The sequence below is a fragment of the Streptacidiphilus rugosus AM-16 genome, assembly GCF_000744655.1.
Classification (GTDB): Bacteria; Actinomycetota; Actinomycetes; order Streptomycetales; family Streptomycetaceae; genus Streptacidiphilus; species Streptacidiphilus rugosus.
Genome location: NZ_JQMJ01000004.1, coordinates 3,859,932 through 3,914,593 on the forward strand (window position 1 = coordinate 3,859,932; position 54,662 = coordinate 3,914,593).

60 protein-coding genes and 1 pseudogene (2 of these 61 cut by a window edge) are annotated in these 54,662 nt (G+C 72.1%); 34 read left to right on the plus strand and 27 right to left on the minus strand.

Annotated elements, in window-relative coordinates; genetic code table 11:
- Positions 1-143: the 3' end of a GMC oxidoreductase gene (locus BS83_RS26465; protein ID WP_037606025.1), read on the plus strand. 1,438 nt of this gene lie to the left of the window's left edge; 143 of the gene's 1,581 nt are visible here — the last part of the coding sequence; the start codon falls outside the window, past its left edge; its stop codon occupies positions 141-143.
- Between the two features lie 71 nt (positions 144-214).
- Here BS83_RS26465 and BS83_RS26470 read toward each other — a convergent pair whose 3' ends face one another.
- On the minus strand, positions 215-1,444 hold the full coding sequence (locus tag BS83_RS26470) for an RNA-guided endonuclease InsQ/TnpB family protein (RefSeq protein WP_037606026.1): 1,230 nt from the start codon (positions 1,442-1,444) through the stop codon (positions 215-217).
- A gap of 146 nt (positions 1,445-1,590) precedes the next feature.
- On the opposite strand from BS83_RS26470, the gene zwf reads away from it, so the two are divergent.
- A complete protein-coding gene (gene zwf, locus BS83_RS26475) occupies positions 1,591-2,967 on the plus strand; it encodes a glucose-6-phosphate dehydrogenase (protein ID WP_037606027.1) in 1,377 nt (458 codons plus the stop codon).
- 50 nt (positions 2,968-3,017) lie between these two features.
- On the opposite strand, the gene BS83_RS26480 is transcribed toward zwf, so the two are convergent.
- Positions 3,018-4,247 (minus strand): MalY/PatB family protein, encoded by a 1,230-nt coding sequence (locus tag BS83_RS26480; protein WP_037606028.1) that lies wholly within the window; start codon positions 4,245-4,247, stop codon positions 3,018-3,020.
- A 159-nt stretch (positions 4,248-4,406) separates the two neighbouring features.
- On the opposite strand from BS83_RS26480, the gene BS83_RS26485 reads away from it, so the two are divergent.
- The gene (locus tag BS83_RS26485; protein WP_037606029.1) at positions 4,407-5,951 is read left to right on the plus strand and encodes an amino acid permease; all 1,545 of its coding nucleotides are present in this window, start codon (positions 4,407-4,409) and stop codon (positions 5,949-5,951) included.
- A 12-nt stretch (positions 5,952-5,963) separates the two neighbouring features.
- Here BS83_RS26485 and BS83_RS26490 read toward each other — a convergent pair whose 3' ends face one another.
- Complete coding sequence (locus BS83_RS26490; protein WP_037606030.1) at positions 5,964-6,605, minus strand: TetR/AcrR family transcriptional regulator; 642 nt, start codon at positions 6,603-6,605, stop codon at positions 5,964-5,966.
- A gap of 162 nt (positions 6,606-6,767) precedes the next feature.
- Between BS83_RS26490 and BS83_RS26495 the strand changes: the two genes are divergently transcribed.
- Genes BS83_RS26495 through atzF form a run of 4 tightly spaced genes read left to right on the plus strand, consistent with a single transcriptional unit; the run spans position 6,768 to position 13,442 of the window.
- Positions 6,768-7,595, plus strand: coding sequence for an urea amidolyase associated protein UAAP1 (locus BS83_RS26495; protein WP_037606031.1), 828 nt, complete (start codon positions 6,768-6,770; stop codon positions 7,593-7,595).
- Positions 7,592-8,230, plus strand: a complete 639-nt coding sequence (locus BS83_RS26500; RefSeq protein ID WP_037606032.1) for an urea amidolyase associated protein UAAP2 — start codon at positions 7,592-7,594, stop codon at positions 8,228-8,230. Before BS83_RS26495 ends, BS83_RS26500 begins: the two co-directional genes overlap by 4 nt.
- Complete coding sequence (gene uca / locus BS83_RS26505) at positions 8,227-11,772, plus strand: urea carboxylase (RefSeq protein WP_037606033.1); 3,546 nt, start codon at positions 8,227-8,229, stop codon at positions 11,770-11,772. Before BS83_RS26500 ends, uca begins: the two co-directional genes overlap by 4 nt.
- Before the next feature lie 32 nt (positions 11,773-11,804).
- Positions 11,805-13,442, plus strand: coding sequence for an allophanate hydrolase (atzF, locus tag BS83_RS26510; protein ID WP_037606034.1), 1,638 nt, complete (start codon positions 11,805-11,807; stop codon positions 13,440-13,442).
- Between the two features lie 61 nt (positions 13,443-13,503).
- Here the strand turns inward: atzF and BS83_RS46670 are convergent, their stop codons facing one another.
- The 3 genes from BS83_RS46670 to BS83_RS26525 form a co-directional block, all read right to left on the minus strand.
- On the minus strand, positions 13,504-14,205 hold the full coding sequence (locus BS83_RS46670; protein WP_051944000.1) for a YoaK family protein: 702 nt from the start codon (positions 14,203-14,205) through the stop codon (positions 13,504-13,506).
- 449 nt (positions 14,206-14,654) lie between these two features.
- The gene (locus tag BS83_RS26520; protein WP_051944001.1) at positions 14,655-15,479 is read right to left on the minus strand and encodes an SDR family NAD(P)-dependent oxidoreductase; all 825 of its coding nucleotides are present in this window, start codon (positions 15,477-15,479) and stop codon (positions 14,655-14,657) included.
- Positions 15,476-16,285: an alpha/beta hydrolase gene (locus BS83_RS26525; protein ID WP_037606035.1), complete on the minus strand. Its 810-nt coding sequence runs from the start codon at positions 16,283-16,285 to the stop codon at positions 15,476-15,478. Before BS83_RS26525 ends, BS83_RS26520 begins: the two co-directional genes overlap by 4 nt.
- A 447-nt stretch (positions 16,286-16,732) precedes the next feature.
- On the opposite strand from BS83_RS26525, the gene BS83_RS26530 reads away from it, so the two are divergent.
- Positions 16,733-17,017 carry a hypothetical protein gene (locus BS83_RS26530; RefSeq protein ID WP_037606036.1) on the plus strand — a complete coding sequence of 95 codons (285 nt, stop codon included), beginning with the start codon at positions 16,733-16,735 and terminating at the stop codon, positions 17,015-17,017.
- Positions 17,018-17,081: 64 nt separating this feature from the next.
- Here BS83_RS26530 and BS83_RS26535 read toward each other — a convergent pair whose 3' ends face one another.
- From BS83_RS26535 to BS83_RS26545, 3 genes are all read right to left on the minus strand, one after another.
- Positions 17,082-17,549: a pyridoxamine 5'-phosphate oxidase family protein gene (locus tag BS83_RS26535; RefSeq protein ID WP_051944003.1), complete on the minus strand. Its 468-nt coding sequence runs from the start codon at positions 17,547-17,549 to the stop codon at positions 17,082-17,084.
- A 91-nt stretch (positions 17,550-17,640) separates the two neighbouring features.
- Positions 17,641-18,093, minus strand: coding sequence for an SRPBCC family protein (locus tag BS83_RS26540; protein WP_232248495.1), 453 nt, complete (start codon positions 18,091-18,093; stop codon positions 17,641-17,643).
- A gap of 89 nt (positions 18,094-18,182) precedes the next feature.
- Positions 18,183-18,395 carry a hypothetical protein gene (locus BS83_RS26545; protein WP_037606037.1) on the minus strand — a complete coding sequence of 71 codons (213 nt, stop codon included), beginning with the start codon at positions 18,393-18,395 and terminating at the stop codon, positions 18,183-18,185.
- 246 nt (positions 18,396-18,641) lie between these two features.
- On the opposite strand from BS83_RS26545, the gene BS83_RS26550 reads away from it, so the two are divergent.
- Entirely contained in the window at positions 18,642-18,938 is a 297-nt protein-coding gene (locus BS83_RS26550; RefSeq protein WP_037606038.1) for a WhiB family transcriptional regulator, read from the plus strand.
- 87 nt (positions 18,939-19,025) lie between these two features.
- A complete protein-coding gene (locus tag BS83_RS26555) occupies positions 19,026-19,508 on the plus strand; it encodes a DUF427 domain-containing protein (protein ID WP_037606039.1) in 483 nt (160 codons plus the stop codon).
- A gap of 244 nt (positions 19,509-19,752) precedes the next feature.
- Here the strand turns inward: BS83_RS26555 and pknB are convergent.
- Positions 19,753-20,709 (minus strand): annotated as a pseudogene (pknB, locus tag BS83_RS26560) (Stk1 family PASTA domain-containing Ser/Thr kinase); the annotation flags it as partial.
- A gap of 223 nt (positions 20,710-20,932) precedes the next feature.
- On the opposite strand from pknB, the gene BS83_RS26565 reads away from it, so the two are divergent.
- Positions 20,933-21,187, plus strand: coding sequence for a DUF2630 family protein (locus BS83_RS26565; RefSeq protein ID WP_037606040.1), 255 nt, complete (start codon positions 20,933-20,935; stop codon positions 21,185-21,187).
- 228 nt (positions 21,188-21,415) lie between these two features.
- Here the strand turns inward: BS83_RS26565 and BS83_RS26570 are convergent, their stop codons facing one another.
- Complete coding sequence (locus BS83_RS26570) at positions 21,416-22,810, minus strand: NADP-dependent succinic semialdehyde dehydrogenase (protein ID WP_037606041.1); 1,395 nt, start codon at positions 22,808-22,810, stop codon at positions 21,416-21,418.
- A 178-nt stretch (positions 22,811-22,988) separates the two neighbouring features.
- Complete coding sequence (locus BS83_RS26575; protein ID WP_037606042.1) at positions 22,989-23,426, minus strand: DUF1269 domain-containing protein; 438 nt, start codon at positions 23,424-23,426, stop codon at positions 22,989-22,991.
- A gap of 271 nt (positions 23,427-23,697) precedes the next feature.
- On the opposite strand from BS83_RS26575, the gene BS83_RS26580 reads away from it, so the two are divergent.
- The 3 genes from BS83_RS26580 to BS83_RS26590 all read left to right on the plus strand — a co-directional run bounded on the left by BS83_RS26580 (position 23,698) and on the right by BS83_RS26590 (position 25,963).
- Positions 23,698-24,426: a flavodoxin family protein gene (locus BS83_RS26580; protein ID WP_037606043.1), complete on the plus strand. Its 729-nt coding sequence runs from the start codon at positions 23,698-23,700 to the stop codon at positions 24,424-24,426.
- A 157-nt stretch (positions 24,427-24,583) separates the two neighbouring features.
- Positions 24,584-25,189: a DUF1326 domain-containing protein gene (locus BS83_RS26585; RefSeq protein ID WP_037606044.1), complete on the plus strand. Its 606-nt coding sequence runs from the start codon at positions 24,584-24,586 to the stop codon at positions 25,187-25,189.
- Positions 25,190-25,963 carry a DUF2182 domain-containing protein gene (locus tag BS83_RS26590; RefSeq protein ID WP_037606045.1) on the plus strand — a complete coding sequence of 258 codons (774 nt, stop codon included), beginning with the start codon at positions 25,190-25,192 and terminating at the stop codon, positions 25,961-25,963. It begins immediately after the preceding gene.
- Between the two features lie 29 nt (positions 25,964-25,992).
- Here BS83_RS26590 and BS83_RS26595 read toward each other — a convergent pair whose 3' ends face one another.
- From BS83_RS26595 to BS83_RS26605, 3 genes are all read right to left on the minus strand, one after another.
- Positions 25,993-26,859 (minus strand): LLM class F420-dependent oxidoreductase, encoded by an 867-nt coding sequence (locus tag BS83_RS26595; RefSeq protein WP_037606046.1) that lies wholly within the window; start codon positions 26,857-26,859, stop codon positions 25,993-25,995.
- A gap of 157 nt (positions 26,860-27,016) precedes the next feature.
- Positions 27,017-27,418 carry an SsgA family sporulation/cell division regulator gene (locus BS83_RS26600; RefSeq protein ID WP_037609905.1) on the minus strand — a complete coding sequence of 134 codons (402 nt, stop codon included), beginning with the start codon at positions 27,416-27,418 and terminating at the stop codon, positions 27,017-27,019.
- Between the two features lie 330 nt (positions 27,419-27,748).
- Positions 27,749-28,585: an RNA polymerase sigma factor gene (locus tag BS83_RS26605; protein WP_051944004.1), complete on the minus strand. Its 837-nt coding sequence runs from the start codon at positions 28,583-28,585 to the stop codon at positions 27,749-27,751.
- 215 nt (positions 28,586-28,800) lie between these two features.
- Here BS83_RS26605 and BS83_RS45715 point away from each other — a divergent pair, with 215 nt between their 5' ends.
- Positions 28,801-28,944, plus strand: coding sequence for a hypothetical protein (locus tag BS83_RS45715; protein WP_157597323.1), 144 nt, complete (start codon positions 28,801-28,803; stop codon positions 28,942-28,944).
- Between the two features lie 100 nt (positions 28,945-29,044).
- On the opposite strand, the gene BS83_RS26610 is transcribed toward BS83_RS45715, so the two are convergent.
- Positions 29,045-30,250, minus strand: a complete 1,206-nt coding sequence (locus BS83_RS26610; RefSeq protein ID WP_051944006.1) for an MFS transporter — start codon at positions 30,248-30,250, stop codon at positions 29,045-29,047.
- An 80-nt stretch (positions 30,251-30,330) separates the two neighbouring features.
- Here BS83_RS26610 and BS83_RS42190 point away from each other — a divergent pair, with 80 nt between their 5' ends.
- Positions 30,331-31,359, plus strand: a complete 1,029-nt coding sequence (locus tag BS83_RS42190; protein WP_051944009.1) for an ROK family transcriptional regulator — start codon at positions 30,331-30,333, stop codon at positions 31,357-31,359.
- Between the two features lie 77 nt (positions 31,360-31,436).
- On the opposite strand, the gene BS83_RS26620 is transcribed toward BS83_RS42190, so the two are convergent.
- Positions 31,437-32,393, minus strand: coding sequence for a GlxA family transcriptional regulator (locus BS83_RS26620; protein ID WP_037606047.1), 957 nt, complete (start codon positions 32,391-32,393; stop codon positions 31,437-31,439).
- 124 nt (positions 32,394-32,517) lie between these two features.
- On the opposite strand from BS83_RS26620, the gene BS83_RS26625 reads away from it, so the two are divergent.
- From BS83_RS26625 to merB, 3 genes are all read left to right on the plus strand, one after another.
- Positions 32,518-32,817, plus strand: a complete 300-nt coding sequence (locus BS83_RS26625) for a putative quinol monooxygenase (protein ID WP_037606048.1) — start codon at positions 32,518-32,520, stop codon at positions 32,815-32,817.
- The gene (locus BS83_RS26630; protein WP_037606049.1) at positions 32,814-33,326 is read left to right on the plus strand and encodes a PaaI family thioesterase; all 513 of its coding nucleotides are present in this window, start codon (positions 32,814-32,816) and stop codon (positions 33,324-33,326) included. The genes BS83_RS26625 and BS83_RS26630 overlap by 4 nt, the downstream gene beginning before the upstream one ends.
- 223 nt (positions 33,327-33,549) lie before the next feature.
- Complete coding sequence (gene merB, locus BS83_RS26635) at positions 33,550-34,248, plus strand: organomercurial lyase (protein ID WP_037606050.1); 699 nt, start codon at positions 33,550-33,552, stop codon at positions 34,246-34,248.
- A 436-nt stretch (positions 34,249-34,684) separates the two neighbouring features.
- Here merB and BS83_RS26640 read toward each other — a convergent pair whose 3' ends face one another.
- Positions 34,685-34,906 carry a hypothetical protein gene (locus BS83_RS26640; protein ID WP_037606051.1) on the minus strand — a complete coding sequence of 74 codons (222 nt, stop codon included), beginning with the start codon at positions 34,904-34,906 and terminating at the stop codon, positions 34,685-34,687.
- A gap of 392 nt (positions 34,907-35,298) precedes the next feature.
- On the opposite strand from BS83_RS26640, the gene BS83_RS26645 reads away from it, so the two are divergent.
- The 4 genes from BS83_RS26645 to thpR all read left to right on the plus strand — a co-directional run bounded on the left by BS83_RS26645 (position 35,299) and on the right by thpR (position 38,227).
- Positions 35,299-35,871, plus strand: a complete 573-nt coding sequence (locus BS83_RS26645; RefSeq protein WP_051944011.1) for a Uma2 family endonuclease — start codon at positions 35,299-35,301, stop codon at positions 35,869-35,871.
- Complete coding sequence (locus BS83_RS26650) at positions 35,868-36,065, plus strand: helix-turn-helix domain-containing protein (RefSeq protein WP_051944013.1); 198 nt, start codon at positions 35,868-35,870, stop codon at positions 36,063-36,065. The genes BS83_RS26645 and BS83_RS26650 overlap by 4 nt, the downstream gene beginning before the upstream one ends.
- A gap of 519 nt (positions 36,066-36,584) precedes the next feature.
- Entirely contained in the window at positions 36,585-37,502 is a 918-nt protein-coding gene (locus BS83_RS26655) for an NADP-dependent oxidoreductase (RefSeq protein ID WP_037606053.1), read from the plus strand.
- 107 nt (positions 37,503-37,609) lie between these two features.
- On the plus strand, positions 37,610-38,227 hold the full coding sequence (gene thpR / locus BS83_RS26660; RefSeq protein ID WP_084714105.1) for an RNA 2',3'-cyclic phosphodiesterase: 618 nt from the start codon (positions 37,610-37,612) through the stop codon (positions 38,225-38,227).
- 123 nt (positions 38,228-38,350) lie between these two features.
- On the opposite strand, the gene BS83_RS26665 is transcribed toward thpR, so the two are convergent.
- A complete protein-coding gene (locus BS83_RS26665) occupies positions 38,351-39,748 on the minus strand; it encodes an FAD-dependent oxidoreductase (RefSeq protein ID WP_037606054.1) in 1,398 nt (465 codons plus the stop codon).
- A gap of 47 nt (positions 39,749-39,795) precedes the next feature.
- Positions 39,796-39,978, minus strand: a complete 183-nt coding sequence (locus BS83_RS45720) for a hypothetical protein (protein WP_157597324.1) — start codon at positions 39,976-39,978, stop codon at positions 39,796-39,798.
- Between the two features lie 79 nt (positions 39,979-40,057).
- Between BS83_RS45720 and BS83_RS26670 the strand changes: the two genes are divergently transcribed.
- Positions 40,058-40,423 carry an ArsR/SmtB family transcription factor gene (locus BS83_RS26670; RefSeq protein WP_037606055.1) on the plus strand — a complete coding sequence of 122 codons (366 nt, stop codon included), beginning with the start codon at positions 40,058-40,060 and terminating at the stop codon, positions 40,421-40,423.
- Between the two features lie 43 nt (positions 40,424-40,466).
- Here the strand turns inward: BS83_RS26670 and BS83_RS26675 are convergent, their stop codons facing one another.
- Positions 40,467-41,207, minus strand: a complete 741-nt coding sequence (locus BS83_RS26675; RefSeq protein ID WP_157597571.1) for an aquaporin — start codon at positions 41,205-41,207, stop codon at positions 40,467-40,469.
- A 41-nt stretch (positions 41,208-41,248) separates the two neighbouring features.
- On the minus strand, positions 41,249-41,560 hold the full coding sequence (locus BS83_RS26680; protein WP_037606057.1) for an ArsR/SmtB family transcription factor: 312 nt from the start codon (positions 41,558-41,560) through the stop codon (positions 41,249-41,251).
- Between the two features lie 93 nt (positions 41,561-41,653).
- On the opposite strand from BS83_RS26680, the gene BS83_RS26685 reads away from it, so the two are divergent.
- Complete coding sequence (locus BS83_RS26685; RefSeq protein WP_037606058.1) at positions 41,654-42,088, plus strand: arsenate reductase ArsC; 435 nt, start codon at positions 41,654-41,656, stop codon at positions 42,086-42,088.
- Between the two features lie 135 nt (positions 42,089-42,223).
- On the opposite strand, the gene BS83_RS26690 is transcribed toward BS83_RS26685, so the two are convergent.
- Complete coding sequence (locus BS83_RS26690; RefSeq protein ID WP_232248496.1) at positions 42,224-42,862, minus strand: hypothetical protein; 639 nt, start codon at positions 42,860-42,862, stop codon at positions 42,224-42,226.
- Between the two features lie 207 nt (positions 42,863-43,069).
- Here BS83_RS26690 and BS83_RS26695 point away from each other — a divergent pair, with 207 nt between their 5' ends.
- The 8 genes from BS83_RS26695 to BS83_RS26725 all read left to right on the plus strand — a co-directional run bounded on the left by BS83_RS26695 (position 43,070) and on the right by BS83_RS26725 (position 49,593).
- On the plus strand, positions 43,070-44,404 hold the full coding sequence (locus tag BS83_RS26695) for a glycosyltransferase 87 family protein (protein WP_198035305.1): 1,335 nt from the start codon (positions 43,070-43,072) through the stop codon (positions 44,402-44,404).
- Between the two features lie 59 nt (positions 44,405-44,463).
- Positions 44,464-45,075 (plus strand): sigma factor, encoded by a 612-nt coding sequence (locus tag BS83_RS42200; RefSeq protein WP_232248497.1) that lies wholly within the window; start codon positions 44,464-44,466, stop codon positions 45,073-45,075.
- 491 nt (positions 45,076-45,566) lie between these two features.
- A complete protein-coding gene (locus tag BS83_RS26705; protein WP_037606060.1) occupies positions 45,567-45,785 on the plus strand; it encodes a hypothetical protein in 219 nt (72 codons plus the stop codon).
- A gap of 476 nt (positions 45,786-46,261) precedes the next feature.
- Positions 46,262-46,792: a histidine kinase gene (locus BS83_RS26710; protein WP_037606061.1), complete on the plus strand. Its 531-nt coding sequence runs from the start codon at positions 46,262-46,264 to the stop codon at positions 46,790-46,792.
- Positions 46,793-46,878: 86 nt separating this feature from the next.
- Positions 46,879-47,073, plus strand: a complete 195-nt coding sequence (locus BS83_RS46675; protein ID WP_198035306.1) for a hypothetical protein — start codon at positions 46,879-46,881, stop codon at positions 47,071-47,073.
- Positions 46,989-47,768 carry a DUF4097 family beta strand repeat-containing protein gene (locus BS83_RS26715; RefSeq protein ID WP_051944021.1) on the plus strand — a complete coding sequence of 260 codons (780 nt, stop codon included), beginning with the start codon at positions 46,989-46,991 and terminating at the stop codon, positions 47,766-47,768. Before BS83_RS46675 ends, BS83_RS26715 begins: the two co-directional genes overlap by 85 nt.
- A complete protein-coding gene (locus BS83_RS26720) occupies positions 47,765-48,745 on the plus strand; it encodes an ABC transporter ATP-binding protein (protein WP_084714107.1) in 981 nt (326 codons plus the stop codon). Before BS83_RS26715 ends, BS83_RS26720 begins: the two co-directional genes overlap by 4 nt.
- A gap of 2 nt (positions 48,746-48,747) precedes the next feature.
- Positions 48,748-49,593: an ABC transporter permease gene (locus BS83_RS26725; protein WP_084714109.1), complete on the plus strand. Its 846-nt coding sequence runs from the start codon at positions 48,748-48,750 to the stop codon at positions 49,591-49,593.
- Positions 49,594-50,027: 434 nt separating this feature from the next.
- On the opposite strand, the gene BS83_RS26730 is transcribed toward BS83_RS26725, so the two are convergent.
- The 3 genes from BS83_RS26730 to BS83_RS26740 form a co-directional block, all read right to left on the minus strand.
- On the minus strand, positions 50,028-50,870 hold the full coding sequence (locus tag BS83_RS26730; protein ID WP_198035462.1) for an aldo/keto reductase: 843 nt from the start codon (positions 50,868-50,870) through the stop codon (positions 50,028-50,030).
- A gap of 77 nt (positions 50,871-50,947) precedes the next feature.
- Entirely contained in the window at positions 50,948-51,982 is a 1,035-nt protein-coding gene (locus tag BS83_RS26735) for a zinc-binding dehydrogenase (protein ID WP_037606063.1), read from the minus strand.
- A gap of 64 nt (positions 51,983-52,046) precedes the next feature.
- On the minus strand, positions 52,047-53,432 hold the full coding sequence (locus tag BS83_RS26740; RefSeq protein ID WP_037606064.1) for an MFS transporter: 1,386 nt from the start codon (positions 53,430-53,432) through the stop codon (positions 52,047-52,049).
- A 139-nt stretch (positions 53,433-53,571) separates the two neighbouring features.
- Between BS83_RS26740 and BS83_RS26745 the strand changes: the two genes are divergently transcribed.
- The gene (locus BS83_RS26745) at positions 53,572-54,462 is read left to right on the plus strand and encodes a helix-turn-helix transcriptional regulator (RefSeq protein ID WP_037606065.1); all 891 of its coding nucleotides are present in this window, start codon (positions 53,572-53,574) and stop codon (positions 54,460-54,462) included.
- A 190-nt stretch (positions 54,463-54,652) separates the two neighbouring features.
- Here BS83_RS26745 and BS83_RS26750 read toward each other — a convergent pair whose 3' ends face one another.
- Positions 54,653-54,662, minus strand: partial view of a VOC family protein gene (locus BS83_RS26750; protein ID WP_051944023.1) — the end only. The gene runs 419 nt beyond the window's last position; only the last 10 of its 429 coding nucleotides appear in the window; its start codon lies beyond the right edge, outside the window; its stop codon occupies positions 54,653-54,655.

Here is a 54,662-nt window from a genome sequence, read left to right on the forward strand (position 1 = left end):
TCCACTGCAAGGCCCACGACCTGGACAACCTCTACGTCGTGGACACCAGCTTCTTCCCGAGCATCGGGGCGGTGAACCCGTCCCTGACGGCCATCGCCAACGCCCTGCGCGTCGGCGACCACATCGCCGACCGCATCAGGTGAGATGAGGTGAGCGTGAGCAGGAGAGTCACCACGTTGACATCCTCTCCGCCCTGACGGGACGGAGATTCCCCTCAGCCTCGCGGCTGAGACACCCCGCGTGTGCGGGGTGCTGGGACGACTTCCTGCTTCACCGACGACTGCCCGCCCGGAGTGCTCCGTTGAGGTCTTACACCGTCTCCACAGGCTGCAACCGCCAGCCCGGCGGCCAGGATGTTGCGCGCCGCGTTCACGTCCCGGTCGTGGGCCGTTCCGCAGTCGCACGTCCACTCGCGGACGTTCAGCGGCATCTTGCCCCGCAAGGTGCCGCAGGCCGAGCACAGCTTGGAGGAGGGGAACCACCGGTCCACGGTGATCACCTCGCGTCCGTACCGGTCGGCCTTGTACTCCAGCATCGACCGCAGCTCGGTCCAGCTCGCGTCCGCGATGGCTCGGGAGAGCCTCCGGTTCTGGAGCATGTTCCGGACGGTCAGGTCCTCGATCACGACCACTTGGTTTTCGCGGACGAGTCGAGTGGTGAGCTTGTGCAGGAAATCGCGGCGCCGGTCGGCGATCCTCGCGTGGACCTTGCCGATCTTGAGCCGGGCCTTGGCCCGGTTCGCGCCGTCACCCTTGGCCTTGCGGGCAAGGTTCCGTTGCGCCTTCGCGAGGCGTTCACGGTCTTTGCGCTCGTGCTTCGGGTTGGTGATCTTCTCGCCGGTGGAGAGCGTCACCAGCGCCGTGAGGCCGGCGTCGACGCCTACCGCGTCGTTGACGGGCGCGGGCATGGTGGGGCGGTCGTCGCACAGCATCGAGACGAACCAGCGGCCCGCGCTGTCCTGCGACACGGTCACCGTGGACGGCCGCGCGCCCTCGGGCAGGGGCCGAGACCACACGATGGCCAGCGGCTCCGCCATCTTGGCCAGCGTCAGCCTGCCGTCGCGGTACCGGAAGCCGCTGGTGGTGTACTCGGCGGACTTGCGGGACTTCTTCCGACTCTTGAACGTCGGGCACTTCGCCCGCTTCGCCCAGAAGTTCCCGAACGCCCCTTGCAGGTGCCGCAGCGTCTGCTGCAACGGGACGCTGGAGACCTCGCAGAGGTAGGCCAGTTCCTCGGTCTTCTTCCACGCCGTCAACATCGCGGAGGTGGCGTTGTAGTTGACCCGTTCCTGACGCAGCGTCCACGCCTCCGTGCGAGCCGCCAGGGCCAGGTTGTAGACCTTACGCACGCAACCGAACGTGCGCGACAGCTCAGCCGCCTGCGCATCCGTCGGGTAGAAGCGGAACTTGAATGCCCGCTTCACGTGGTTCGTGGCCGCGCTCACACACTAGCTGGACTACAGGTTAGCTCAAATCTGCGGGTCAGAGCACCGCGGCCCGCCTTGACGGCGAATCGCAGCCCGCTGCCCTGCTCCGCAGGAGTTTCGTTTCCTCCCCCGGCTCAAACCGGGGGCATCCACGAAGGAATCCGATGACAAGCAATCAGATGGACGCACTGGTCATCTTCGGCGCCACCGGCGACCTGGCCAAGCTGGAGACCTTCCCCGCACTGGTCGGCCTCGTGGAGCGCGGGGTGCTCGACAAGCCCGTCGTCGGCGTCGCTAAGAGCGGCTGGGGGCTGGAGCAGTTCCGCGGCTACGCCGAGGCCTCGCTGAAGCTCAACGGCATGGACCCCACCACGCCTGCCGCGAGCAGGATGCTGGGGCTGCTGCGCTACGTCGACGGCGACCTGGACGACGACGCCACCTACACGGCGATGGCACGGGAGATGGGCGACGGCGGGCGGGCCCTGTTCTACCTGGAGGTGCCGCCCCCGCTGTTCGGCCGCATCGCCAAGGGCATCGCCGACGCCGGCCGGGCCGACGGCGCGCGCGTCATGGTCGAGAAGCCGTTCGGCACCGACCTGAACAGCGCCCGCGAGCTCAACGCGACCATGCACCAGTACTTCCCCGAGGACGCCATCTACCGGGTCGACCACTGGCTCGGACTCGACCCGGTCGAGAACGTGCTCTTCGCGCGGTTCGCGAACTCCGTGATCGAGCCGCTGCTGAACCGGACCCACGTCCGCAGCATCCAGATCACCATGGCCGAGGCCTTCGACGTCTCCGACCGCGGCCGGTTCTACGACCGCACCGGCGCCGTCAGGGACGTCGTGCAGAACCACATGCTGCAGGTGCTCGCCACCGTGCTCGCCGATCCGCCCGCCGGGCAGGGCCTGGAGTCCTGGCGGGACGCCAAGGCCAACGTCGTCAACGCGCTCCGCCCGCTGGACCCCGAGCACATCGTGCGCGGCCAGTACGCGGGCTACCTCGACGTCGACGGCGTCGCCCCCGGCTCGACGACCGAGACCTTCGCTGCCGTGCGCCTGGCCGCGGACTCCTGGCGCTGGGCCGACGTGCCCATCCTGATCCGCGCCGGCAAGTGTCTGCCGGTCACCGCCACGGAGGTGACCCTCCACTTCCGCCGGGCGCCGCACGACGTCTTCGGCCTGCGGCCCTCACCCGCCGCCAACAGTCTGCGCTTCCGTGTGTGGCCCGAGACGCAGGTCGGGCTCACCCTGGCGGGCAAGGCCCCCGGCGGCGGCTGGGAGCCCAAGCACGAGGAGCTCTCCTTCAGCGAGCTGCCCGGCTCCGACATGCGCCCCTACGACCGGCTCATCGGCGCCGCGCTGGACGGCGACCGCTGGCTCTTCGCCCGGGAGGACACCGTCGAGGCGGCCTGGCGCGTCGTCGACCCGATCCTCGGCGACGCGGCCCCGGTCCACTCCTACGCCCGCGGCACCTGGGGACCGAAGGAGGCGGACGCCCTGCTCCCGGAGAACGACGGCTGGCACGACCCCGCCGCCTGAGCGACGCACGGCGGCGGCCTGCGCCGGAGCCCCGCGACCGCGTCCGGCCCCTACAGGGTAGCGATCGCCCCGGTCAGTCGGCGGATCGCCTCGTCGACGGTCGACCGGGGGCAGCCGAGGTTCACCCGCATGTAGCCGTGGCCCTCCAGGCCGAACTTCTGTCCCCTGTCCAGCCACAGCCGGGCGGTGGTCAGCATGAAACGGTCGAGGGACGCGGCGTCCATGCCGAGGTCGCGGCAGTCCATCCAGGCCAGGTAGAGGGCGTCCGCGGGCAGCACCCGCACCTTGGACGTGGCGGCGTTGACGGCCTGTGCGAAGTGGGCGTGGTTGCCGCGCAGATAGCCGAGCAGCTCCGCCAGCCAGGGCTCACCGTGGGTGTAGGCGGCCTCGGCCGCGACCATGCCGAGCCCGTTGACGAGCGGGAACAGATTGCGTTCGTACTGGCGGGCCAGTTCCTCGCGCAGCGCGCGGTCGGGCACGAACACGTTCGCGCACTGCAGGCCGGGGAGGTTGAACGTCTTGCTGGGGGACGTGCAGGTGATGCTGTTCCGGGCGAACCGCGGGCCGAGCGAGGCGAAGGGGACGTGTGTCCTGGCCGGGTTGATCAGGAGGTCCTGGTGGACCTCGTCGGAGACGACCAGCACGCCGTGCCGGGCGCAGATCTCCCCCATCGCCACCAGCTCGTCCCGCGACCAGACGTTTCCCGTCGGGTTGTGGGGATGGCTGAGGATGAAGAGCTTGGTGTCGGGCCGGATGGCGGCCTCGAAGGTGCGGGCGTCGAAACGGTAGCCGTCCTCGACGCGCTCCAGCGGGGCCAGGGCGAGACGCCGCCCGTTCAGCAGCACGTCCTCGTGGAAGTGGGCGTACACCGGCGGCTGGATCAGGACCGAGTCCCCGGGGGCGGAGAACGCCTGCACCACGGTCTTCAGGGTGGTGATGATCCCTGCGGTCTGCAGCACCCACTGCGGCGGCACCTCCCAGCCGAACCGGCGCGCCTGCCAGCCGGTCACGGCGTCCAGGTAGCCGTCGGTCGCACCGCCGGGGTAACCGAAGACGCCGTAGTCCACGGCTTCGTGCAGGGCCTCGATCACCACGCGGGGGGCTTTGAAGTCGGTGTCGGCGACCCACATCGGCAGCGGGTCCGCGGCGACCTCGTCGGGGGCGAGGAACTCCCCCGCGCGGGCCCACTTCATGGAGTTGGAGCCGCGACGGTCCACGACCTCGTCGAAGACCGACCACGGCGCACCCGCGGCGGGAGGAGGAACGGCGTCGCCTGCCATACGGCAAGGCTAGTCGCCGATCCACGGCACCCCGAAGTCCTGGGGCCGAACGCTGTGAGGAGTTCGGCGCGGGGGTGACATCGTCGCGTCATTCGGCGGAAACAGCAGGTCTCTAATTTCTGTCGCTCGACAGTTATCCGGCGAGCGAGGGGAATCATCATGACTATCGGCGCGCCCCCTGACGACGCGGCGCTGGCCCGCTTCGGGTACCGCCAGGAGCTCCACCGCACGATGGGCCGGTACGCCTCCTTCGCCGCGGGCTTCTCGTTCATCTCGGTGCTGACCACGGTCTTCCAGTTCTTCGGCTTCGGCTACGCGTTCGCCGGACCGGCCTTCACCTGGACCTGGCCCGCGGTCTTCGCGGGCCAGCTGCTCGTGGCGGCCTGCTTCGCCGAACTCGCCGCCCGCTACCCGCTCTCGGGCGCGATCTACCAGTGGTCCACGCGACTGTCGACGCCGGCGTTCGGCTGGTTCGCCGGCTGGATCATGGTGATCGGGCAGATCCTGGTGGTGGCCGCGGCCGCGCTCGCGCTGCAGGTCGTGCTGCCCGGGATCTGGTCCGGCTTCCAGGTGGTGGGCGGCGACCCGGCGCCGACCGCGCCGACGGGTGCGGCCAACGCCGGACTGCTCGGCGTGCTGCTGCTGACGCTCACCACCCTGGTCAACGTCGTGGACAACCGCGTGCTCTCGGCCGTCAACCGGATCGGGGTGACCGCGGAGATCGTCGGAGCCGTGCTGATCGTGGTGCTGCTGCTCACGCACACCCGCCACGGTCTCGGCGTCACGCTGCACACCGGCGCAGGGGGCGGTGCGCCCGGCGCGCTGATGGTCGGCGCGTTCGCCGCGGCGTACGTGCTGATCGGGTTCGACAGCGCGGGCGAGATGAGCGAGGAGACCCGCAGTCCGCGCCGCACGGCGCCGCGCACCATCCTCACCGCGCTCGTCGCGGCCGGAGTTCTCGGCGGACTGCTCGTCTACGCCGGTGTGCTGGCCTCGCCGGACCTCGGTTCGGAGCGGATGACCAGCGAGGGCCTGGCCTACGTGCTGACCAGCTCGCTCGGCCCGGGCATCGGCAAGGCGTTGCTCGCCGACGTGGTCGTGGCCGTCTTCGTGGCGACGCTGGCCATCCAGACCGCCGGCACCCGGATGCTCTTCTCCATGGCCCGCGACGGCGCCCTGCCGTTCGCGCACCGGCTCGGCCGGGTCTCGGCCCGCACCGGGATGCCGGCGGTCGCCGCCCTCGTCACCGGCACCGGGGCGGCCGGGCTCTGCCTGCTCAACTTCCTCTCCCCCAACGCGTTCGTCGCGATCGGGACGACCTGCGTGGCGATGGTCTACCTGGCGTACGCGATGGTGACCGGGCCCTTCCTGGTCCAGCGGCTGCGCCGGGGCCACGGGGCCGCGGAGACGGCGGGCGTCACGGACGAGCGCGGCGGGCGGCTCTTCTCGCTCGGGCGGTGGGGTGTGCCCGTCGCCGCGGCGGCGCTGGTGTACGGGCTGGCGATGACCGTCGACCTGGCCTGGCCGCGTCCGGCGGTCTACGACCCCTCGGGCGGCCACTGGTACTTCCAGTGGTTCACCGTGCTCTTCCTGGGCGCGACGCTGCTGGCGGGCGCGGCCTGCCGGCGGCTTCGGCACCGGGGACGGGCAGGCCTCCCGGCAGCCGAGCGGGCGCCGTCCCTGACGCAGGCGCCGACGCCCTGAGCGCGCGGCGGGTCAGCGGGCCGGCGGGGGCTCGGTACCGGTGATCCGCAGGGCCGCGTCGGCGGTGGCGGCGGCGAAGGCGGCGACCGGGCGGTCAGGATCGGAGCGGCGGATCAGGATGACTCCCTCGATCAGCCCGAAGACCAGGTCGGTGCGGAGTGCGAGCTCCTGCGCGGAGAGGCGGCCTCCCGCCTCGGTGCGGGCGATCAACTCACGGTAGGCGTCCTTCAGTTCGCCACGGGCCCGGCGGAAGCCCGCGAAGGGCTCGCCCTGGACCTCCGGCAGCAGGTAGAGCGCGCCGAGGTTGTGCGGTCCGGCGCAGAGCAGCTCGACGTCGGACCGGCACAGCCGGTGCAGTCGCGCACTCGCGGGGGCGGTCTCCTCGTCGAGGAGCACGCGGGCCAGGGCGAGCGACGGGGTGACCGTCGACTCCAGCAGCGCGGCGAGGAGTTCCTCCTTGCCGGACACGTAGTGGTACATGCTCGCCTGGCGCATGCCGGCGCGCTCGGCCACCGCGCGGGTGGAGGTGGCCGCGTAGCCGAGTGTGGTGAACAACTCGGCGGCCGCTGCCAGCAGTTCCTCCCGCGGTGGCAGCCCGCTCGCGGGCCGCGACGCGGCCCGGGGCCTGCCGACCGGGCGTCCCGTGGTGCTCATGGGGCGATCTTCGCACAGCCGTCGCCGCTGCCCCGCGCGCAGGACCGCGGCCGGAGGCGTGTGAGTTTCCGGAAACCGGGCGGCAACGCGGGGGCAATGGCGCGGAATCCCGTGCCGCCTAATTTCTGTCGCACGACAGAAATCGGAGTGAGAGGAAGCGCGATGGGGACTGCGACCACGCACGGCGCCCGCGAACACGCCCGAGCCCAGGACGGCGCCCGGGTGACCGCCATGCCCGTGGTCCCGGCCGGCGCCCTGGCCGCACCGCCCGGCGCGACCGGTCCGGTGGTGTGGGCGGAGACGATCGCGGGCGGGAACTACGGCCACCGGGTCCTCGCCAGGGGCACGGAACTCAGGCTCACCGACGTGCACGGAGACGCCTGCGCGCACCTGCTGCTCCTCGCGGCCGACCGGCCGTGGGAGCGTCTGAACGTCGCCGACACGGTCAAGGTCCAGTGGAACGCCTACCTCGGCGCGGGCCGGCTGCTCCTGTCCGACCAGGGACGGGTCCTGGCCTCCGTCGTCGAGGACGGCTCTGGTCGTCACGACGCCCTGTGCGGCACCTCCACCCTGGAACGCAACCGGCGCCGTTACGGCGACGGAGCGGCCCACTCGGCCTCCCCCGCCGGACGCGAGCTGTTCACACTGGCCGCCGCCAAGAACGGCCTGGAACCGCGCGATCTCCCCCCGTCGCTCTCCCTCTTCCAGGGGGTCGAGGTCCGGGCGGAGGACGGCGCCCTCACCTTCACCGGCTCCGCCGGGCCGGGCGCCGCCGTCACGCTGCGGGCCGAGCAGGACCTCACGGTGCTCATGGCGAACGTGCCGCACCCGGTCGACCCGCGCCCCGCGTACCACTGCACCGAACTCCAGGTGCTGGCCTGGCGGGCCACGCCCACCGCGCCCGGCGACGCGCTGTGGGAGGCCACCCCCGAGGGCCGCCGGGCCTTCCTCAACACCGCCGAACTGCTCGCCTCCAGGGGGATCGCATGACCACCGCCCACGCGACCGACCGCAGCACGACCACGGTGGTGGCGGCACGCTCCGCCTGGTCCGCCGTCGTCCGGGCCGGACACACCCTCACCGTCACCGACCTGCACGGCAACCAGGCCGTCGACTTCCTGCTCTACGACGCGCACGACACCGCCGTCCGCTACAGCGCGCCCGACACGATCCAGGCCCAGGGCGGGATCTTCCTCACCACCGGCAGCGTGCTGATGTCCTGCGAGCACACCCCGCTGATGACCGTGGTCGAGGACGAGGTCGGCCGGCACGACACCCTCGGCGGCGCCTGCTCGAAGGAGTCCAACACGCTGCGCTACGGCCACCACACCTGGTCCCAGCACGCCTGCGTGGAGAACTTCCTGACCGAGGGGGCACGGCACGGTCTGGGCAAGCGCGACCTGGTGTCCAACATCAACTGGTTCATGAACGTGCCGGTCGAGCCGGACGGCACGCTCGGGATCGTCGACGGCCGCTCCGCACCGGGCCGGCGCGTCGTGCTGCGGGCCGAGCGCGACGTGCTGGTGCTGGTCTCCAACTGCCCGCAGATCAACAACCCCTGCAACGGGTTCGCCCCCACCCCGGTCGAGATGACGATCGACGCCCGGCCGGTGAGCGCCCGATGAGCTTCGACACCCTGCTGGTCTCCAACCGCGGCGAGATCGCCGTTCGCATCATCCGCACCGCGCGGCGCCTCGGGCTGCGCACCGTCGCGGTCTTCTCCGACCCGGACCGCTCCGCCCCGCACGTCCGGCTGGCCGACAGCGCCGTGAGGCTCGGACCCGCCCCGGCCAAGCAGTCCTATCTCGACGCGGGGCTGGTCCTGCGCGCCGCCGCCGACAGCGGCGCCGGCGCGATCCACCCCGGCTACGGCTTCCTGTCCGAGGACGCGGACTTCGCCCGCCGCTGCGAACAGGCGGGCATCGCGTTCGTCGGCCCGACCGCGGCGCAACTGGAGCTGTTCGGCGCCAAGCACACCGCCCGGGCCGCCGCCGAGGCCGCCGGAGTGCCCCTCGCGCCGGGCACCGGCCTGCTGCCCGACCTCGCCACGGCCCTCGCCGAGGCCGGCCGGATCGGCTACCCGGTCATGCTCAAGGCCACCGGCGGCGGGGGCGGCATCGGCATGGCCGCCTGCCGGGACGCACAGGACCTGGCCCGGGCCTGGGAGCGGGTGCAGCGGGTGGCCGCCGCGTCCTTCGCCTCGGCCGGGGTGTTCCTGGAGCGCCTGGTGGAGCACGCCCGCCACGTCGAGGTGCAGGTCTTCGGCGACGGGGCCGGCCACGTGGTCACCCTCGGCGACCGGGACTGCTCGCTCCAGCGCCGCAACCAGAAGGTCCTGGAAGAGGCCCCGGCCCCCGGGCTGCCCGCGCGCGTGCGGCTCACCCTCGCCGACAGCGCCCGTGAGCTGTGCGCGTCGGTCGGCTACCGGTCGGCCGGCACCGTCGAGTTCGTCTACGACGCGGCCCGCGAGGAGGCCTACTTCCTGGAGGTCAACACCCGGCTCCAGGTGGAGCACCCGGTCACCGAACAGGTCTACGGGGTGGACCTGGTGGAGTGGATGCTCCGGCTCGCCCGGGGCGAGCGCGACGTCGTGCGCGAACCGGCCGCCCCGCACGGGCACGCCGTCGAGGCCCGCGTCTACGCCGAGGACCCGTCACGCGACCACCGGCCCAGCGCGGGCCGGCTCACCCGGGTCAGCTTCCCCGAGGACGTCCGCGTCGACACCTGGGTCGAGACCGGGACCGAGGTCACCACCGCCTACGACCCCCTGCTCGCCAAGGTCGTCGCCCACGGCGCGGACCGCGAGGACGCACTGCGGCGGCTCGACGCCGCGCTCGGCGCCTCCCGGATCGACGGCATCGAGACCAACCTCGGCCTGCTGAGGGCCGCCCTGGCCGACGCCGACGTCCGCGCGGGGGCCCACAGCACCGCCACCCTGGCCGCCGTCACCGACCCCACCCCCCGCATCGAGGTCCAGGCCGCCGGAACCCTGACCACCGTGCAGGACTGGCCAGGACGCACCGGCCACTGGCAGGTCGGCGTCCCGCCGTCGGGACCGATGGACGACCTGTCCTTCCGTCTCGGCAACCGCGCGCTCGGCAACCCGGAGGGCGCCCCCGGGCTGGAGTGCACCCTGCAGGGCCCCTCCCTGCGTTTCACCCACGAGACGACCGTCTGCGTCACCGGAGCGCCCGTTCCGGTGACGGTGGACGGCGTCCCGGCCGCCCAGTGGCAGCCGGTCACCGTGCCGGCCGGCGCGACCCTGGCCGTCGGCGCACCCGAGCAGCACGGCCTGCGCAGCTACGTCCTCTTCGGCGGCGGCCTGGACGTCCCCGAGACCCTCGGCAGCGCGGCCACCTTCACGCTCGGCGGCTTCGGCGGCCACGGCGGTCGGCCGCTGCGTCCCGGCGACGTCCTGCACGGCGGCACCGCGACGACCGGCGCACCGGTGCCGCCGGCCGAGCGCCCCGTCCCGGTCACCATGTGGCGCATCGGCGTCCTCGAAGGACCGCACGCGGCACCGGAGTTCTTCACCGAACAGGACATCGCCGACTTCTACGCGGCCGACTGGAAGGTCCACTTCAACTCCGCGCGCACCGGCGTCCGCCTGGTCGGCCCGAAGCCGCGCTGGGCCCGCTCCGACGGAGGCGAGGCAGGCCTGCACCCCTCCAACATCCACGACACCCCCTACTCGGTCGGCGCCGTCGACTACACCGGCGACATGCCGGTGCTGCTCGGCCCGGACGGGCCCTCGCTCGGCGGCTTCGTCTGCCCGGCGACCATCGCCTCCGGCCAGCGATGGAAGCTCGGACAGCTGCGTCCGGGCGACACCGTCCGCTTCGTCCCCGTCAGTGAGGCCACGGCCGCGCGGTTGCGGGAGCAACCCGTGCTGGAGCCGCACGCGGACCGCCCCGCGGTCCTCGACGGCGGCGTCCTGGCCCGGGACGGCGACGTCGCCTACCGTCGCAGCGGCGACGACAACCTGCTGGTCGAGTTCGGCCCGATGCAGCTGGACCTGGCCCTGCGGATGCGCGTCCACGCCCTGATGGAGTCGCTCCAGGCCTCAGGACCGTCCGGCATCACGGACCTGACGCCCGGTATCCGCTCGCTCCAGATCCAGGTGGACCCGGACCGGCTGCCGCTGCCGCGCATGCTCGCGGCCGCGCGCCGAGCGGTGGCCGAACTCCCCGACACGGACGCCCTGGTGGTGCCCTCCCGTACCGTGCACCTGCCGCTGTCCTGGGACGACCCCGCCACGCGCGAGGCCACCGCCCGCTACATGGCCGGGGTCCGCGACGACGCCCCCTGGTGCCCGTGGAACATCGAGTTCATCCGCCGGGTCAACGGCCTGGCGTCCGTGGACGAGGTCCACCAGACCGTCTTCGACGCCGAGTACCTCGTCCTGGGCCTGGGCGACGTGTACCTCGGCGCCCCGGTCGCGACCCCGCTCGACCCGCGCCACCGCCTGGTCACCACCAAGTACAACCCGGCCCGCACCTGGACGGCGGAGAACTCCGTCGGCATCGGCGGCGCCTACCTGTGCGTGTACGGCATGGAGGGGCCCGGCGGGTACCAGTTCGTCGGCCGCACCACCCAGGTCTGGTCCACCTGGCAGCAGCGCGGGGCCTTCGAACCCGGCAGGCCCTGGCTACTGCGCTTCTTCGACCGCATCCGCTGGTATCCCGTCGACGCGGACGAACTGCTGGAACTGCGCGCCGACATGGCCGCCGGACGCTTCGCGCCGCGGATCGAGGAGGGCACCTTCGCACTGGCGGACCATCTGCGGTTCCTGGAGCGCGACGCCGACTCCATCGCCGCGTTCCGGGCCGGTCAGGCGGCCGCTCTCACCGCCGAGCGCGACGCGTGGGAGGCGGCCGGCGAGTTCGCCCGCGCCGATGCCGCGGCCGAGCCGACGCCGGCGGCGACGGAGGTGAGCGTGCCACCCGGCGGCCGCCTGCTGGAGGCCGAGTTCGCCGCGTCCGTGTGGCAGCTGAACGTCGCGGTCGGCGACGTCGTCACGGCGGGGCAACAGCTGGTCGCGCTGGAGGCGATGAAGATGGAGGCGCCCGTCCACGCGCCGATCGCGGGTGTGGTGGTGGATCTGCTCACCCGCACCGGCGCCCAGGTCGAGGCCGGCACCCCGCTGCTGGTCCTCGCCCCGCACTGACGTCCACCGCCGCTCCCGCCGGAAGGCCCGCCATGACCGCCCGCTCCCACGCCAGCGCCATCGAACGCGTCCGCGCCGCCTACGCTCGCATCGACTCCGTCGACCGCCCCGAAGTCTGGATCACCCTGCGTCCCCGACCGGAGGTCGAGGCGGAGGCCGCCGCACTCGATCCGCGGCTGCCGCTGGCCGGACGGCTGTTCGCGGTCAAGGGCAACATCGACGTGGCCGGGCTGCCCACGACCGCCGGCTGCCCCTCCTTCGCCTACCGCCCCGAGCACGACGCTCCCGTGGTGGCCCGGCTGCGGGCAGCCGGCGCGATCGTGATCGGGACGACCAACATGGACCAGTTCGCCACCGGCCTGGTGGGCACCCGCTCCCCCTACGGCCCGGTGCGCAACGCCCTGCACCCCGACCTGGTGTCCGGCGGGTCCAGCTCCGGGTCGGCGGTCGCCGTCGCGCTCGGGCTGGTGGACTTCGCGCTGGGCACCGACACCGCCGGCTCCGGGCGGGTGCCGGCCGCGTTCAACGGCGTCGTCGGGCTCAAGCCCACCTACGGGACCGTGCCGACCGAAGGCGTGGTCCCCGCCTGTGCGAGCCTCGACTGCGTCACCGTCTTCGCGCGGACCCTGGACGAGGCCGAGGAAGCCCTGGCGTTCATGGCCGCCGAGCAGGGGCGGCCACCGGCCAGGCGGCCCGGTCCCTGGCGGATCGCCGTCCCCGCGGCCGCGCAGCTGGGCGAGCTGGATCCGGGCTGGGCGGGCGCGTTCGAAGCAGCGGCCGCCCGCCTCGCCGACGCCGGGGCCGAGCTGCGGAGCATCGACCTCACCCCGTTCACCCGGGCCGCGGCGATGCTCTACGGGGGCGCCTTCGTCGCCGAGCGCTACACGGCGGTGGGCGCCTTCGTCGACAAGGGCGCCGCCGATCTCGACCCGAACGTCGCACGGATCGTCACGGCCGCACGGGACGTCCCCGCCCACCGGCTCTTCTCCGACCGCGCCCGGCTCGCCTCCCTGCGCGAGGCGGCGCTCACCGGCCTCGGCGACGCCGACGCCGTGCTGCTCCCGACCGCGCCCGGCCATCCGACTCTCGCCGATGTCGCCGCCGACCCCCTCGGCGCCAACGCCCGGCTGGGCAGGTTCACCAACTCCACCAACCTCTTCGACCTGGCCGCCGTCGCCGTTCCGAGCGGGGAGGTGGAGGGCCGCCCGTTCGGGGTGATGTTCGTCGGCCCGGCCCACACCGACGAACGGCTCGCCCGCATCGCCCGGCTGCTGGCCCCGCGCCCCCTCCTCGCGGTGGTCGGCGCCCACCTGACCGGACAGCCCCTGAACGGCCAACTGCTCTCCCTCGGCGCGCGCTTCGAAGGCACGACCCGCACCGCGGAGCACTATCGGCTCCATGTCCTGGCCACCACGCCGCCGAAGCCCGGCCTGGTCCGCGTGAGCGCGGGCGGCGCGGCGATCGAGGCCGAGCTGTGGAGCCTGCCCGAACAGGGCCTGGGCGCGCTGCTCGCCGCACTGCCGCGCCCGATGACCCTCGGCCCCGTGGAACTCGCCGACGGCACCACCGTCCCGGGCTTCCTCTGCGCCCCCGAGGCCCTGACCGAGGCGGCGGACATCACCGCCCATGGCGGCTGGCGCGCGTACCTGGCCGCGGTGGCACCGCGGTAGGCGGTGAGAACGGGCCGCCGGCGGTGGCGGCGCGAGCACCCCTGGCCCCGCTGCCGTTCCGTCAGGATGAGGGCGCGGCGGCGCCGGCCCCGCGGCCTTCCAGTTGGCGAGTCTCCCGGATCAGCAGCGCGAGGACCACGACGAGGAGGCCGGCGGCCACGGCGATCGCGTGCTGACCGAGCCCGCGGGTGCAGATCACGCCGATCATCGCGCCGAGGGTGAACGAGCCCACGACGACGCCGTAGTGCTGCGAGCGCTGCCGCGCGGTCGGGTCCCTGTCGACCAGCCACCGCCGGGTGGCCGTGATCCACTGGCGGAGGTTTCCCGTGGTCATGACGGTGGCGTAGGGGGCGCCGTGAAGGGTCGTGAACGTCGAGAACTGCAACGCGGCGACGAACGCCACGGTGACGGTCGTGACGCCGACCGGCGTGTGGGCGGGCAGTGCGGCGACGGCGGCGAGCAGGACGATCTCGATCGTCACCACCACCCGCAGCGGTCGACGCACCACCCGCAGGAGCCGGGGCGTTCCCAGCAGTTCGACCACGAGCACGCCGAGGGCGAACGCGCCGATGGGAACGAGCCGCAGCGCGGCCGCCCGCCAGTGCCACGAGGTCAGCTGCAGCCAGAACAGGATCACGTTGCCCGACTGCAGGTTGGCGAACACCTGGAAGAGCACGAGCGTGAACGCGTCCAGAAAGCCGCCGACGGAGGCCAGCAGCGCCCCGACCGGCAGCTTGTCGGTGCGGCGATGGATCGTCACCACGACGGGCGGACCTCCTCCGTCCCTTGGCCGGCCCCTGACGCGGCGCGCGCGGGCATCACGGCCCCGGGCAGGTCGTGCGTCGTCATGCGGCCACTGTGCCAGCGGAGGCGGGCGACTCGGCGACGCCGCTCCGCGCCGTCGCCCGTCGAGGGGAGCCACGGCCCGAAGGCGCGAGCCGTCAGCCCGGGCCGGGCCCGCCGGCGCGGGAACCGGGCGTGTGCACGGACACGGCTCCCGCAGATGGACCCTCGGTCGCACCGCCGCCGTGGCACCCCCGGCCCGGCTGGGCCGGCGTCCGGGATGACCGCGCCGTCCCGAACCGCCGCGGCGGCATGGACATCGCCTTCCGGTTCGTCCCCGACGACGGTTGCGGCCAGGCCGACAGCGGGCCGCCTGAGTGTGCGAGGTGCGGCGAGGGCCTCCGACTGGCCGACCGTTCCCGAACGGGCTCAGAGGGCGTCGGTCAGGCCGCCGTCGATGGTGAAGTCCGCCCCGGTGACATTGCCGGAGCGAGGGCTCCCCAGGAACAGCACCAGGGCGGCGACCTCGTCGGGGGTGGTGAAGCGGCCGGTGGCCGCCTGTGCGGCGGCGCTCCTGGCCACGTCGGCGGGGTCGAGGCCGAGGTGGCCGCCGACCGTCGCCGCCACCCCTTGCGCACCCTGCCACAGCGGGGTCTCCACGGGGCCGGGGCTGACGGAGTTCACCCGCACGCCCCGAGGGCCGAACTCCTTGGAGAGCGCCTTGCAGAAGCTCGAGAGGGCGGCCTTGGCGGCGCTGTAGTCGACGACCAGCGGATCGGGCAGGCGGCCGTTGACGGAGGAGACGGTGACGATCCGTCCGGCGTCGGTGGCCAGGAGGTGCGGCAGCGCGGCACGGGTGGCCCGGACCGCCGCCATCAGATTGACGGTGAAGGTCCACTCCCAGTCGGCGTCGGTGGTGGCCAGGAAGCCGTCGACCCGGGGCCGGACCGCGCCGACGTTGTTGACCAGCACGTCGATGCCGCCGTGCGCGCCGACCGCGGCGGCCACCAGCTCGGCCGGACCCTCCGGGGTGGCCAGGTCCGTCTCGAGGACGGTGAGCTGCGCGCCCTGCTCGACGAGCCGCTCCAGCGGCTCGGTCAGACTCCTGCTGCCCGCCACGACACGTGCGCCGGCCGCGAGGAAGGCCTCGGTGACGGCGAGCCCGATGCCGCGTCCGGCGCCGGTGATCACGACTCGCTGCCCCTGCAGGCCCAGGTCGAAGCCGGTCCCCTGGCTCCGGTCCCCGGGGGTCATCGGGAGCCCTCCAGCTGCTGACGGCCCAGCCAGGCCAGCGCGGCGTCGGCGACCTCGCGCCAGCCGCCGTCGATGACGAGCGAGTGGCCGCGGTCGGGGAAGGTCATGAAGTCGGTGACGGCCTCGGAGTGGCGGTACTGCTTGAGCGTGGCCCGCGTGACGGCCTCGGGAACGGTGTGGTCCTTGCCGCCCGCTACCAGCAGCAGCGGGCCGCGGCCGGAGTTCTTCGTGTCGACCTTCGCCGCCGAGTGCGGGTTGAAGTTGGCTGCCGCAGCCTCGTAGAGGGGCTTGCCGGGAGCCGGGATGGTCCAGCGCGCGTGGAGCTCCGCCGACTCGTCCTCGGAGATCGCGTTGCCGAAGGCGAAGCGGAACTGCTCGGCGGTGAGCGAGACCGAGCGGTGCCGGTTGGCCGGGTTCCTGAACACCGGCAGGGTGGCCTTCAGGGCGGAGAGCGGGAGCGGCAGATCGCCCTTGATCTGCGCGGCGTCGATGGCGACGGCAGCCGCGGCGCGGTCCTGGCCGAGCAGCTTCTGAGCGATCATGCCGCCGAAGGAGTGACCGACCAGCACGGGCGGGGCGGGCAGTTCGGCGATCAGGGCCGCGTAGTGCTCGACGACGTCGTCGATGCCGTGGTCGGCGATGCTCTCCGGGTGCTTCCTGGCCTCCTCGACGGTGTCCGGGTCACCGGGCCAGCCGGGGGCGGAGGGCTCGTAGCCCGCTTCGCGGAAGAGCTCGATCCACGGCTGCCAGGAGGTGCTGTGCAGCCACAGGCCGTGGATGAACAGCACGGGGGTCGGGGTCGTCATGGCGGTGCCTCTCTGCGTCGGGAGTACGGTGCCTGCCCAGCCAGCCAAGCTCCTGCCCGGCGGCTTCGAACGGGGGAGGGCCCCCGGGGTCGAATCGATTCGCCCGTTCGGCCCAAGGACGCGACCGCGCGCCCGGGTTCGGACGCGCGGTCAGGTGCTGCCCAGATCCCGTCCCACGCACGCTCGGCGCGACCGAGGATGTGTTCCTGAACCGGTCCCGGCCTGCCCGATGCCCCCGAGGACGTCCTGCCGTCGCCGCCCACCCCGACCCGCCGCCAGGTGCTCGCCCTCATCGCGCACGACGCCACGTGGCGGCCTCACTTTCGCCGGTGTCACGATCCCTCCCCCGGTGACAGTCGGTGACCCACCCGATCGGACGCGGCCGCGCGCGGCTTCCCCTCGTCGCTGCTGTGATGGCGGGGCATCCGATCGAGAGAAGGGCCGGTCATGGCAGTTCTGATGGAGATCGATTTCCCTGGTGTGACGGCGGAGCAGTACGACGAGCTCGACAAGCGCGCCGGGACGCGGGCCGACCAGCTTCCGGACGGCGTGCTGTTCCACTGCGCGAGCGTGTCGAGCGCGGGGCTGCACGTGGTCGACCTGTGGGAGTCACGCGCCAAGTTCGAGGCGTTCATGGAACGGCTCATGCCCATCGCGGCCGAGGTCGGGTTCCCGCAGCCGAAGGCTCCGCCGCAGCTCACCGAGGTGCATTACCACTTCGAGCGAGGATAGGGCGCAGGAGCAGGCCCCCGGCCCGGCAGGCCGTGCGGCGACGGTGGCTCGCGGAGCGTGGTAGCTACGTCGCTGAGGTGTTCGTCGCGTCCGACGGGGGTGCGCCGTCCTGAAGGCCGACAGCGGGGCGCTGAGTGCCCATCACCCTGTCGACCGTGATCTCGATGACCACGCGCTGCGGATTGACGCGAGGTGTGCGGTAGCGCTCGGCGTAGCGGCGCTCCGCCTCCCGCACCGCGGCGGTGTCCGCGCTGACGACGGCCGTCCCCTCCAGGGTGGTCCAGCGTCGGCCGTCGACCTGAGTGAGGGCCACCCGGGCGGACGGGCCGGCCGCCGCGACGTTGCGGGCCTTGGCGCTGGTCGAGCTGGTGATCACGCGGGCGGTCCCGGTCGCCGGGTCGTAGGTCGCGCCGACCGGGGTGAGGTGGGTGGACCCGTCGGGCCGGCGGGTGGCCAGGACGCACAGGTGCCGCTCGCGCCAGAAGCGAGCGGCTTCCTCCGTTGCCGTGCCGCCGCCGTCTTCGGTCGTCATCGAGGTGGGCTTCCCTGTCGTGGAGTGCGTGCGGAGCTGCGTGCGTCGACGGCCCGAGGGGTGTCTTCTGCCTGCGCAGTCTATGCGGTGATCACGCTGCCGGGGTCGGCGGCAGGGCGCCCAGCACCGCGGGCAGCCGGGCTTCGACGGCGTCGGCGAGGTCGTCGAAGGCACCGCGCAGGAGGGGTTCGGCGAGACGGAGAACGCCCTTGAAGGTCAGGGTGGCGCGGTAGGTGACCAGCGTGCCGTCACCGTGGGGGCGGATGGCCATGTCGTCGGTGGCCGAGACGCTCCGGTTGGAGCCCTGGAAGACGAGCCGGTCGGGTTCGCGGGTGACCAGCCGGTAGTCGAGGGTGGTCTCCCGACCGCGGAAGCGCGAGGTGTTCTGCCAACGCGCACCGACCGCCACGGGGCCCGCGTCGGTGCGACGGCAGCGCACGGTTCCGGGGTCCCACTCCTCGGTGTGCGCGAAGTCCTCCAGATAGGCCACCACGGTCGACGCAGGGGTACCGACGCGGAACGAGCGCTCGACGGTGATGGCCACGTGGTCCTCCGGACGCGAGTAGGGACGGATCGGCGACTCCCGCCTGCCGTCGGGGCGGAACTCGGACGACGGGGCTCACCCGGCGGGGCTCACATCGCGACGATTCGCGCGATCATGAATCCGACGGTGGGGAGCACGAGGACCGCCAGACCGATCAACCCCACCCAGTTCCACCACACGTCGTGGGCGTGAACGGGGTCGTGGACCGAGATGCCCAAGGTCGTGGAGGACTCGCACTCGGGCGTCTCCTCCGGACGGACCAGCGACTGGACGGGCCGGGGTGCAGTGGCGGGAACGGACATGGCTTCCTCCCTGTGGCTGATTCCCCTGGCCTGTCCACCATGGCCCGCCGAGCTCCTGTGTGCGCACGGCATCGATGGCGCATCGCTCGATCGGGCGGTGCGACGTCGGCGTGCACGTGGCGGTCGTCCGGTCGGCCGGCACGGTTCGCGCGCGGCGGGCTCCCGCATCGGCGAAGCACCCCATCCCCGACCCCGCCGGTGACGAAGTACCGTAAAGACCGCTGATCGTGCCTCACGGAGGCGGTGATGAAGCCCACCGGTCCCGACAACCCGCTCCGCGGACAACCGACCCCCGACTGGCACGCCCACGCCAACTGCATCGGCGCCGACCCCGAACTGTTCTTCCCGATCTCCTCCACCGGGCTGGGGCGGCTACAGGCGCAGGCCGCGAAAAGCATCTGCCGCTCCTGCACCGTGGCCGACGACTGTGCCCGGTGGGCGCTCCGGCACGGCGAGACCTACGGCATCTGGGGCGGTCTGGACGAGGAGGAACGAAGGGCCGCCCGCCGGTCCTCCCTGGGGCCGACGAGCGACTCCGCCTGACGCCGGCTCGCAGGACCCACAGTCGACCCCGGTACCGGCCCCGGGAGCCCGTACCCGACGCCTTCGGTGGCGTGAAGGGAGGCAGCCATGTCATTCGGCGACACCGGCGTTGAGTCGGTCTGGGACTATCCGCGACCCCCGGCCGTGGTCCCGTGCGCCCGGTCGGTCCTGGTCCTCTTCTCCGGGGTGACCGTGGCCGACTCCGTGAGAACGCTGCGGGTCCTGGAGACCAGTCACCCGCCGGTCTACTACATCCCCGCCGCGGACGTCAGGCAGGACCTGCTCACCGCGGCGACCGCAGAGAGCTGGTGCGAGTGGAAGGGGCGCGCGGTGTACTGGAACCTGCGCCTCGGGGACCGCGTGAGCGTGTGCGCGGCGTGGAGCTACCCCGATCCGCGTCGCGGCTTCGAGTCCTTGGCGGGGGCCTTCGCGTTCTATCCCGGGCGGGTGGACGAGTGCCGCGTCGACACCGAGGCGGTCTCGGCCCAGCCCGGTGACTTCTACGGGGGCTGGATCACCTCCCGCATCCGTGGACCGTTCAAGGGCGCGCCGGGAACCGGCGGCTGGTGAGGCGTCGGCCTGGGCGGACGCCTCCCCCAGACCGTGGTGCCGTTCGGCCGCAGGCGACGGGGAACGTGCGGGCGCACGCCTCGCGTGGCCCGCATCGCCTTGCCCGGCCGGGCGCAGACGTCGGGCGGCGAGCCACGCGAAGGCCCGTGCCCCTGGCCGCCCAGGGTCACATGCTCAGGAGACCGTAGGAGATCAGTGTGCTGACCACCAGCGTCAGCCCGCCGAGCAGGGCGATCCCGAGGTAGCCGCCGCGCCGCCGCGGTGCGCCACCTGACCGGCTCGACGGCGACTGAATGGCGCCGCCCCGGCCCGCGTACTCACCGCTCATCCCCCGCGCGGGCGAAGCCGAGGGCGCCGGCGCCGCGCCCGCGAGGACGCGCTCGAGGTCGCCGCGCATCTCGCCGGCGCTCTGGTAGCGCTGCTCGCGGTCCTTGCACAACGCGCGCAGCACGATCGCGTCGATCTCGGTCCGGATCTGCGGGTCGAAGGCGGACGGCGGCTGCGGCTGGTCCTGGACGTGCTGGTAAGCCACCGCGATCGGCGAGTCGCCGATGAAGGGAGGGCGCAGCGCCAGCAGTTCGTAGAGCAGGCAGCCGGTGGAGTACAGGTCGGTGCGGGCGTCGACCTGCTCCCCGCGGGCCTGCTCCGGGGAGAGGTACTGGGCGGTCCCGATGACGGCCGAGGTGGCGGTCATGGTCATCCCCGCGTCGCCCATCGCCCGGGCGATGCCGAAGTCCATCACCTTGACCTGGCCTTGGCGGTTCAGCATCACGTTGGCCGGCTTGATGTCACGGTGGACGATCCCGCTGCGGTGCGAGTGCTCCAGCGCCTGCAGGATGCCGATGGTCATCTCCAGCGCCCGCTCCGGCAGCAGACGCCGACCCGACTGGGTGAGCGCGAGCAGCGTGGAGCCCTCGACGTACTCCATCACGATGTAGGGCAGGGAGATGCCGTCGAGGTAGTCCTCGCCGGTGTCGTAGACCGCCACGATCGCCGGGTGGTTGAGCGAGGCGGCGGACTGCGCCTCGCGGCGGAAGCGGGCCTGCGAGACGGCGTCACGGGCCATGTCGGCCCGCAGCGTCTTGACCGCGACGACGCGATCGAGTCGCACGTCGTGACCGACGTGGACCTCCGCCATGCCGCCACGCCCCAGGAGGCCCCCCAGCTCGTATCGGCCACCGAGGCGACGCGCTTCCAGCATGTTCCCAACCCTCTCGATCACCGGACCACCGGTCACGGAGCGACCGCGCGCCGCCCTCACCCCCGCCGTGACCATGGCCCGGACACGGTATCGCCCCGACTCCCACAGGCCGAAACGCCGGGACCGCACCCGGCTCGGTCACCGGGGGTTCCCCGGCGTGCGCCGGACCCCGCACGAGCCGAGGATGAGCGGTGTCCACCCCGTCGCACCCAAGGGAGGCCCGATGACCGGCGAGCAGGACAGCGACATCCTCGGTTCGATCGGCCGGCTGGTCGACACGGAGAAGGAGCTCCGCGCGCGGATCGCCGACGGCAGCGCGGACAGCGATGCCGCGCGCGAGGAGCTGGCCGCGCTGGAGGTCCGGCTGGATCAGTGCTGGGACCTGCTGCGGCAGCGGCGCGCCCGGACGGAGTTCGGCGAGGACCCGGGCGCCGCACGGGTCCGTCCGGCCGAGGAAGTGGAGGGATACGAGTCCTGACGGACGATCTGCGACCGGCTTCCGGCGCCGGCCCGAGGCATGCGGTGCCGAGGGCGGAGCCGGGCCGGACGGGCGTCGAAGGCGATCGTCGCCGACACCGCCGCACGTCCCCCGGTCGTTCCGTCAGGGGCGACGGCGGGTCGTCGAGACGCCTGTGCGGCGGCCGGCCGCCGCACAGGCGTGGCGTGGTGCCGTGCCCGCCAGTAGGTCGGGCTGCGAGGGAGTGCCCTACTCGGCCCCGTGCCACACCGTCGTGATGTTGCAGAACTCCCGGATTCCGTGCCCGGACAGTTCCCGCCCGTACCCCGAGCGCTTCACCCCTCCGAAGGGGAACGCCGGGTGGGAGGCCGTCATCCCGTTGAAGAAGACGCCGCCTGCCTCCATGTCCCGGACGAAGCGGCGCTGTTCCTCCTCGTCGCGGGTCCAGACGTTCGAGCTCAGGCCGAAGGGCGAGTCGTTGGCCACGGCCAGGGCCTCGTCCAGGTCCTGCACCCGGTACAGGGTGGCCACCGGGCCGAACGCCTCCTCGTGGTGGATGCGCATCTGCGAGGTCACCCCGGCCAGCACCGTGGGTTCGTAGTACCAGCCGCGGGGCAGTGCTGCGGGGCGCTGCCCTCCGCACAGGACCGCCGCCCCGTGCCCGCGCGCATCGTCGACGAGCGTCTCCAGGTCCGCGCGGCCCTGCTCGGTGGCGAGGGGCCCGACGTCGGTGGACTCGTCCATGGGGTCGCCCACCGTGAGCGCGGCCATCAGTTCCGTGAAGCGTGCCGCGAACGCGTCGTAGACGTCCGTATGCACGATGAAACGCTTGGCCGCGATGCAGGACTGGCCGTTGTTCTGCACGCGGGCCGTGACGGCCGTGCGGGCGGCGCGCTCCAGGTCGGCCGACGGCATCACCACGTACGGGTCGCTGCCGCCGAGTTCGAGGACCGTCTTCTTGATCTCGTCGCCGGCGATCGCGGCGACCGAGCGGCCCGCGGGCTCGCTGCCCGTCAGCGTCGCGGCGGCGACCCTGGGGTCGCGCAGGACGCCCTCGACGGCGCCGGAACCGATGAGCAGCGTCTGGAAGCATCCTTCGGGGTATCCGGCCCGCCGGAAGAGGTCCTCCAGATAAAGGGCGGTCTGCGGGACGTTGGAGGCGTGCTTCAGCAGGCCCGTGTTGCCGGCCATCAGGGCGGGCGCCGCGAAGCGGATCACCTGCCACAGCGGGAAGTTCCACGGCATGACGGCCAGGACGACGCCCAGCGGCCGGTAGACGGCACGCGCCTGCCCGGCTCCGGAGTCCTCCACGTCCGACTGAGGGGGCCGCTCGTCCGCCAGCAGGGCCTCGGCCCGGTCCGCGTACCAGCGCATGGCCTTGGCGCATTTGGCGGCCTCCGCGCGTGCGGCGGCGAGCGGCTTGCCCATCTCGGTGGTCATGGTGCGGGCGATGTCGTCGCGGTCCTCGTCCAGCAGGTCCGCGGCGCGGTGGAGCAGCCGGGCCCGTTCGGCGAAGTCCGTGAGGCGGTGGCGACGGAAGGCGGCGTGGGCAGTGGCCAGCCGCCGTTCGACCTCCTCCGGCGTCAGCGGGTCGAAGGTCTTGAGTGTCTCGCCGGTTGCGGGGTCGACCGTGGCAATGGGCATGGGTGGGTCCTTCCTCATGCTGTCTCGTACCCGTCACACCTTCCCTCGGGATGATGCCGCGTGCACTGCCCTTCCCGCAGTACCGCCCCCCGAACGGTCCAGTCGACCGTCACGTCGGAGTCGGAGGTCGGCGCGGTACGCCGCCTGCACGGCGAGGCGATCGTCCGGGCGACAGCGGTCACGCCTCGGTGGCCGGCCCCCGATCCGCCGCCGAGGGATCGCCGAGCGCAGCCCTCAGCAGGTCCTGCTGCTGCACCGAGAGGTCCGAGCGCAGCAACTCCATGGCCCGCCCCTCGAACGCCTTGGCGAGGGCGTCGATCCCCGAGTCGGCACTCAGGAAGACCAGCACCGAGGTCCCCGGAGTCATGTCGCCCTTCACCGACTCGATCATCGAGCTGTCGATGCCGGCCTTGCTGAGCTTCTTCGCGAACGAGGACGCCATGCCGCCCTCGTCGGTCACGTGTTCCTGGACTTGCGGTCCCGCCGAATAGTGCGGCCAGCGGATCACGGCGACGTCCCGCACGTCGATGACCTCCTGACCGGCCAACTGCTTGAGCAGGAGGACTGCGTCGTCCGCCCCTTCGGTGCCACGGAACCGCCAGGCCGTTGTTGACATCGATCGTTCCTTCCACCAGACCCGGTCACGATCGGCAGCCCTACTCCCTCGGGCCGGGGTCCTCTTCCGTCTCCCCCATCCAGGCTAGCCCGACAAACCAGACGTTTCGCGCCCTCAAGAACGCAACGACCGCTCCGCATGCCAACCACCCTGCCACCTCCCGGACGGGCGACAGCCACCGTCGCGCATCTGGACGATCCCATCGCGCGTCACGGCCCGTGAACCTGTCCACTGGGACACGCAAGCCCTCACTCCAGGAACGGGAAGCACCATGACGGGAACCGCCGACGACCTTTCGCCCGGCTACCACGATCTGCGGGCTCTCGTGATCAACTGCACGCTCAAGCGATCTCCCGAACGCAGCCACACCGAGGGCCTGATCAACCTGAGCGCCGGCATCATGCGGCGCCAGGGCGTGAGCGTCGAGGTACTGCGAGCGGTCGACCACGACATCGCCACCGGTGTCTGGCCGGACATGACCGAACACGGCTGGGAGAGCGACGAATGGCCCGCCCTCCACCCCAGGGTGATGGCCGCGGACATCCTGGTCCTCGCCGGGCCGATCTGGCTCGGCGACAACTCCTCGGTGATGAAGAAGGTGATCGAACGCCTCTACGCCTGCTCGTCGCTGCTGAACGACCAGGGCCAGTACGCCTACTACGGCCGGGTCGGCGGCTGCCTGATCACCGGCAACGAGGACGGCGTCAAGCACTGCGCGATGAACGTGCTCTACAGCCTTCAGCACCTGGGCTACACGGTCCCGCCGCAGGCGGACGCCGGTTGGATCGGCGAGGCGGGCCCCGGGCCCTCCTACCTCGACGAGGGTTCGGGCGGCCCGGAGAACGACTTCACCAACCGCAACACCACGTTCATGACCTGGAACCTGCTTCACGTGGCCCGCATGCTCAAGGACGCCGGTGGCATCCCGGCCCACGGCAACCAACGCTCCGCGTGGGATGCCGGATGCCGCTTCGACTCGGACAATCCGGAGCACCGGTGACGCATCGGCCGATCCTGACCCGCTCCAGGGCCGTGCACCGGGGCTGCCGTGGGCCCGCCGGGTTGGTGCGCGGCCGACTCTCCGTGCGCGTTGCCGGGTGATCGTAGGTGGCCGAGAATGGTGCCCAGCGGTATGCCGCCTCAGGAAGGAGCTTCCGATGGCATGGCAAATCGAGGGGACGTATTTCGAGAACTGCAATTGCAATATGGTGTGCCCCTGCTCGACCTCCGGCCTGTCGGCTCCGGCGGACTACGACCGCTGCCAGGTGGTCCTGGCCTTCCACATCGATTCCGGCCAGGTCGATGAGGTCGAGGTCAGCGGCCTGACAGTCGCCGTGGTGGCCGACACCCCGCCGCTCATGAGCGACGGTGACTGGCGCATGGGGATGTTCATGGACGAGACGGCCTCGCCCGAGCAGGCCGAAGCGCTCGGCGCGGTCTTCTCCGGTCAGCGCGGCGGCCCGATGGAGGGGCTCGCTCCGCTCGTCGGCGAGATGCTCGGGCTGGAAGTCGCCCGCATCGAGTACGTCGACGACGGCCGGCGCCACCGAGTGAGCATCGGCCAGGCGATCGACATGGAGGTCGAGGACTTCGTCTCTCCCCTGGACGCGACCGGCAAGGGCATCCGCGTCAGCGGGGTGGGCTTCCCCGCGGACACGCTCGCGGCCGGAGTCGCGACCAGGTCCCGTGTGAACGCCTTCGGCCTCGCGTTCGCCAACGAAGGGAAGAACGCGTTCTCGGCACCGTTCTCCTGGGCGGCGTGAATGTCGCCACCACTCGCTCGACGGGCCGTCACCCCGGCGAGCTGGGTGGCCCTACTCGCCGCCGCGGCGCTGGCCTGGGCCCTGACGGTCCGCGCTGCGTCGGGCATGGCGCCCGGACCGGGCACGATGGGGCAGGGCCTGTGGGGATTCCTGGTCCTGTGGGGTCTGATGATGGCCGCGATGATGCTCCCGGCCGTCGCGCCCGTCGTCTCGCTGTATCTGCGGACGCTGCGTGCCCACTCGACCGGTTGGACGCGCGCGGGACGTAGCACCGGCCTGGTCATCGGCTATCTCTGCGCCTGGGAGGCGTTCGGACTGGCGGCGTTCGGGGTGGCCTGGGCGAGCGGCGAACTCGCCGCCCGGTCACCAGGCGCTGCGTCGTGGGTCGGGGCGCTGCTGCTGGTCGGAGCGGGCCTGTACCAGGTGACACCGCTCAAGGACCGCTGCCTGAGCCACTGCCGGTCGCCCCTCGGCTTCCTCATGCACTTCGGCACCTACTCCGGACGGCTGCGCGACCTACGGGTCGGCCTGTACCACGGCGGATACTGCGTCGGCTGCTGCTGGGGCCTCATGGTCGTCCTGATCGTGGTCGGCGTGATGAACCTCGCCTGGATGGCCGCTCTGGCCTGCGCCGTCTTCCTGGAGAAGACCTGGCGCCACGGCAAGGCCTTCAGTCTCGTTCTCGGCGTCGCCCTCATCGGCTACGCCTGCTTCGTGCCCTGGAATCCTGGCCTGATCCCGGGCCTGCGCACCGCGCCGGGCATGCCTATGTGAGCGGTGACCCCGTCGAAATGCCGTCCGGTTCATCCGGGCGCGCGGATCCACGTCCGGGCCAGTTCCGCGACCCAGGCGACGGCCTCCTCGGGGGCCGGTGGGGGTGCGGCGACGACCACGACTTCGGTGACGCCGGCCGCGGCGAGTTCCGGCAGATCCGCCGGGGTGCCGTCGCTCGGCGCGACGGCGACCGTGAGCTCGTCGAGACTGCGGCCCTGGTGGGCGCACTCCTCGGCCAGCTCGGCGACGCGCGCCGGGACGTCGGCCATGGGCACGTTGAAGCCGTACCACCCGTCACCTGCCCGCGCCGCGCGACGGAGGGCGGCACGGCTGTTGCCGCCCACCAGGACCGGCAGGTCGCCCCGCAACGGCTTGGGATGGACCCGGACCGCTTCGAAGCGGGTGAACTCCCCGGTGAACGTGGCGGGGTCCTCGGCCCAGAGGGTGCGCATCGCGGCAAGGTACTCGTCCGTGCGGCGCCCGCGCCGTTCGAAGGGGACACCGAGCGCGGCGAACTCCTCGGCCGACCAGCCGACCCCGACGCCGAGGCCGAACCGGCCGCCGGACAGGACATCGAGCGTGGCCGCCTGCTTGGCGACCAGGACCGGGTTGTGCTCGGGCAGCAGCAGCACGCCGGTGGCGAGCAGGATCCGGTCGGTGACGGCCGCGGCGAAGCTCAGGGCGAGCAGGGGGTCCAGCCAGTCCGCGTCCGCGGGAACGGCGATCCGGCCGTCCGCGGAGTAGGGGTAGCGAGAGGTGGGCGCGTCCACGAGCACCACGTGCTCGCCGCACCACAGCCTCGCGAAGCCGCACGCCTCCGCGGCCGTGGCCACGGCCCGGATCACCTCCGGACGGGCGCCGTCACCGATGCCGAGCGCGTGCAGACCCACCCGCATGCTCCCACCTCCTGACGCCACCTTAGGCAGGTCACCACCACCACGACCGGCAGGGCGCGCCGCCTCCCCGGCACACGGGGTCACCTCGTTCGCGCCGGTCCGGGTCGGGCGGGCCGGCTCCCTGAGGACGGGTCAGGGAGCGATCCGCGGGGGCAGGTCAGTTTTCTCCCGGGCTGGCTCGCAGGTAGTCGGTGAAGAGGTCGAAGTCGATCTGGGTTGCCTCGTCCCCCAGGGGGACGACCTGTTCGGTACGGCGCAGGAAGGACGCGATGGCGCGGCGGGGCGCCTCCAGGAGTGCCTCGCCCTCCGGGGACGACAGGGCGATGCACACGACCCCCTGGCCGTGGGACCGGGAGGGCCACACCCGCACATCTCCCCCGCCGACGGGCTTGTTCAGGCCCTCCGTCAGCAGGCTGCGCGAGAAGACCCAGGACGCGGTGTCCTGACGCGTGTGGAAGTCGACGTGCACCGCGAAGGGATCGTTGCGGTAGTACCGGAGTTCGGTGGGGACGGGCATCGACGACTCGGAGGAGACGATGAGCCTGAGGTGGACCTGCATGGTGACCTGGGAGGCGGCGGTGGCTGCCGGGGTTTCGGCCCGGCCTTCCGGGGCCGGCGCGGGCGTGGCGGTCATGAGCACTGCGGCGAGGAAGAGCGCGTCCTCCTCCCCCTGCTCCTGGTTCTCGGGCTCAGCCGGCCCGCGCCAGTCGGCGCATGCCTCGCACGCGCCGGGCCGGGTCACGTGGTCGGCCAGGTGCGCGACGACGTGGTCAGGCGTTCGGGCGGCGATGTGCACGGCGGCTTCCGCGCCCAGGCTGGAGCAGGTCAGGAGAGCCTCGAAGTCGTCGAGGCCGGTCGGCTCGCGGTCGTTGTCCGGGCTGCTCATCCTTCACTCCCCTCCGTTCACGGGGCGAGCTTCGGCCTCGGGTAGTTCGAGCCGTCGGAGTTTGGCGCGTTGCTTGCTGGTGCGGCGTTCGAGGGCCTTGGGGGTGAGGCCCACTGCCTGGGCCGCTTCGCGCTCCGTGTACCCCAGCGCGCGCAGGGCCAGTCCGACGACCAGCTCCAGATCCTCGATCTGGGACAGCACACGGAGGGCGTGGTCGCGCTGGACCGCGATCTGCTCGGGGTCGGCGTGCCGGGGGTCCGGCAGTTGCGCCAGCACCTCGTCGGTCCGGTAACTGGTCAGGGCGCGCAGCTCGGCCTGCTGCTTCCACCAGTGGCGGTAGACCTGAGGGAAGGAGTTGATGCAGGCCCCCATGAAGTAGGTCGTCAGGCTCGCCCCTCGGCGGGCGTCCCACAGGCCGCGCCGCAGAGCGTGCAGCCGGAAGAACGGCACAGCCTTGAGGATCGTCTCGGTGGCCAGTTCGACGTGGTCGTCGCGGTTCCACGGGAAGTCGTCCATCGGCCGGGGCACAGGACGGCCGTGGGAGGCGCAGCGCATGAAGATCTCTCCGGTGGAGATCCAGTGGTGCAGGATCGGCCAGCCGTAGGCGGAGAGCCTTCGCAGCAGCAAGTCGGTGCGTGGCCCTTGGTAGCCGTCGGCGCGCAGGGCTCGGACGATCGCCGTGTCGGCGGTGATGCGCTGGTGGTACTCGGCACTGTCGGGTTGGCCGGCGTGGGGGGCGAGGCGGCTCTCGACCTGGTGCAGCAGGTCCGGGGAGATGGGTGTCGTCGCCGGGGCGCTGTCGCCCGGCTCGGGCCACGTCGCGTTTTCTGCATCGGACAAGACGCCTCCCTGTACGGGCCGCACGGCGCCCTAACGACGGGCGCTCCTTGCGGGGGTTGTAGGCCTGGCTTCGCGACCTTCCCCCCGAGATCACCGTCACACAGAGAAATCATCCTGTGACGGGGGGTGGAGCTGGGGTCCCGGCCCTACCACTACGCAAAAGGCAGCCCTCACCCTGCCGCCCGGAAGCGGCACCGAACCCTTGCGAGGCCCTCATGTCGAACAGCACCCGTTCCCCGAAGCCGTCGGTCCTCGAGCAGACCTGGCACAGGTGGCTCGACCCCGCGACTCTGCCGGGGGCCGTGCTCGCCACGGTGATCAGCCGCCTGATCGTGCTTGCCCTGACCACCCTGCTGTGAGCGGGCCCTGACCCTGACTACGGCTCGGCCCGCGTGCGGCCCGACCCTGACCGCCCGGGACCGGGTCGCCGCCCCGGGCGATCAGGGCCTGGCGCCGTGACTACCTTCCGTCCGGGACGCAGGCGACCAGGTCATCCGGCGTGTGCGCGGCGACGGGCGGGGCCTGGGCCGGAGCCGGGGTCGGGCGCAGGCGTCCCGCCAGCGGGAGCATGGCCACGGCGAAGGCCGTGATCAGCAGGAAGGCCGCCGGGTAGGACAGCCCGCCGGCGATCCAGCCGACGACCGGCGGGGAGACCAGGGAGGCCGCGTACGTCAGCGTGGCCACGCCCGCCACGCCCTCGCCCGGGGTCGCGCTGACCCGGGAGGCGGCGCTGAAGACCAGGGGCACGTTGAGGGCGATGCCCGCGCCGATCAGGGCCAGTCCGAGGACGCAGACCCAGGCGTCGGGCGACGTCACCACCAGCAGGCCGCCGATCACGGCCGCGGAGGCCCCGGCACGGACGACGGCGACCGCGCCGAAGCGCTGCACCGCCCGGTCGCCCGACAGCCGGGTCAGCGCCATGGCGAGGTTGAACAGGGTGAACCCGGCAGCCGCCAGAGCGGGTCCGGCGTCGGCGACCCTGGTCAGGTAGACCCCGGACCAACTGCCCGTCGCGCCCTCGACGAAGGCCCCGCAGAAGCCGAGGACGCCGATCAGCAGCACGGCCCGGCCGGGCACGGCGAAGCGGCGCGGTGCGGGCCCCGCCTGGGCGAGGCCGCGCGGGGCGTCCGCCGGCAGGCCGCGGGTGCCCAGGGCGGCGAGGGGAAGCAGGACGGCGGCGACGACGAGCAGCCGCAGCCGCGGGTCGATGTCCAGCCGGGCGGCGAGGATGCCCAGGCCACCGGCGATCAGGCTGCCGGTGCACCAGAGCCCGTGCAGGCCCGAGATGATCGAACGGCCCAGTCGACGCTCGATGCTGACGCCCTGTCCGTTCATCACGACGTCGCTCATGCCGGCGAGCATGCCGAAGACGGCGAAGGCCGGGTAGAGCCAGGCCTTGCCCGGTGCCAGGACAGGCACCGGAAGCAGCAGCACCCACAGGGCGATCAGCAGCCCGGTGGCACGCCGCTCGCCGATCCGGTGGGCGACCCGGGCGGCGGTGGGCATGGCGACGAAGGCGCCGATCGGCTGGCACAGCAGCACCAGACCCAGCGTCCCGGCGCTCAGACCGAAATGGCCCTGCAGCCAGGGCAGCGAGCTGTAGAGGGAGCCTCCGACGACTCCGTGGACGGCGAACAGCAGCGCGATGGCGCGATGGTGAGTCACAGGGCAGAAACTAACAGGAAGGGTCCCTGATGAAAAGAGGAATACGTAGGGAGCCTGCCTGTTGGCGCTACGATGCCCGCATGAAGACCGCCACCCCGGCCATGGCGCGCGCGATCAACGACCGGCTCGCGCTCCACCTGCTGCTCGAACACGGCCCCCTGAGCGCGCCGCAGCTGCGCACCCTGACCGGCCTCTCCCGGCCGACGGTGGCGGACCTGATCGAACGGCTGGCCGCCAACGGCCTGGTGCAGCCCTGCGGCGAGACCGGGGAGGAGAAGCGCGGCCCCAACGCCCGCCTCTACCGACTGGTCGGCGAGCGGGCCCATGTCGCCGGCGTCGACATCCGACGCAGCGGCACCTTCGTCACCGTCGCGGACCTGGCCGGCACGACGGTGGGCCGTGCCGAGCGCCCCGCCTCCGCCGACCTCGCGCAGAGCATCCGCGAGGCCGTCACCGAGGCCGCAGGCGGGCGGACGCTACAGGCCGCCGTCCTCGGCGCGCCCGGCATGGTCCACCCGCACACCGGCCGCTCCGAGGGGGCCTGCGACCTCGGTGTGTCCGGTTGGGACCCGCAGGTGCCGGACCGGGTCCAGGAGTCGCTCGAGGTGGAGCGGCTGGTGCTGGAGAACGAGGTCAACCTCGCCGCCGTGGCCGAGCACCGCGCCGGGGCCGCCCAGGGCCGGGAGGACTTCGTCCTGCTCTGGCTGGACGAGGGCGTCGGCGGCGCGGTGGTCCTCGGCGGCCGGGTCCGCCACGGCGCCTCCGGCGGCGCGGGCGAGGTGGGCTTTCTGAAGCTGGACGGGGACAACCTGTGCTGCGCGCTCACCCCCGCGGTCCTGCCGGGCGGGCCCGGCTTCGACCGGTTCGCCGGCCAGGTCGCACGCGGGGCGGCGGCGATGGTCGCCGTCCTCGACCCCGGCCTCGTCGTCCTGGGCGGCGCGGCCGGCCGCACGGGCGGCACGGAACTCGCCGACGCGGTCTCCGCCCACCTGTCCGGCCTCGTCCCTGCCCCGACCGAGGTGCGCGCCACCGCGGTCGACGGCAACCCGGTCCTCCAGGGCGCCGTCCTCACCGCCCTGGACCTCGCCCGCGACGCCGTCTTCGGCTGACCCGCCCACCGGCCGGTCATGACGAGCTGGTGATGAGGGTCGCCCGCCGTCCCGAGCCGGGCGACGGCGTCGGCCTGTCAGACGCCGCGCAGCGCGGTCGTGGTCTTGCCGGTGCGCTCGCGGAGCAGCACCCGCAGGGTGTGCGGATGCTCGTAGCCGACCTTGCGGGCGATGGTCTCCAGCGACTGGTCGGTCGTGCGCAGCAGGTGGGAGGCCTGCTCGACCCGCAGGTCCTGGACGAACCGGATCGGTGATACCCCCAGGGTCCGCTGGACCGACCGTTGCAGCGTCCGGTTGCTGACGCCGATCTCCCTGGCGGCGTCCGGGATCGTGAGGGGCTCGGCGAGACGCGCGCGGACCCAGCGCTCGAACGCGGCCACCGTGGGATCGCTCTGCGCGAGGGCGCTGGGGATCGTGTAGGCGGACTGGGACGGCCGCTCGTCGATCACCAGGTAACGGGCGATCAGATCGGCGAGTGCGGGGCTGCCCGACCGGACCACGTGGAGTGCGAGGTCGACGTGGCCGAAGGCCGCGCCCGCGGTCATGACACCGTCTTCGGCGACGACCATGCGGCTCTGGTCGAGCCGGACCCGGGGGTAGCGCCCACGGAAGACGGGCGAGAGCCACCAGCTCGTCGTGGCCCTCCTGCCGTCGAGCACCCCCGCCTCGGCGAGGAGAAAGGTGCCGGTGCAGGCCGAGGCGACGGCCGTGCCGCGGGCGCGGGTGTGCGCGATTCGCTGCCGGACGGGGGCGAGATCGTCGGCGGCGACGCGCTCCAGCAGGGCGTCCGGCCGTCGCTCGGCCAGCGCGGGCACGATGAGGAGATCCGCGGCGTCGGCGCGGTCCAGGGGTTCCGTCTCGACGAGATGCCCGGCGCCGGTGCGCACCTGCGGGCGGCAGCCGACGGTCGTCACGTTCCAGGCAGGCGCCCCGCCGACCTGGTCGCGCATCGCGTTGGCGCCGTCCAGGACGTCGAGGACCGCGGACAGCCCGGAGTCGAACACGCCGTCGTGGACGAGAACCGCGATCTCCATGTCGAAAACGCTATCATCCGTGGCGTTTCTGCCACTGATCTTGGAGAGGGCCCGGGCGTAGTTTCGAGGTGTGCCGGAGCACCGGCGACGTTCCTCCCGAGCCCCTGAGACTGAGGAGTCCCCCATGAAGATCGGTCTGCTCGCCCGTATCGAGGCCAAGCCCGAGTACGCCGACAAGGTCGAGGCGATGCTGCGCGACGCGGCGACGCTCGCCGAGCAGGAGCAGCACACCGTCACCTGGTACGCGTTCCGTCAGGACGCGACCACCTTCGGCGTCTTCGACACCTTCGCCGACGAGGCGGGCCGCCAGGCCCACCTCCAGGGCGCGATCGCCGCGGCGCTGATGGGCGCGGCCGAGACGATGCTCAGCGCACCCCCGGTGATCACCCCGGTGGATCTGCTGGGCGTCAAGGCCGCGCGGTGACCGAGGCCGCGAACTCGTCGGAGCTCCGGACGCGGACCCACACCTGGCAGCCGCCCCGGCCCTGGTCGGAGCTCGGCCCGTCGAGCGGCATGGAACTCCTGCAAGGGATCCTCAAGCAGGAGATCCCCGAGCCTCCGATCGCCGGCACGCTCGGCTTCCACCTGGTCGAGGTCGGCGAGGGCACGGCCGCGTTCGAGGGCGATCCCGGCGAGCACCTGCTGAACCCCATGGGGTCCGTGCACGGCGGCTTCGTCGCGACGCTGCTGGACTCCGCCCTGGGCAGCGCGATCGCCACACTGCTCCCCCAGGGCCGGGCGTACACCACGATGCAACTCAACGTGCACATGGTGCGGCCCGTCTTCGCCACCACACCGCGCCTGCGGTGCGAGGCGACCACGGTCCACCTCGGCCGCACGACGGCCACTGCCGAAGCCCGACTCCTGGGCACGACGGACGGCAGGCTGTACGCCCACGCGACGACGACCTGCGCAGTCTTCGCCACCGGCTAGAGCGGCCCTCTTTCCCACCGGAACCGGTGGCGGCGCGGCGGGGGCGGCGCATCCGGAAGCCGTCCCGCCGTGCCGTCGACAGGAGCCGTCTCGTCGCCGAGAGATTGCCGCGCCAAACCAGCTGCATCACCCTGGGGCGCGGGGGTCGACCCGCCCGTTGCGTTCGGCTCCCCGGCCCGCGTGGGATCCCGACGACCCCCGACCGACAGCCAGGAGCCGGACGATGGACGCCATCGACGCCGCTGCGCAGGCCGGGACGGAACAGGTCCGGCTGGCCGTCTACGCGCACTTCGCCCGCACCGGAGCGGCCCCGACACCGTCGGAGCCGGCAGCACGGACCGGCCTCGCGCCCACCGAGCTTCGCTCGGCCCTGGACGCTCTGCACGCACACCGTGACGTCGTGCTCGACGCGGCGGACGGCGACCGGATTCTGATGGCGCACCCGTTCGCCTCGGTTCCGCTCGGCTTCTCCGTCATGGGCGCCCGCACGCTCTGGTGGGGCGGCTGCGCCTGGGACTCCTTCGCCGTCCCCCATCTGCTCCGCGAGGAGTCGGACGTCCTGGTCGCCACCCGCTGCCCGGCCTGCGACACCCCGCACGCCTGGGTGGTCGGTCGGGACGCGCCTCCCGCGGGCGACCAGGTCGCCCACTTCCTGACCCCGGTCGAGCGGATCTGGGACGACGTCGTGCACGCCTGCACCCACCAACGTCTGTTCTGTTCCACCGACTGCGTGGACGCCTGGCTCACGGTCACCGGGCGTTCACGCGGTTACGTCCTGGACCTGGCCACACTGTGGAGGCTCGCGCGCGGCTGGTACGCCGGCCGTCTGGAGCCGGGCTACACCCGCCGCGACCCCTCCTCCGCCGCGGCGTACTTCGCCGAGGTGGGCCTGCACGGGCTGTTCTGGGGCCTGCCCGACTGAGCCCGCAGGCGGCCTGCCGGACCCGCGACGGAGCCAGGGGCCGACCTCACCCCGGACGGCATGCGCCGACGTCGTTTTGCCCCTGCCCGAAACCATCGACGCCCGAATCGGACGCCTGCACGCTGGGCCCACCGACAACCGGGGGGAGGTACGGCCATGAACAAGTGGGTCTGGATCTTCGGCTTCTAGCCACAAAGGGCCGGGCTGCTTCAGCAGCGAGGGATGCCGCCCGGCCCGACCACGCTCTCACCCTGCTGGGCACGTCGGGTGACGTTTCGTACGGCCGATCCAGATCCGCCCGCTCCACGTGCGGGCCCATGGAGCGCAGCGGGGGTTCACCGACGGGACCGCGGACAGGTCAGGTTCGAAGGCTACGAGCTGATGCCCGGGATGCTCGGATTCGCGGCACCGTTCGATCCTTGGGGCCCGACCGGAGTCACACGGTGAGCCCGATCAGGACGGCGACGGGCATCAGGATGATCACTCCGACGGGGAAGATCACGGGGTTCACCGTGATCGCCAGGCAGGTGATCGTGATGAAACCCGCGATCAGCAGCGGAGGGACGAGCTTCGGACCGAGGCGCTCGGATCCGGCCGACCGGAGCGCATCGGGGCGTCGGCCCACGTGTGCGAAGTGCGCGGAGAGGTGGAAGGGCATCGCGTTGCTCCCGTCCCGTGTCGTTCCAGTGTGCGCGCCTCCGTCGGTTCGGGCCGCCCCGAACGGGGTTCCCGGGCCGCGGCGGTGGCGGTGCGTGATCGGCGCACGCAGCGGGCCGGCGGTGACCCATGTGGCTCGCCCCGAGCGTTCAGGCAGGTCTGATGGTCTCCATGGTGAGCGCCGGGCCCCGGGGCTCCAAGAGTTCCTGCGTCGCGAGCGCGAGCAGCGGCGTCGGCGTCAACCCCCGTCTGTTCCGCCTCGGGCCACAGTGCCCTGAACGGGTGACCCTTCTGCGATGTGCGCCGGGGCCGCGACGACGCAGGCGCGGGAGCCGTTCGGGCGGCTCTGTGCGTCCACACGGGACACATGCATATGCCTGATAAGATATCGCCATGGATGCGCCGCAGACGATGATCTACCGGCACCTACGCGACCTGGCCGAGCACTTCGAACCACCGGCAGGCTTCTCCGGGCGGTTCGAGATCGCCGACGGCCAGGTCATCATGATGATGAGCCCCGCCAAGCGCCACGACCTCGCCGCGTTCCGCATCGCCCGGCAGCTGAACCGGCAGATCCCCGAGCCGCTCATCGCCTCCAACATCGGAGACGCCGAAAGCGAGACCCTGGGCTCCCTTCGCCGCCCTGACGTCCTCGTACTGCCAGAGTCGTCCCTCGACTCCGAGGGCGACCGCGTCGACCCCCGCGAGATCCTGCTCGCCGTCGAGGTCGTCTCCCGCTCCAACCCCGAGAACGACTACGAGGCCAAGACCCGCGACTACCCGGCCATGGGCATCGAGCACTACCTCATCGTCGACCCTCGCAACGGCACCTGCGTCCACCTCTGGAACCCCGCCGGGGAGGAGTACGCGAACCGCCTGCACTACACGTTCGGCGACAAGATCCCCATCGGCGAGTGGACTGTCGACACCTCTGAGCTGCCCCTCTACAGCCCGGAGGAACGATGACCCCGGGCGCGCTCGTCCGGGAGCGCCGCGAGGAACTGGGCTGGTCCCAAGCCCGGCTCGCGGCAGCCGCCGCAACCACACAAGCCGTCGTGTCCCGCATCGAACGAGGCGTCGCCAGCCCCACGGTGGACATGCTGCTGCGACTCGCGCAAGCCATGGACTCCGAACTGTCACTGCGGCTGATGCCTCGCTGAGCCGGCAGCGGAACAGCACGCTGCGGCGCATCAGGACCCACAGAACCACAGAGCCGGCTACAGCGACGCCGGCCGCAACGACGCCGATCCAGGGCATGTGCAGCACGATGCTCGCGTAGTCCACCTCGCCACAGGCCGAACCCAGGAGGGAGGCGATGGCGAGGAGCCACTGGCGTCGATGCAGGCGGAGCGCCGCCAGGCCTGTGCCGGGCACGGCGGAGAGAGCTATCCCGATGATCACGGCGGGATCCTGGACCCACCGACGCAGCTCTCATCCGGTCGGCCCCTCCGCCATGGATGCGCGGCCGGTGGGAGCGCGTCAAGGTGACTGCGCACTTCAGATGCAAGCGGAGCGCCCGACCTTCCGGGTGGGGGCACACCCGCGGTGGACGGATCCCCTCCTGCGGCGACGTCGCGTTGCGGCACTGCACGGCCACCGGCAACCTGTTCGAGAATCCCCCAGTCGTCGGCCACATCACCGATCGAGCCTCGATGAGCACGGGATGCACGGAGGTAGCAGTGAAGGCGATCATCGCGACTGATCAGGCGGCAGAAGCAGCCGGGATCAAGCTGGCGGAGCGGCCTGCGCCGACGCCGGCGATCAACGACGTCGTCGTCGAAGTCCATGCGTCGGGCTTTGTCCCTGCAGAGTGGGAGTGGCCCTCGACGTGGGTCGATCGCTCCGGTCATGATCGAACCCAGCCGGTGATCGGCCACGAGTTCGCCGGAGTGGTCACCTCTCTCGGCTACGGGACGACGGGACTCTCGCTGGGCCAGCGGGTCTTCGGGATCACGGACTGGCACCGCGACGGAACCCTGGCCGAACACGCGGCCGTGGAGGCACGCAACCTTGCGCCGTTGCCGGGGAACGTCGACTTCGCGGTGGGCGCGAGCCTGCCGATCTCCGGCCTGACCGCATGGCAAGGCCTGTTCCAGCACGGTCGGCTTCAGGCGGGGCAGACCGTTCTCGCACACGGCGCCGCCGGCGCGGTCGGATCTGTGGTGACGCAACTCGCCCGGGAGTTCGGCGCCTACGTCATCGGAACCGGGCGGGCGGCGGACCGCCAGGCGGCGCTCGACTTCGGCGCGAACGAGTTCCTCGACCTCGACGCCGAGGACCTGGAAGGCATCGGCGGGGTCGACCTGGTCTTCGATGTCATCGGTGGGGACGTCCAGAGGCGTTCGGCGCGCATCATCCGGTCCGGCGGGACGCTGGTGTCGGTGGTCGGGCCTGCCGAGGCTCGCCCTGCCGACGGTCTCTCGGTCGACTTCGTCGTCGAGTCCGTCCCGAGCCAGCTGGTGGGGATCGTCGACCGGGTGCGGGACGGGCGCCTTCGCACGCACATCGGCACCGTCGCGACCCTGGACGACGCCGTCCCTGCGCTGAACCCGACCGAGCGGCGCAAGGGCAAGACCGTCATTCGCGTGCGTCCTTGAGTTTCGCGGACCACGGTCCGTTACAGCCTGATCCAGGGCGAGTCACCGCCGGCGTCGGGCCGCTCGTTCCGGATGCCGGCGGCGCCTCGGCCGCCTACGGTGGCCCTGTGACCGCGGTGGAAGCCGATTCGATGCGCCTGTTCGTCGCTCTTGTGCCGCCTCCGGAGGCGGTCTCCGAACTCCGCGCCGCCGTCGACATGGTGCGTGTCCGCCATCCCGGGCTGCGCTGGACCGCGCCCGACTCCTGGCACGTCACGCTCGCCTTCCTCGGCACGGTCGATGCGGCCACGCGGACCTGTCTGGAGGACCGTCTTGCCCGCGTCGCCTCCCGCCATCCGCCCCCGGTACTCGCGCTGGCAGGCGGGGGCCGGTTCGGCGACAGCACCCTCTGGGTCGGCCTGGCCGGAGACCGTCGGGAGCTCTCCGCGCTGGCGAACGGGGTGCGGCGGGCGGCGGGCAAGTGCCGCATCCCGGTCGAGGACCGGCCCTGGCACGGCCACGTGACACTGGCCCGTGCGGGCAGGCGCGGCCGCGGACACGGGAGCGGGGCGGAAAGCGCGCTCGCGGGACCGAGCGCCGAGCTGGCGGCCCACCGCGGTACGGCGTGGACCGCAGAGCAGATGCACCTGGTCCGCAGCGTCATCGGCGAGGGGCCACCGCACTACCACGACGTCGCGGCATGGACCTTGGCGGGCAGGCCCGCCGCCCGACTCCCGAAGCATTGACCCTTGGGGGCTTGGGTTCACGCCCCGTCGTCCCGACCCGGACGCTCATCCGGAGTCGCGGGTCGGTTCGGGCGGGATGCCGACGTCGGCCATGCTCTCCTCGGCCGGCGCCCTGCGCCGTGGTCACGAACCGCAGCAGCCGCCGGACCGCTCGACCGCGTCGACGACGAGGCCGACGCCGAGCTGGACCGGCTGCGGCGCGGGTGCGCAGCACCCGCCGGCCGCGCCCACCTGGTTGGCGGCGGGCTCGTCGAAGAGTCCGGCTCCGCCGCACACCCCCGACTCCGGCAGGGTCAGCTCGACGCGATCGGCGGCGTCGAGGTCGCCGGCAATGGCTGCGACGACGGACCGGACCTGCTCGTAACCGGTGAGGGCCAGGAACGTCGGGGCACGGCCGTAGGACTTCATGCCGACCAGGTACACGCCCTGCTCGGGGTGGGACAGTTCGCGGTGGCCGTGCGGGTAGACGGTGCCGCAGGAGTGCTGGTTGGGGTCGATCAGCGGGGCGAGCTCGGCCGGGGCCTGAAGGCGCTCGTCCAGGCGGAGCCGCAGTTCGTCGAGGTAGGCCAGGTCGGGGCGGAAGCCGGTGAGGACGATGACCTCGTCGACCGGGTCGAGGCGGCGTCCGTCCTCGGCGACCAGGACCAGGCGGCCGTCCGCGTCCCTCTCGATGGCTTCGGTGCGGAAGCCGGTGACGGCGTCGGCGTGGCCGCCGTCCACGGCGGCCTTGGCCGCGAGTCCGAGGGCTCCACGGGCGGGGAGCTGGTCGGCACTTCCGCCGCCGAAGGTGGAGCCGCTGATGCCGCGACGCAGGATCCAGGTCGAGTGGGAGCCGGCGCCGTCGTCGGTCCTGGCGAGGTCGGCGAGGTACGCGAGGGCGGTGAAGGCGGAGGCGCCGGTGCCGATGACCGCGGTGTGCCTGCCTGCGTAGCGGGCGCGCACCTGGGCGTCGGTCAGGTCGGGGACCCGGTAGGCGATGCGGTCGGCGGCGGCGTGCTCACCGAGTGCCGGGAGGCCGTTGCCGCCTGCCGGGCCGGGCGTGCTCCAGGTGCCCGAGGCGTCGACGACGGCGCGGGCGCGGAAACGCTCCTCGTGGCCGTCGGCGTGGCGGATCTGGACCGTGAAGGGCTGAGTTTCACGGTCGGCGTCGACGATGCGGTCCCTTCCGGTCCGGGAGACCCCGGTGACCCGGGCGCCGTAGCGGACGCGGTCGCCGAGGACGTCGGCCAGGGGCTGGAGGTAGCGCTCGGCCCAGTCTCCACCCGTCGGGTAGCTCGTGGGCTCTGGCCTCTCCCAACCTGTGGGGGCGAGCAGCTTCTCCGCGGCGGGGTCGGTCAGTTCGCTCCAGGAGGAAAACAGCCGCACGTGCGCCCACTCCCGTACCGCCGCTCCGGCGCGCGGGCCGGCCTCCAGGACGAGCGGATCGAGGCCGCGGTCGTGAAGGTGGGCGGCGGCTGCGAGGCCCGCCGGTCCCGCGCCGATGACGACGACCGGCAGAGCGGCTGAGGTGCTGGTGCTCATGGTGGGGTTCCTTCTCGCTGGGCGGGCCGACAGATGCGGGGCGGGGATCAGCAGCAGGCCGAGCCGGCCGCCTGGGCTTCCTGCTTGGCGGCGGGTGCGCAACAGGCCTGTGCCTCGGTGGCGTCGTGTGCGCTACCGCAGCACGGCGCCGAGCCGGCCTGCCGCTCCGCCCCATGCGGCGGTGCGGCGGTGGCGGAGCAGCAGGCGGTGGGGGTGGTGGTGTCGCTCATGGGAGCCTCCCAAGTTGATTCGACACTTGTCGATGCAGCAAGGATTGCTCGCCGGATCGACGTGTGTCAATATTGACGTATGTCGAATCTGAGCGCGCCGCAGCTGCCGGTCCTGCAGGACGAGGTTGCGGCACCGTGCTGCCCTCCGCTGACGGAGCGCCCGCTGTCGGCCGAGGAGGCCGAGCGCAGCGCCGTGATGTTCAAGGCGCTGGGCGACCCGGTGCGACTGCGACTCTTCTCGCTGATCGCCTCGCACGAGGCCGGCGAAGCGTGCGTGTGCGACATCTCCGACGTCGGCGTCTCCCAGCCGACCGTCTCGCACCACCTGAAGAAGCTGAGGGAGGCCGGACTGCTCACCTCCGAGCGGCGCGCCACCTGGGTCTACTACAAGGTCGCCCCCGACGTGGTGGCCTCCATGTCGGCCCTGCTGAACCTGCGCCCCTGACAGCGCCGGCCCATCGCCAGGACCTGCGCACGCCGGGCGTCGCTCACTCCCTGCGGTCCCCGCGGCTCGTGCCGAAGACCAGGGCCACCAGGGCCAGACCCACGACGCCGCCGACGAGTTCCATGCCGATGAAGCCGGGCAGGCTGGACGGCTTGATCCCGGCAAAGGTGTCGGTGAAAGCGCGGCCGATGGCCACGGCCGGGTTCGCGAACGAGGTGGAAGAGGTGAACCAGTACGCCGCGCCGATGTAGGAGGCGACGGCGACCGCCGCGAAACGCAGCTGGTCCTTCTTGGCCAGGCCGAAGATCAGGAAGACCAGTCCGGCGGTGGCGACGACCTCGCCGAGCAGCAGGTGGCCGGCCGAGCGGTCGTGCGTGGACCACTGCACCAACGGCTTGCCGAACATCGCGTCCGCGAGGACCGCCCCGGCGACGGCTCCCGCGATCTGCGCGGGCACGTAGGCGGCGATGTCCCTGGCGCCGAGACCGCGGGGGTCGCGGCGGCCGGTCCACCAGTCGGCGAGGGTGACGACCGGGTTGAAGTGCGCGCCGGAGACCGGACCGAGAAGGAGGATCAGAATGCCCAGTCCGAAGACCGTGGCCAGGGAGTTGGCGAGCAGTTCCAGGCCGACGTCCGGGGTCAGCTCGGTGGCCTGAATACCGGAGCCGACCACGACCGCGACCAGGAGCGCGGTGCCGATCAGCTCGGCAGCGGCCCGCTGGTACAGCGGCTGCCGGTGCGCGACCGCGGGCCCAGGGGGCAGGGCGGGATCAGGCATGTCCATGGCTCCGGCGTCCAGGGCCGCGGCGGCGTCGATGCTGGTCACTAGCAGGCTCTCTTGGAGTTGGCCGCGTCGTTGACGCGGGCGAGGGACGCGAGGGCGGCGAGCTCGCGCGCGAGGCCGTCGAGCACCTCGGGTCGCAGCCGGTAGTAGGTGAACCGGCCGCACGGCTCGGTCTCCACGATCCCGGCGTCGCGCAGCACCTTCAGATGGTTGGAGAGGTTGGTCTGCCGCGCGCCCGTCTCCTCGACCAGGTGCGTGGTGCACAGCGTCTCGCGCGCGAGCAGGGAGACGATCTGCATGCGCAGCGGGTCGGCGAGCACCCGGATCAGATCAGTGTCGACTGACGTCAGCATGCACTGATAATCTCACATCGGCCAGGGCACATCAGCCGAGGCTGAAACCAGCCCGGCGGGTCGCCGCGCCCGCCACCGCCCAGTGGAGCCCCGATGTCTGCCACCGCCCCCGTCGCGTCCGTCCTGTTCGTGTGTGTCCACAACGCCGGCCGCTCCCAGATGGCCGCGGGCTTCCTGCGGCACCTCGCGGGCAATCGCGTCGAGGTCCGCTCCGCGGGCTCCGTCCCCGGCGACCAGGTCAACCCCGCGGCCGTCGCCGCCATGGCCGAGGTCGGCATCGACATCTCCGACCAGAAGCCCAAGGTGCTCACCACCGACGCCGTCCAGGCGTCCGACTACTGCATCACCATGGGCTGCGGCGACGCCTGCCCGATCTTCCCCGGCAAGACGTACCTCGACTGGCAGCTCGACGACCCGGCGGGCCAGGGCGTCGAGGCGGTCCGCCCGATCCGCGACGAGATCAGGACACTCGTCGAGAGCCTGATCGCCGAGATCGACGCCGAAGCCGGCCGGTCGTCGCGCGGGTAGAACTCACACATCCACTCAGGCGCCCGGGGAAGCAGCACCAGCAGGGCGGCAAGGAACGGCCTTCACCATCGGGCGCAGTCGGGGTGGAGCGGGTGTCCGCACCGGCAGTCGAGCCGCGTGCGAGGGGTGTCGTCCTCACGGAGCGACGCCCCACCACACCGCCCACGGGACGAAGCCGACTGTGGCCAGTCCGACCGGGGCCAGGCGCAGCCACAGCGCCCAGCACGGCTTCGGCCGGCGGCATAGGAGCGAGGCGACCGAGACGACGGCGGAGACCACCGCAGCGATCGCGAGCCCCTGCACCAGCAGCCACAAGGCGGGTTGGCCCCACACGACGGGCGTGGCCGCGCCCTCGCCCGCCACGAAGACAGCAGTCGAACACGCCACCGTTGCCATGACGGCCAGCAGGCCGAGACCGGCCACCCACCGCACCGGGCGCAGGACCGGGCCGCGGCGCGGGACGGCCGTCACCGGGTAGACGGCAAAGCCGAGCAGCAGCACCGGGGCAAGCCAGACGCACCAGGCGTTTGCGGGTATGGGGGTGCTGGCGAACGCCTGTTGGGGTGCGGATGCGGACGTCGACGCCGGTGGGTGGCCGTCGGCGACGGCCAGCACCCAAGCGGTCATGGTCTGGGCGTAGTCGGGGGCCAGTACCCCCAGAATCCTGCCCTGGAAGAGCGAGCCCCCGATCCGGTCGAAGCCGTCCCGCGTTCGGTGTCCGGCGATCTTGTCGGGGTGGATGAGGACCACGACTCCGACGAGATCGAGAGCCAACTGATTTTCGGTCAGAACGAAGGCCCATTGATGTGATGGTGTGCGACATGCCGCTTTCGGCGTAATTGGCGCTGGTTGGGCCGTTTGGCCGTCACGCTGTGCCTGTTGATCACGGTCCGGGTCCCCGCAGGAACCTCGAAGAGTAGACACAGGCCCCGCGTGCTGCATCGCCCCATGACCTACCGCGGCTTCTTCCAAGGAGAGTGCGTGTCCTCCGATCATTGGGGCGCAAGGCCCGCTACTGCTCCTGCGCACGTACCGGCCCGCCCGCTGGACCCTCTGCGCCTTCTGCGCGCGGCTCCGCACCGGGTGACGCGGGCAGCGTTCCGGGCGGCCTGCGTCTCGCTGCTGCTGTACGCGGCTGTGCGCCACGTGGTGGCGGTCTCGATGGTCGACATGGTGGTCTACCGGGCCGAAGGGGCGGCGGTGCTGCACGGCTCGGACCTGTACTCGTTCCACGTGACGCATTGGGGCCTGCCCGCCACCTATCCGCCCTTCGCGGCCATCGCGTTCGGCCCCGCCGCCCTGGTGGACGTCCCCGTGCTGCGGGTGCTGGTCACCGGCGGGAATCTGGTGCTGCTGGGGGTGGTGGCCTGGCAGTCCTGCGAGCTGGCCGACTGGCCGCGCCGCCCGATGCGGCCGGCCGCCGTCATGGTCGCCACGGGCTTCGGCGTATGGCTCGAGCCCGTCTTCACGACGCTGTCCTACGGCCAGATCAATCTTGCTCTCGCGGCCCTTGTCCTCAGTGACCTGAACCGACGTCGAGGAGGCCGGCGCTGGCGAGGAGCTGCGATCGGGGTTGCCGCCGGACTGAAGATCACCCCCGGCTTCTTCGTCCTGTACCTGCTGGTCACGGGCCAGTGGCGCGCGGCCCGCAACGCGGCCCTGACCTGCGTGGGCACCGTGGGCATCGGCGGGCTGCTGCTTCCCCGGGCGTCGTGGGACTACTGGACGAGCTACCTGTGGCAGACAAGCCGGGTCGGTCATGAATACATCGTCGACAACCAGTCCCTTCGCGGGATGCTGGACCGTGCGCTGCACACCGTCGACGCCGATCCGTGGGCGCTGGGCGCCAGTGTGATCGTGGCCGCGGGCGGCCTGGTGCTGGCCAGGACACTTCACCGCGCGGACGGGCTTCCGCGCTCCCGGGCCTGGGCGGCGATGTGCTGCGCGGTGACCATGGTGCTGGTGTCGCCGATCAGCTGGACCCACCACTGGATCTGGTGCGTCCCCTTGATCGTCCTGCTGGCCGCCGAGGCCGCACACGAACGCCGGGCCGGCCTCACACGGCGGTGGCGCGCGACAGCCGTCGCTGCCGTCGTGGGCTTCTGCTCCTTCTCCATGTGGCTGGTCCCCCACAAGGGGCTCACCAATCTGAAGATCCCCACAGCCCTGCAGCCCGCAAGCTCGCTGTATCCGCTCATGGGCCTGGCGTTCCTGGCTCTCGCGGCACTGCAGGCCCGCTGCGACCGCCGGCAGACCGCGAGCCGCGCCCCCGTGCCGAGGCAACGCCAAGAGCAGCAGGCCGCCGCCCTGAACTGACGTCAGCCTTCCCTCAGCGCAGCGACATCCATGAAGTCCGGCCAGGAGAGAACGAAGTGGTGACCGCCCAGGAATTCGATGTGTTCTACACCGTGTCGTCTCCCCGGCTGGTCGGCCAGTTGTACGTCATGACCGGTGACTGGCCCAAGGCACGGGACGCGGTCCACAAGGCGTTCATCCGAGCCTGGAGCCGCCGGGACTTCGATCTGGCCGGCACCCCGGAGGCCTGGGTCCTGGCGACCGCCTGGCGACTCGCGGTCCCGAGCCGGCGCGAACCGTCGCCCCGAACCTGGACCACCAGGGCACGCTCCCGCCTGACGGGCGGACACGCCGCACTGAACCACGCCACGCCGGGCGACCAACGAAACGGCGGGACGACGCCGTCAGGACGATCACGGACGCCTGCGGGGCCGAGGCAGAACCTGGGGGTTCGGCTGCGCTCGCTGACTACCGCGCTGCCCGACGGAGGCACTCTGCTCAGCGCCGAGGACATCCGCCACCGTGGCACCCGCCGACGCCGACGGGCAGACGCCGTGGTGCTGCTGGCTGCCGGCGTGGTCGGCTCAGCAAGCCTGTTGTACGGGGCAGCCCTGCCAGGTGGGGCGGCCGCCCCGACTCCGACCGTCCCCAACACCCACACGGCCCCACCGCCCGCTGCCGGAGACCGCTGACGCGTCGTCGCTCCGGTCCAAACACAGGGGCGCGGGCCCCTGGCCGCATCTCGTCAGCGAGACGACCTCGGGACCCGCTCCCACCACTGTCGACACGGCACCCAGGCGGACTTCGGACACTCCACCAGGACTGACTGGGAAGCAGCTGCGACGGCGACCGCGAACAGCATGCCGTGACAATCCCGCCGACCACGACCCACCCGCGCACCGCCCGGACGTCGGGGCCGCGCCGGGCGGCCTGCGGGGCGACGTGGTGGAGGATCACGATCCGCTGCGGCTGCCGGCCGCCGGCCGCCGTAAGTGGTTGTTCGGCTGCGAGGCGGACATCCACGCCGGCCGGCCGAAGGGGATGTCGGGTGTGGGCCGCGGGTTGCCGGGCATGATGGTTGGATCCCCTCCGACGAGGGGACAGGATTGGCCGCAGCCCCGCCTGCGCTACGGGCGGCTCGGTCCCGAGTGGGTACGGCCGGGGGGCGAAGGTGTGGAAAGACGTGTTCCTGTTCGCCTGGGCGCTGCTGTTCACCACCCTCGGCTACGGGATCTACGCGGACTGCCGAGGGCTCGCCAGCAAGAACCTCGAGGCACACCGTCGCTTTTGGGGCCGCTTCTCGCGAGGGACGATGGCTGACTACCGCCGCAGCGGGATCGCCATCATGGTCGTGGGGGTGCTCTCCTGCGTCCTGGTGGCGTGGGACGCGATCCACCAGTAGTCCGGCAGCTCACCGACCGCGCAGCAGCGGCACCAGCCACCCTGGGCACGTGCTGGCTCCTGACCGGCTACGACCCGGTGCATCGCCGGGGCCACCCGCCGTGACACCTCTCCGCCCGAGCAGATCGCCACGCGGTTCGCGGACGCTGCGCACCCAGGTGCCAGGCCCGGAGCGGGCTGCGGCTCGACCCGCCGGGGCTGTCGCTACCCTCCTCGCGGCCGGACCGGCCCACTCTCGTAGCCGAAGATCACCGCTTCCCTACGCGCGCGAGGGAGAACGCACCCACAAGGCATCACATTGTGGCACCACGTGGTGCCACATGGCCTCAAACAGACGCCATCACCAAGCACCCAACGGCATGCCTCACTGCGGTCCACCAGCCCGACATGGCCGATAGAACCACCCATGAGCTGCCAATTCGCGGCACTGAGCCAGAGCGACTTGCAGTGGTGCCATATTGGTGCCATCTTGGAGACATGGAACTCACCCAGTACGTCGAAAACCTCCGCCGTGAGCTGACCACTGCGGCCGAGGTCGGCGGCGAGGACGCGCGCGCGCTCGCCGCCCGCCTCCTCCCCTCGCTCGACGCCGCGGTGCGACTCACCCTGCTCGACGCGCTCTCCGCCGCCGCCGACGAGATCTCCTCCGAGCTCGCACCCGGCTCCGTCGACGTCCGGCTGCGGGGCGGCGCGGCAGCCTTCGTCGTGACGCCGCCCGCACCGGCTGCCCCAGCCGCCGCAGACACCGCCACCGGCCCGGTCGAGGTGCGGCTGCCGTTCGCCGAGGGCGACGACGCCGCCATGGTGCGGATCAACCTGCGGCTGCCCGCCAATCTCAAGGCCCTGATCGAGGACGCGGCCGCCGGCGGCGGGCTGTCCGTCAACGCCTGGATCGTCCGGGCAGCCGCCGCGGCGCTGACGGGCGAAGGCCGACGCGCCACCCGGCCCGCCTCCGTGCAGAAGCCCGAGCGGGTCGTCGGCGAGAGCTACAGCGGCTGGGCCCGCTGATCCCCGCACGACGGCAGATTCCCTCCCGACCCGGCGCCCAGCAGCGAGCCCACCGGCCAGAACCATTCTCAGCAAAGGACCTTGAGATGTCCGTATCGAACTTCGACACCCCGTTGCCGATCGCCGTCACACTCGACCTCTACGTCGCCGACGTCCGCTTCGCCGTCTCCGAGCGCACCGACACGATCGTCGAGGTGTGGCCCAGCGACGCGAACAAGGCCGCCGACATCAAGCCGCCGACAACACCCGCGTCGAGTACGACGCCGGCACCCGGACGCTGAGCATCGTCTCCAGGAAGCCCATCAACCGGTTCGTCAACTTCAGCAGCCGGCGCCCCGAGTCGATCGACGTCGTCATCCAGCTGCCCACCGACTCCGACGTGCGCGGCGAGGCCGGGATCGGGGACTTCCAGGCCGACGGCGTGCTCGGCACGGTCCATCTCAAGACCGACCTGGGAACCGTCCGACTGGCCGAGACCGGGCCGCTGACCCTGCGCGGTGGCGTCGGAGCGATCACCGTCGAGGGCGTCAACGGCTCCGCCAAGGTGCTCAGCGGCTCGAGCGACATCCGGATCGGCGCCGTGGACGGCAGCGCGGAGGTCTCCGCCGGCAACGGGAAGCTGCGTGTCGGCCTCGTGACCGGTCCCGCGAACCTCAAGGCAGCAAACGGCTCGGTGCATGTCGACCGGGCACTCGCCGACATCACCGCCGTCAACTCCAACGGCGAGGTGGTCATCGGGGAGGTCGTGCGCGGCAAGGTCAACGCCACGTCCAAGAACGGCGGAGTCGAGATCGGTGTCCGCGAGGGCAGCGCCGCGTGGCTGGAGCTGAGCACCCAGGTCGGCCACGTCTACAACGAGCTCGCCTCCACGGATGCCCCCGAGGCCGACGACCCCGTCGACAAGGTCGAGGTCCACGCGAGCACCAAACTCGGCGACGTCACCATCCGCCGCGCCCCGCGCCTGGAGGAGGCGTGACCAGCGCAGCGGCCTCGCCGAGCGCCGGCCCGGCCACCGCCGCGCCCTCCGGCCTCCCCGCCGTCACCGCCCGCGGTCTGCGTAAGTCCTTCGGCGGCAGGACGGTGCTCGACGGCATCGATCTGACCGTCCCGCAGGGCACGATCCTGGCCCTCCTCGGCCCCAACGGGGCCGGCAAGACCACCGCAGTCCACCTCCTCACCACCTACCTCCGCCCCGACGCCGGCGAAATCCGCATCTCCGGTCACGACCCGGCCCAGGACCCGCAGGCGGTCCGCCGCTCGATCGGCGTCACCGGCCAGTTCTCCGCCGTCGACGGGTACCTCACCGGCCGAGAGAACCTCATGCTGATGGCCGATCTGCACCTGCTCCCCAAGCCCTTCGGCCGCCGCAGGACGGAGGAGCTGCTGGAACGGTTCGAACTGACCGAGGCCGGGGGGAAGCCGGCGTCGACCTACTCGGGCGGCATGAAGCGCAAGCTCGACCTGGCGATGACCCTGGTCGGCAACCCGGAGGTGATCTTCCTCGACGAGCCGACCACGGGCCTGGACCCCCGCAGCCGCCGCACCATGTGGGACATCATCCGCGGGCTGGTCGCCGAGGGGACGACCATCCTGCTGACGACCCAGTACCTGGACGAGGCCGACCAGCTCGCGCACCGGGTCGCGGTGCTGGACGGCGGCCGCATCGTCGCGGAGGGCACGCCCGCCGAGCTCAAGGCGCGCATACCCGGCGGGCACATCGAGCTGACCTTCGCCGGCCGCGCCCAACTGGAGGCCGCCGCCCGGGTGCTCACGCCGACCGGCCTCGACGAGGACGCGCTGACGCTCCAGCTCCCCGGGAACGGGCGGGTCAGCACCCTGAAGGCGCTGCTGCGGCAGTTGGAGGACGCCGCGGTCGACGTCGACTCCCTCACCGTGCACACCCCCGATCTCGACGATGTCTTCTTCGCCCTCACCGGCAGAAAGGGAGCCTGACGATGAGCCAGACGACCACCGGCACCGGCCGCGGCGTCGCCGACACCTCTTCCCACGCGCTCGTCCACGCGCGGATCATGCTGCGCCGCAATCTGCGGCACATGCAGCGCTATCCGTCCCTCACCCTGATGATCATCATGATGCCGCTGGTGTTCCTGCTCCTGTTCGTCTACGTCTTCGGCGGAACGCTCGGGTCGGGTCTCGGCGGCGGGATGCCGGCCGGCCTGCACGGCGGCCGCACCGCCTACGCCAACTACGTCGCCCCCGCGATCATCTTGATGGCCGTGGCCGCCGCCGCGCAGGGCACCGCGATCGCCGTCGCACAGGACATGACCGAGGGCGTCATCGCCCGCTTCCGCACCATGGCCGTCGCCCGGTCCTCGGTGCTGACCGGGCACGTCGTAGGAGCCACCGTTCAGACGCTGATCGGCGTGGTGGTCGTCACGGCAGCGGCCGTGGCCGTCGGCTTCCGCCCGCGCGCGAACGCGGCCGGGTGGCTCGGCGCCTTCGGCGTGATCCTGCTGCTGACCTTCGCCGTGACCTGGTTGTGCGTCGGCCTCGGGCTGTCGGCGAAAAGCGTGGAGACGGCGAGCAACTCGCCGATGTTCCTCATGCTCCTGCCATTCCTCGGCAGCGGATTCGTCCCACCCGACTCACTGCCGACACCGATGCGCTGGTTCGCCGAGTACGAGCCCTTCACTCCCGTGAACGAGACGCTGCGCGGACTGCTCACCGGGACGCGCATCGGCGACAACCTTCTGATCACGATCGCGTGGACCGTCGGCGTCGCCCTGCTGTCGTACGCCTGGTCCCGGCGGCTGTACGAACGCGAGCCGAAGCCGCTCTGATGCCCGAGCAGGAGCTTTTCGGCCGCCGCCCGATGCAGCCGAAGCAACTCGTGGCCGGGCGTCGACCCCTCTTCGCCGCGAGTTGCCGCCTGATGCGCCCCTCGCGTTCGAGGGGCGAGGCCCACGTACTCCTGGCGAAGCCGGGCTGAGGGTGCGTCAAGCGCACGGCTGAGCGGCGCCGGTCCGGAGAAGTTTGACCAGGCCGCGCACCGGAAGAAGAAGGGTTCCCGGGGCGGTCAGCCCGTCGGCCACGACGGGCCGGCTATGTTCACGAGAACCGACAGCAGTTGTTCACGAGTTTGAGCGGCAGTTGATCTTCTGAGCATTCGAACAGACTGGGGTCGGCCTCGTGCAGCTGGCCCCCTGCCGTGTGGGCGGGAGGCCAGCGGGTCAGACCAGCTCTTGTGCAGGTGCCGGGCGGTACTGAGAGGCGGTCAGGCTTCGGGGACGTCCCGGCCGAAGGTCTCCAGGGTGATGACGTCGGGTTCGGGGCCGCCGCGGACTCCGGTGTCGAGGGCGTCGAGGGCTGCGAGTTCGGCCGGGGTGAGCTCGAAGTCGAAGACGTCGAAGTTCTCCGCGATCCGCGTGGGGTTCACCGACTTGGGGATCGCCGAGCGGCCCTGCTGCAGATGCCAGCGGATCATGACCTGGACCGGGGTCTTGCCATGTGCGGCGGCGATCGCGGCGATCGTCGGGTCGTCGAAGGTGCTGGTGCCGGTGCCGCGGTAGCTGGTGATGCCGCCGATCGGGGACCAGGCCTGGGTGAGGATGCCGTGGGCGGCGTCGGCGGCCAGCACGTTCGGCTGGGTGAAGTACGGGTGCACCTCGATCTGGTTCACCGCGGGCACGATGCCGGTCTGCTTGAGCAGGGCGTCGAGGTGGTCGGGCATGAAGTTGCTGACGCCGATCGCGCGGACGCGGCCGTCTGCGAGCAGGGTCTCCAGGGCGCGGTAGGCGTCCTGGGTGAGGTCGAAGCGGCTGGGCAGGGCCTGGTGCAGGATCAGCAGGTCGATCTGGTCGACGCCGAGCTTGCCGGCGCTCTTGTCGAAGGCGTGGAGGGTCTGGTCGTAGCCGTAGTCGCTGATCCAGACCTTGGTCTCGATGAAGACCTCGTCGCGGGGCAGTCCGGAGTCGCGGAGGGCTTCGCCGACGCCGCGTTCGTTGGCGTACGCGGCGGCGGTGTCGATGAGGCGGTAGCCGGTCTCCAGGGCGGCGCGGACGGCCTGGGCGGTGACGTCCGGGGGTGTCTGGAAGACGCCGAAGCCGAGGGCGGGCATCGTCACGCCGTTGTTCAAGGTCACGTTGAGGGTCACAGGGTTTCTCCGAGCGGTGGCTGGGCGGGGGTGAGGGTGGTTCAGGGGGTGACGAGGACCTTGAGGGCCTGGCGGTCGGCCATCGCGCGGTAGCCGTCGGGGACGCCGTCCAGGTCGACGGTGCGGTCGAAGACGCGGCCGGGTTCGATGCGGCCCTCCAGGACGTCGGGGAGGATGTCGTCGATGTAGTGGCGGGCCGGGTCGACGCCGCCGGTCAGGGTGATGTTGCGCATGATCATGTCCATCCCGATCGGCCCGTCGGTGTAGGAGGGGACGCCGACCCGGCTGATCACGCCGCCGTCGCGGACGGCGGCGAACGAGGTGGTCAGGGTCTGCATGGAGCCGACGCATTCCAGGACGGCGTCCGCGCCGCGTCCTGCGGTGAGCTTGCGCACCTGCTCGGCGCCCTCCTCGCCGGTGGCCAGGACGACGTCGGTGGCGCCGAAGTCGACGCCGAGGGCGGTGCGGTCGGTGCGGCGGCCCATGAGGATGACCTGCTCGGCGCCCAGGCGCTTGGCCGCGAGGACCGCGCACAGGCCGACGGCGCCGTCGCCGACGATCGCGACGGTCGTCCCGGGCCGGACGTTGGCGGTGACGGCGGCGTGGTGGCCGGTGCAGAACACGTCGGTGAGCGTCATCAGCGAGGGCAGCAGCGCGGAGTCGGGTGCGACGGGCAGCTTGACCAGGGTGCCGTCGGCTTGGGGGACGCGGACGGCTTCGCCCTGGCCGCCGTCGACGCCGTCGAAGCCGTAGCGGCCACCGTGGGGGCAGGAGGTCTGCAGTCCGCGCTGGCACCACCAGCAGGTGTTGTCGGCGTAGGTGAACGGGGAGAGCACCAGGTCGCCGCGCTTGATGCCGGTGACCTCGGCGCCGGTGTCCTCGACGATGCCGAGGAACTCGTGTCCCATCTGCCGGCCCGCCTGCGTGGTGGGGGCGGAGCGGTAGGGGTGCAGGTCGCTGCCGCAGATCGCGGCGCGCACGACGCGGACGATCGCGTCGGTCGGGGTTTGGATCACGGGGTCGGGGACGGTCTCGACGCGTACGTCTCCGGCGCCGTACATCAGGGTGGCTCGCATGGGATCAAATCTCCTTGAGGTGATCGGTGACGGCATCCGCTCGGGAGCGGGCGGCTGACGAGGGTCAGCTGCGCCGGGCACGGGCGAGGCCGATGGCGGCGGTGGCCGCGAGGAGGACGGCTGCGCCGATCAGGCCGGTGCGCATGCCGGTGGCAAAGGCGGGGCCGGCCACGAGGACGCCGTAGACGGCGACGGCCAGGGCCCCGCCGAACTGGCGGAAGGTGTTCAGCACGCCGGAGGCCAGCCCCACGCGCTCGGCCGGGACGGCGGCCAGCATCAGCCCCGTCATAGCCGGCACCGCCAGGGAGCCGCCGAGAGAGACGGGCATCAGCAGCAGCGCGACCAGCCACACCGGGGTGGTGGCGGGCAGCAGGAACAGCACCAGGAGGCCCGCGCCCATGACCAGCTGCCCGGCGATCATGGTGGGCTTGGCCCCGAACCTCCGGGTGACCGGGCCCGAGGCGAACGACACGCCGGCGGTCTGCACGGTCATCGGCAGGAACAGCAGCCCGGTCGCCAGCGCGGACATCCCGCGGAAGCTCTGGAAGTACAGGCTGAACAGGAACGTCACACCGTAGAAGCCGAAGTTCAGCGCGAACCCGGCCACCAGAGCGGCGACGACCGGTCGGGACCGGAACAGGTCCAGCGGCATCATCGGGTGCCGGTTGCGGGCCTGATCGACCAGGAACACCACCAGCGCCACAACCGCCGCCCCGAGCGCGACCAGGATCCAGGGGCCGGCGAAGCCGTACTGACCGCCCTCGATCAGGGCGTAGGTCACCGCACCCAGCGCCAGCACCGCGCTCACCTGACCGACCAGATCGAACGGAACCACCCGGCGCGGGGACGCGGCGGCTTTGGCCAGCAGCGCCAGCGCGACGACGCCGACCGGGAGGTTGATGAAGAAGATCCACCGCCAGTCCCACCCGGCCAGCGCGCCGCCGACCAACGGACCCGCGGCAGAGCCGACGGAGCCGCCGACCGCCCAGATCGCCAGCGCCCCGGTCCGGGCGCGGGCATCGGGGTAGGCCTCGCGGATCAGCGCCAGCGTGGCCGGCATCATCACCGCCGCGCCGCCGCCCTGCACGAACCGCGCGATCACCAGGACCGGAAGGCTGGGAGCGAAGCCGCAGGCCGCCGAGGCGACCAGGAACACCGCCAGACCCACGCCGAAGGCGCGCTTGGCGCCGATCCGGTCCGAGATCGCCCCGGCCGACAGCAGCAGCGCCGCGAGCATCAGGGTGTAGCCGTCCACGACCCACTGCAGCCCGCTGATGCCGCCGCCCAGGTCCTTGCCGATCGACGGCAGTGCGACGCTCACGATCAGCGCGTCCAGCGTGATCACGAAGAACCCCAGCAGCGCCGCACCCAGGGCGAACCGCGCCCTGGGCGAGCCGGTGCCCCGGCCCGGCGCGAGGGCCGGAGCGGCCATGCGGTCGATGCTGGACATGGGTGCCTCCTGCGGTGAAGCTGCTGGTGAATCGCTCTCCAGACAACACCGCCCACCCCGCCGATTCGACGGTGAAAGGGACCCCGCCAGGGTCCCCCAGGCGCGTGCCCTACCAGGGGTCCGGCCGTAGTGTCGAGGCATGGACCGACGCAGCGAGATCCGCGACTTCCTCACCACCCGGCGCGCCCGCGTCACCCCCGAGCAGGCCGGCCTGAAGGTCTCCCCGCTCGCCGGTGCCCGCCGGGTCCCCGGGCTGCGCCGCGAAGAAGTCGCCCAGCTCGCCGGCGTCAGCCTCCCGTACTACACCCGGCTGGAGCGCGGCGACGCCCGCGGCGCCACCGACGCCGTCCTGGACGCGATCGCCCGCGCGCTGCTCCTCGACGATGCCGAACGCGCCCATCTGTTCGACCTCGTCCGCGCCGCCAACGCCACGGCCGGCACCGCCGCCCAGAGCCGCGCCCCCCGGCGCCAACAACGGCCGGTCCGCCCAGAGCTGTGGAACATGCTGGAGGCCATGAGCGGCGTCCCCGCCTACATCCGCAACGGCCGCCTCGACCTCCTCGCGGGCAACACCCTGGCCCGCGCGCTGTTCGCCCCGGTCTTCGACAGCCCGGCCCGGCCGGCCAACTCCGCCCGCTTCACCTTCCTCGACCCGGCCGCGCCCGAGTTCTACCCCGACTGGGACGCCGTCGCCGACCAGAACGTCGCCACCCTGCGCGCGGAAGTCGGCCGCAACCCCCACGACAAGGCCCTGTCCGACCTGATCGGCGAACTGTCCACCCGCGGTGACACCTTCAGCGCACGCTGGGCCCGGCACGAAGTCCGGCGCCATCGCGCCGGCGCCAAGCGCCTCAACCACCCCCTCGTCGGCCAGCTGACCTTCACCTACGAGACGATGGAACTCGCCGCCGATGAGGGCCTGTACCTCATCGTCTGCGGAGTCGCCCCCGGCAGCCGCGACGCCGAGACCCTCGACCTCCTTGCCAGCTGGAACACCACCGCACCAACGAGGTCACCGTCCAGTACCTGACGCGGCCACAGCCCTCTCACAGGGTCGCACCGCGGACAGGTCAAGCCCACCAGCGGCTGACCGCGCGAAGCACATGGGCAGCCCATGAATTTCGAACACGCGCCCCGAGCGTGCCTCCCAAACCAGTGAACAACTGCTGTCGGTTTTCGTGAACAGAGCCAGAGCCTCTTGATCACTGCCCTGTCACGTTCTACGGGCGA

Coding starts and splice junctions, on each gene's coding strand:
- zwf (WP_037606027.1), top strand. CDS start 1,591: ATGACAAGCAATCAGATGGACGCACTGGTCATCTTCGGCGCCACCGGC.
- BS83_RS26480 (WP_037606028.1), bottom strand. CDS start 4,247: ATGGCAGGCGACGCCGTTCCTCCTCCCGCCGCGGGTGCGCCGTGGTCG.
- BS83_RS26485 (WP_037606029.1), top strand. CDS start 4,407: ATGACTATCGGCGCGCCCCCTGACGACGCGGCGCTGGCCCGCTTCGGG.
- BS83_RS26490 (WP_037606030.1), bottom strand. CDS start 6,605: ATGAGCACCACGGGACGCCCGGTCGGCAGGCCCCGGGCCGCGTCGCGG.
- BS83_RS26495 (WP_037606031.1), top strand. CDS start 6,768: ATGGGGACTGCGACCACGCACGGCGCCCGCGAACACGCCCGAGCCCAG.
- BS83_RS26500 (WP_037606032.1), top strand. CDS start 7,592: ATGACCACCGCCCACGCGACCGACCGCAGCACGACCACGGTGGTGGCG.
- uca (WP_037606033.1), top strand. CDS start 8,227: ATGAGCTTCGACACCCTGCTGGTCTCCAACCGCGGCGAGATCGCCGTT.
- atzF (WP_037606034.1), top strand. CDS start 11,805: ATGACCGCCCGCTCCCACGCCAGCGCCATCGAACGCGTCCGCGCCGCC.
- BS83_RS26520 (WP_051944001.1), bottom strand. CDS start 15,479: ATGACCCCCGGGGACCGGAGCCAGGGGACCGGCTTCGACCTGGGCCTG.
- BS83_RS26525 (WP_037606035.1), bottom strand. CDS start 16,285: ATGACGACCCCGACCCCCGTGCTGTTCATCCACGGCCTGTGGCTGCAC.
- BS83_RS26530 (WP_037606036.1), top strand. CDS start 16,733: ATGGCAGTTCTGATGGAGATCGATTTCCCTGGTGTGACGGCGGAGCAG.
- BS83_RS26535 (WP_051944003.1), bottom strand. CDS start 17,549: ATGACGACCGAAGACGGCGGCGGCACGGCAACGGAGGAAGCCGCTCGC.
- BS83_RS26545 (WP_037606037.1), bottom strand. CDS start 18,395: ATGTCCGTTCCCGCCACTGCACCCCGGCCCGTCCAGTCGCTGGTCCGT.
- BS83_RS26550 (WP_037606038.1), top strand. CDS start 18,642: ATGAAGCCCACCGGTCCCGACAACCCGCTCCGCGGACAACCGACCCCC.
- BS83_RS26555 (WP_037606039.1), top strand. CDS start 19,026: ATGTCATTCGGCGACACCGGCGTTGAGTCGGTCTGGGACTATCCGCGA.
- BS83_RS26565 (WP_037606040.1), top strand. CDS start 20,933: ATGACCGGCGAGCAGGACAGCGACATCCTCGGTTCGATCGGCCGGCTG.
- BS83_RS26570 (WP_037606041.1), bottom strand. CDS start 22,810: ATGCCCATTGCCACGGTCGACCCCGCAACCGGCGAGACACTCAAGACC.
- BS83_RS26575 (WP_037606042.1), bottom strand. CDS start 23,426: ATGTCAACAACGGCCTGGCGGTTCCGTGGCACCGAAGGGGCGGACGAC.
- BS83_RS26580 (WP_037606043.1), top strand. CDS start 23,698: ATGACGGGAACCGCCGACGACCTTTCGCCCGGCTACCACGATCTGCGG.
- BS83_RS26585 (WP_037606044.1), top strand. CDS start 24,584: ATGGCATGGCAAATCGAGGGGACGTATTTCGAGAACTGCAATTGCAAT.
- BS83_RS26590 (WP_037606045.1), top strand. CDS start 25,190: ATGTCGCCACCACTCGCTCGACGGGCCGTCACCCCGGCGAGCTGGGTG.
- BS83_RS26595 (WP_037606046.1), bottom strand. CDS start 26,859: ATGCGGGTGGGTCTGCACGCGCTCGGCATCGGTGACGGCGCCCGTCCG.
- BS83_RS26600 (WP_037609905.1), bottom strand. CDS start 27,418: ATGCAGGTCCACCTCAGGCTCATCGTCTCCTCCGAGTCGTCGATGCCC.
- BS83_RS45715 (WP_157597323.1), top strand. CDS start 28,801: ATGTCGAACAGCACCCGTTCCCCGAAGCCGTCGGTCCTCGAGCAGACC.
- BS83_RS42190 (WP_051944009.1), top strand. CDS start 30,331: ATGAAGACCGCCACCCCGGCCATGGCGCGCGCGATCAACGACCGGCTC.
- BS83_RS26620 (WP_037606047.1), bottom strand. CDS start 32,393: ATGGAGATCGCGGTTCTCGTCCACGACGGCGTGTTCGACTCCGGGCTG.
- BS83_RS26625 (WP_037606048.1), top strand. CDS start 32,518: ATGAAGATCGGTCTGCTCGCCCGTATCGAGGCCAAGCCCGAGTACGCC.
- merB (WP_037606050.1), top strand. CDS start 33,550: ATGGACGCCATCGACGCCGCTGCGCAGGCCGGGACGGAACAGGTCCGG.
- BS83_RS26640 (WP_037606051.1), bottom strand. CDS start 34,906: ATGCCCTTCCACCTCTCCGCGCACTTCGCACACGTGGGCCGACGCCCC.
- BS83_RS26645 (WP_051944011.1), top strand. CDS start 35,299: ATGGATGCGCCGCAGACGATGATCTACCGGCACCTACGCGACCTGGCC.
- BS83_RS26650 (WP_051944013.1), top strand. CDS start 35,868: ATGACCCCGGGCGCGCTCGTCCGGGAGCGCCGCGAGGAACTGGGCTGG.
- BS83_RS26665 (WP_037606054.1), bottom strand. CDS start 39,748: ATGAGCACCAGCACCTCAGCCGCTCTGCCGGTCGTCGTCATCGGCGCG.
- BS83_RS45720 (WP_157597324.1), bottom strand. CDS start 39,978: ATGAGCGACACCACCACCCCCACCGCCTGCTGCTCCGCCACCGCCGCA.
- BS83_RS26670 (WP_037606055.1), top strand. CDS start 40,058: ATGTCGAATCTGAGCGCGCCGCAGCTGCCGGTCCTGCAGGACGAGGTT.
- BS83_RS26675 (WP_157597571.1), bottom strand. CDS start 41,207: ATGGACATGCCTGATCCCGCCCTGCCCCCTGGGCCCGCGGTCGCGCAC.
- BS83_RS26680 (WP_037606057.1), bottom strand. CDS start 41,560: ATGCTGACGTCAGTCGACACTGATCTGATCCGGGTGCTCGCCGACCCG.
- BS83_RS26685 (WP_037606058.1), top strand. CDS start 41,654: ATGTCTGCCACCGCCCCCGTCGCGTCCGTCCTGTTCGTGTGTGTCCAC.
- BS83_RS26710 (WP_037606061.1), top strand. CDS start 46,262: ATGGAACTCACCCAGTACGTCGAAAACCTCCGCCGTGAGCTGACCACT.
- BS83_RS46675 (WP_198035306.1), top strand. CDS start 46,879: ATGTCCGTATCGAACTTCGACACCCCGTTGCCGATCGCCGTCACACTC.
- BS83_RS26725 (WP_084714109.1), top strand. CDS start 48,748: ATGAGCCAGACGACCACCGGCACCGGCCGCGGCGTCGCCGACACCTCT.
- BS83_RS26730 (WP_198035462.1), bottom strand. CDS start 50,870: ATGCCCGCCCTCGGCTTCGGCGTCTTCCAGACACCCCCGGACGTCACC.
- BS83_RS26735 (WP_037606063.1), bottom strand. CDS start 51,982: ATGCGAGCCACCCTGATGTACGGCGCCGGAGACGTACGCGTCGAGACC.
- BS83_RS26740 (WP_037606064.1), bottom strand. CDS start 53,432: ATGTCCAGCATCGACCGCATGGCCGCTCCGGCCCTCGCGCCGGGCCGG.
- BS83_RS26745 (WP_037606065.1), top strand. CDS start 53,572: ATGGACCGACGCAGCGAGATCCGCGACTTCCTCACCACCCGGCGCGCC.